This is a genomic window from Pseudomonas sp. CYM-20-01 (genome assembly GCF_023169845.1).
Classification (GTDB): Bacteria; Pseudomonadota; Gammaproteobacteria; order Pseudomonadales; family Pseudomonadaceae; genus Aquipseudomonas; species Aquipseudomonas azotoformans.
This window is the reverse complement of the sequence record NZ_AP025169.1, coordinates 284,073-341,743: the sequence shown is the minus strand read 5'-3', so window position 1 is coordinate 341,743 and position 57,671 is coordinate 284,073. Positions and strand designations below refer to the sequence as shown.

Genomic DNA, 57,671 nt, shown 5'->3' with positions numbered 1-57,671 from the left:
GGATAACGGACCTGAGTTAGAACCTCAAAGTTGCCAGGGTGGTATTTCAAGGATGGCTCCACGCGAACTGGCGTCCACGCTTCAAAGCCTCCCACCTATCCTACACAAGCAAATTCAAAGTCCAGTGCAAAGCTATAGTAAAGGTTCACGGGGTCTTTCCGTCTAGCCGCGGATACACTGCATCTTCACAGCGATTTCAATTTCACTGAGTCTCGGGTGGAGACAGCGCCGCCATCGTTACGCCATTCGTGCAGGTCGGAACTTACCCGACAAGGAATTTCGCTACCTTAGGACCGTTATAGTTACGGCCGCCGTTTACCGGGGCTTCGATCAAGAGCTTCGCGTTAGCTAACCCCATCAATTAACCTTCCGGCACCGGGCAGGCGTCACACCCTATACGTCCACTTTCGTGTTTGCAGAGTGCTGTGTTTTTAATAAACAGTCGCAGCGGCCTGGTATCTTCGACCGGCATGAGCTTACGGAGCAAGTCCTTCACCCTCACCGGCGCACCTTCTCCCGAAGTTACGGTGCCATTTTGCCTAGTTCCTTCACCCGAGTTCTCTCAAGCGCCTTGGTATTCTCTACCCAACCACCTGTGTCGGTTTGGGGTACGGTTCCTGGTTACCTGAAGCTTAGAAGCTTTTCTTGGAAGCATGGCATCAACCACTTCGTTACCTAAAAGGTAACTCGTCATCAGCTCTCGGCCTTAAGATCCCGGATTTACCTAAGATCTCAGCCTACCACCTTAAACTTGGACAACCAACGCCAAGCTGGCCTAGCCTTCTCCGTCCCTCCATCGCAATAACCAGAAGTACAGGAATATTAACCTGTTTTCCATCGACTACGCTTTTCAGCCTCGCCTTAGGGACCGACTAACCCTGCGTCGATTAACGTTGCGCAGGAAACCTTGGTCTTTCGGCGTGGGTGTTTTTCACACCCATTGTCGTTACTCATGTCAGCATTCGCACTTCTGATACCTCCAGCAAGCTTCTCAACTCACCTTCACAGGCTTACAGAACGCTCCTCTACCGCATCACTTACGTGATACCCGTAGCTTCGGTGTATGGTTTGAGCCCCGTTACATCTTCCGCGCAGGCCGACTCGACTAGTGAGCTATTACGCTTTCTTTAAAGGGTGGCTGCTTCTAAGCCAACCTCCTAGCTGTCTAAGCCTTCCCACATCGTTTCCCACTTAACCATAACTTTGGGACCTTAGCTGACGGTCTGGGTTGTTTCCCTTTTCACGACGGACGTTAGCACCCGCCGTGTGTCTCCCATGCTCGGCACTTGTAGGTATTCGGAGTTTGCATCGGTTTGGTAAGTCGGGATGACCCCCTAGCCGAAACAGTGCTCTACCCCCTACAGTGATACATGAGGCGCTACCTAAATAGCTTTCGAGGAGAACCAGCTATCTCCGAGCTTGATTAGCCTTTCACTCCGATCCACAGGTCATCCGCTAACTTTTCAACGGTAGTCGGTTCGGTCCTCCAGTTAGTGTTACCCAACCTTCAACCTGCCCATGGATAGATCGCCCGGTTTCGGGTCTATTCCCAGCGACTAGACGCCCTATTAAGACTCGCTTTCGCTACGCCTCCCCTATTCGGTTAAGCTCGCCACTGAAAATAAGTCGCTGACCCATTATACAAAAGGTACGCAGTCACAGAACAAAGTCTGCTCCCACTGCTTGTACGCATACGGTTTCAGGATCTATTTCACTCCCCTCTCCGGGGTTCTTTTCGCCTTTCCCTCACGGTACTAGTTCACTATCGGTCAGTCAGTAGTATTTAGCCTTGGAGGATGGTCCCCCCATATTCAGACAAAGTTTCTCGTGCTCCGTCCTACTCGATTTCATGACTAAGAGATTTTCGCGTACAGGGCTATCACCCACTATGGCCGCACTTTCCAGAGCGTTCCGCTAATCTCAAAGCCACTTAAGGGCTAGTCCCCGTTCGCTCGCCACTACTAAGGGAATCTCGGTTGATTTCTTTTCCTCAGGGTACTTAGATGTTTCAGTTCCCCTGGTTCGCCTCTTGCACCTATGTATTCAGTACAAGATAACCATCTTATGATGGCTGGGTTCCCCCATTCAGACATCTCCGGATCAAAGTCTGTTTGCCGACTCCCCGAAGCTTTTCGCAGGCTACCACGTCTTTCATCGCCTCTGACTGCCAAGGCATCCACCGTATGCGCTTCTTCACTTGACCATATAACCCCAAGCAATCTGGTTATACTGTGAAGACGACATTCGCCGAAAATTCGAATTTCTCAACTAAGAGAACTCACAAATTTTACCTTAGCCTGATCCGCTACCAGTGAAAGTAACGTTCAGTCTATCTTTCTATCACATACCCAAATTTTTAAAGAACGATCTAATCAAAGACTAGAAATCAACATTCATCACCGTCTTGGTGGAATGCTCATTTCTAAGCTTTCAAAACTTTCAGAAGCAGTAGTGGTGGAGCCAAACGGGATCGAACCGTTGACCTCCTGCGTGCAAGGCAGGCGCTCTCCCAGCTGAGCTATGGCCCCGTATTTCTACAGGCGTTTCCCACACAAAATTGGTGGGTCTGGGCAGATTCGAACTGCCGACCTCACCCTTATCAGGGGTGCGCTCTAACCAACTGAGCTACAGACCCAATTTCGGGCTGCTTCTTATCGTCTTCTTCAATGAATCAAGCAATTCGTGTGGGAACTTATGGAGCAGCTGATGTCGTCGATTAAGGAGGTGATCCAGCCGCAGGTTCCCCTACGGCTACCTTGTTACGACTTCACCCCAGTCATGAATCACACCGTGGTAACCGTCCTCCCGAAGGTTAGACTAGCTACTTCTGGTGCAACCCACTCCCATGGTGTGACGGGCGGTGTGTACAAGGCCCGGGAACGTATTCACCGCGACATTCTGATTCGCGATTACTAGCGATTCCGACTTCACGCAGTCGAGTTGCAGACTGCGATCCGGACTACGATCGGTTTTATGGGATTAGCTCCACCTCGCGGCTTGGCAACCCTCTGTACCGACCATTGTAGCACGTGTGTAGCCCAGGCCGTAAGGGCCATGATGACTTGACGTCATCCCCACCTTCCTCCGGTTTGTCACCGGCAGTCTCCTTAGAGTGCCCACCATTACGTGCTGGTAACTAAGGACAAGGGTTGCGCTCGTTACGGGACTTAACCCAACATCTCACGACACGAGCTGACGACAGCCATGCAGCACCTGTCTCAATGTTCCCGAAGGCACCAATCTATCTCTAGAAAGTTCATTGGATGTCAAGGCCTGGTAAGGTTCTTCGCGTTGCTTCGAATTAAACCACATGCTCCACCGCTTGTGCGGGCCCCCGTCAATTCATTTGAGTTTTAACCTTGCGGCCGTACTCCCCAGGCGGTCAACTTAATGCGTTAGCTGCGCCACTAAAAGCTCAAGGCTTCCAACGGCTAGTTGACATCGTTTACGGCGTGGACTACCAGGGTATCTAATCCTGTTTGCTCCCCACGCTTTCGCACCTCAGTGTCAGTATTAGTCCAGGTGGTCGCCTTCGCCACTGGTGTTCCTTCCTATATCTACGCATTTCACCGCTACACAGGAAATTCCACCACCCTCTACCATACTCTAGTCAGTCAGTTTTGAATGCAGTTCCCAGGTTGAGCCCGGGGATTTCACATCCAACTTAACAAACCACCTACGCGCGCTTTACGCCCAGTAATTCCGATTAACGCTTGCACCCTCTGTATTACCGCGGCTGCTGGCACAGAGTTAGCCGGTGCTTATTCTGTCGGTAACGTCAAAACAATCACGTATTAGGTAACTGCCCTTCCTCCCAACTTAAAGTGCTTTACAATCCGAAGACCTTCTTCACACACGCGGCATGGCTGGATCAGGCTTTCGCCCATTGTCCAATATTCCCCACTGCTGCCTCCCGTAGGAGTCTGGACCGTGTCTCAGTTCCAGTGTGACTGATCATCCTCTCAGACCAGTTACGGATCGTCGCCTTGGTGAGCCATTACCTCACCAACTAGCTAATCCGACCTAGGCTCATCTGATAGCGCAAGGCCCGAAGGTCCCCTGCTTTCTCCCGTAGGACGTATGCGGTATTAGCGTTCGTTTCCGAACGTTATCCCCCACTACCAGGCAGATTCCTAGGCATTACTCACCCGTCCGCCGCTCTCAAGAGAAGCAAGCTTCTCTCTACCGCTCGACTTGCATGTGTTAGGCCTGCCGCCAGCGTTCAATCTGAGCCATGATCAAACTCTTCAGTTCAAACATCTTTGGGTTTTTAAGAAACCCTAAACTTGGCTCAGCAATCGTTGGTTACATCTTTGATTTCTCGCGGAGTAACTTGTGATGCTGATAATCTTGTTGACTATCAGTCTGACTCCACAAGCACCCACACGAATTGCTTGATTCAGTTGTTAAAGAGCGGTTGGTTAAGATCTTTCGTCTCAACCGAGGCGCGCATTCTACAGCAGCCTCATTTGCTGTCAAGTGATTATTTTCAGAAGTTTTCGAAGATTTCTTCAACAACTTCAACCACTTGCGCTTCCGATCTCTCGTTAGCGGGAGGCGAATTCTACAGCGTTACACGCTGCTGTCAACACCTCTTTTTCTCCGCTTTCGACCGAGAGGATCGAAACGTTAATAGAGCCAGACAACACTGCTCTACCAACTCCTTCTGGGCTTCGATGAACTGAAGCAACTCGCTGTCGAATTCTGCATAACTCTTTGTTTACCAAGGAGTTTTCCGTTTCGACTGCGCCGGAAGTGGGGCGAATTATAGACTTCCAGAATCTGCCGTCAACCCTTAATTTTGCTTTTCTATCAATTAGTTAGCGTTGATTAAAAAACCACCAATAAAGTGCCGTTAACGCCCTCTATATAGAAGACAGGATTCAGATGACGCCCGCAGCCTTCAATGCGACCACATTCGCCACCCCCAACCCCAATACTTCCTGAAGCACCTTGGCCGTATGCTCTCCCAGCAGAGGAGGCGCACTACGGTACTCCACCGGCGTCTTGGACAACCTTATCGGGCTGGCAACCTGAGGCACCATCCCTGCCAACGAATGAGGCAGCGCCATCGCCAGCCCACGCGCCTTCACCTGAGGATCGGCAAACACCTGCGCCAGATCATTGATCGGCCCACAAGGCACACCCACCCGCTCCAACTGCGACACCCACTCCGCCGTCGTCTTGAACACCGTAGCCTGACGTATCAGAGGAATCAGCTCCGCCCGATTGGCCACCCGCACCTTATTAGTAGAGAAGCGCGGATCAACTGCCCACTGTGGCTGCCCAGCCACTTCAGCAAACTTGCGGAACTGCCCGTCATTACCCACCGTCAGGATGAAGTCGCCATCGGCCGTGGGAAAGTCCTGGTAAGGCACGATATTCGGATGGGCGTTACCCAGACGCTTTGGTGGCACACCCGTCGTCAGGTAATTCATCGCCTGGTTGGCCAGGCATGCCACCTGTACATCCAGCAATGCCATATCGATATGTTGCCCGCCTCCATCATGATCCCGATGAGCCAGTGCCGCCAATATCGCCACGGTCGAGTAAAGCCCCGTGAGGATGTCAGTCAGTGCCACCCCCACCTTCACCGGCCCTGCACCGTCTTCTCCCTCCGGACGGCCAGTCAGACTCATAAGCCCGCCCAGGCCCTGAATCATGAAGTCATAACCAGCACGCGCCGCATAGGGACCCGTCTGTCCAAACCCTGTAATCGAGCAGTAGATCAGCTCCGGGTTGATCTCCTTGAGCGATTCATAGTCCAGCCCGTAAGCCGCGAGACCACCCACCTTGAAGTTCTCTATCAGGATGTCCGACTTGGCCGCCAGCTCACGCACCAGCGCCTGTCCCTCAGGCCGCGTGAAGTCGATTGTCACCGACTCCTTATTGCGATTGGCCGACAGGTAATACGCCGCCTCACTGGTGTTCTCACCATAGGCATCCTTAAGGAAGGGCGGCCCCCAGGCGCGCGTATCATCGCCGCTGCCCGGCCGTTCGACCTTGATCACCTCAGCCCCAAGGTCCGCAAGGATCTGCCCGGACCAAGGGCCCGCCAGTACTCGCGATAAATCCAGCACCCGCAGATGCGAAAGCGCGCCCATGCCGTGCTCCTATTAATAGAACGCCTGAAGACCGGTCTGCGCGCGCCCCAGAATCAAGGCGTGCACGTCATGAGTACCCTCATAGGTGTTGACCACCTCGAGGTTGACCAGATGACGCGCCACCCCGAACTCGTCGGAAATACCATTGCCGCCCAACATGTCCCTGGCCATGCGTGCGATATCCAGGGATTTGCCGCACGAGTTACGCTTCATGATGGAAGTGATCTCAACCGCCGCCGTACCTTCGTCCTTCATGCGCCCCAGGCGCAGACAGCCCTGCAGAGCCAGGGTGATCTCGGTCTGCATGTCTGCCAGCTTCTTCTGGATCAACTGAGTCGCCGCCAATGGACGGCCGAACTGTTGGCGATCAAGCGTGTACTGGCGAGCGGTGTGCCAGCAGAACTCGGCGGCCCCCAACGCGCCCCAGGAGATGCCATAGCGTGCAGAGTTAAGGCAAGTGAAAGGCCCCTTCAAGCCGCGCACGTCCGGGAAGATGTTCTCTTCCGGCACGAACACGTTGTCCATGACGATTTCACCAGTAATGGAGGCGCGCAGCCCGACCTTACCGTGAATCGCCGGAGCGCTCAGACCCTTCCAGCCTTTCTCCAGGACAAAACCACGGATGTCGCCAGCATCGTCCTTGCCCCACACCACAAACACATCCGCGATCGGGCTATTGGTGATCCACATCTTTGCGCCCGTCAGGCTGTACCCACCCTCTACCTTGCGGGCACGAGTGATCATCGCGCCAGGGTCGGAACCGTGGTTAGGCTCTGTCAGACCAAAACAACCGATCCATTCACCAGAGGCCAACTTCGGCAGGTACTTCTGCTTCTGCGCCTCGGTGCCGAATTCATTGATCGGCACCATGACCAGTGACGACTGCACACTCATCATCGAACGATAGCCCGAGTCGACACGCTCCACCTCACGCGCAATCAACCCATAACTGACGTAATTCAAGCCACTGCCACCGTACTGCTCGGGAATCATCGCGCCGAGCAGGCCGGTCTCGCCCATCTCGCGGAAAATCGCAGGGTCAGTCTTTTCATGGCGGAAAGCTTCGAGCACGCGTGGCGCCAACTTGTCCTGGGCAAATTGCTCAGCACTGTCGCGCACCATGCGCTCTTCTTCGGTGAGCTGTTGATCCAGCAGCAGTGGATCGATCCAGTTGAAGCTTGCCTTGCCAGCCATGAATAAGTCCTCGCGGAAGAAGTCGGAAGTCGTGGAAGCAGCCTAGGCCCGGCAATCGCGTAGGGCAAACGAGGTTTCCGCATAGGGTTGTGCTAATTTCTCACTTCGAAAAAGCCAAAAATGGCGTATATGCGCCTTGGCAAGTGAGGACACGGTATATGCGCAGGAAAATTCCCAGTACCACCGCGTTGGTGAGCTTTGAAGCGGCAGCCCGCCACGAGAGCTTCACCAAGGCTGCGCAGGAGCTTTCGATCACTCAAGGCGCCATCTGTCGACAGATCGCTAGTCTCGAGGAGTTTTTAAGTGTCGAGCTGTTTCGCCGTTCACGGCGCGGGGTAAAACTGACAGAAGCAGGGCTGTCCTATAGCCGTCGCGTGGCGACGCAACTGGATGCGGTGGAGCGCGATACGCTTTCCGTCATGGGGCAGCAGGGCGCCAACACCATCGAACTGGCCGTAGTCCCGACCTTTGGCACTCAATGGTTGATACCTCGCCTCAAGGACTTCCAACGCCAACACCCTGAGGTCACGGTCAACCTCACGAATCGAACACGCCCTTTCCTCTTTGCCGACACCGAATTCGACGCCGCCATCTACTTCGGCGATGCCGACTGGTCCGGTACCGAGTCCCACCGGCTGATGGGCGAAAATCCTGTACCTGTATGCAGCCCTCGGCTGTTGGGTGACCGTGCGCAGTTCAGCGCCCAAGAGATTGCAGAACTGCCGCTCCTGCAGCAAACCACACGACCCTACGCGTGGCGCCAATGGTTCAACGCCCAACACCTGAACATCCCACGCGACATGACAGGCCCCCGTTACGAGCTATTCTCGATGTTGTCCCAAGCAGCCATGCATGACATGGGGATCGCACTGATCCCCCCGTTCCTTATCCAGCGCGAACTGGACGAGGGCCAATTGGTGATTGCAAACCCCGAAGCGCTGAGCAGTACGAAGGCTTATTACCTGATGATTCCTGACAGAAAAGTCGAATCTGCCTCACTTCACGCTTTCAGGGACTGGCTCATTGACCAGTCACATCGCTACAGCATCAATGTTTAAAGGCCAAAGCCGTATTATTGACTTTGTAGTCAGTAATAATACAGTCCTACAGATGTATATATATGTCGCATTTAAGCAGACTATATTTTTCAGGAAAAATTCGGCTCAAAGCCATGATTCACATGGCTTTGAACGACTATTACGAGCCAATAGCCGACTATTCACACCAACCATGACAAAAGATTGCAAAAACGCCTGCGGCCCTTTAAGCCCATGTATTTGAACAGGTTATTTCGGCATGTTGCGACAATCAGTCACAGGGTGACTTGTAGTTAATTTTTCGTCACCCGTCATAATCCCTTGAAGGCCGTAAAGTTCGCCTGCAAAATGCCGCGCCCCGCTGTCATTTCAGCGGGATCGTGCTGATCGGCCGCCCCAGTTGTGCCACTCGCGGTGCACTGGCCTTTTTACAAAAAGATCAAAAGCAAAAAGATCATGCAGGAGATTTGACGTGCACATTGGTGTTCCTCTCGAAACCCAGACCGGTGAAACGCGGGTGGCTGCCACCCCGGAAACCATCAAGAAGCTGATCGGCCAGGGCCATAAGGTCACTGTACAAAGCGGAGCAGGCATCAAAGCCAGCATCGTCGACAGTGCCTATGAAACGGCGGGCGCGACCATTGGCAGTGCCAACGATGCGTTTGGCGCCGAGCTGATTCTCAAGGTGGTCGCCCCCAGCGACAGCGAACTGACGCTGATCAAAAGCGGCACCGTGTTGGTGGGCATGCTCAATCCGTTCAGCAACGAAACCATCGGCAAGCTGGCCGAGCAGGGCATCACTGCCTTTGCGCTGGAAGCTGCGCCACGTACCTCGCGGGCCCAGAGCCTCGACGTGCTGTCGTCCCAGGCCAACATCGCCGGCTATAAGGCGGTACTGCTCGCCGCTCACCACTATCCGCGCTTCATGCCGATGCTGATGACTGCCGCCGGTACCGTTAAGGCTGCCCGCGTATTGATCCTCGGCGCAGGTGTTGCTGGCTTGCAGGCGATTGCCACAGCGAAACGCCTGGGTGCCGTTATCGAAGCGTCCGACGTACGCCCGGCCGTTAAAGAGCAGATCGAATCCCTCGGCGCCAAGTTCGTCGACGTGCCTTACGAAACCGACGAAGAGCGCGAATGCGCCGTCGGCGTCGGCGGGTACGCTCGCCCGATGCCCTCCAGCTGGATGCAACGCCAGGCCCTGGCCGTGCATGAACGCGCCAAGCAGGCCGACATCGTCATCACCACCGCGCTGATTCCTGGCCGTAAAGCGCCGACATTGCTCAGCGCTGAAACCGTCGCGCAGATGAAGCCGGGTTCCGTGGTGATCGACCTCGCTGCGGCACAAGGCGGCAACTGCCCGCTGACCGTCGCCGATCAGGTGGTGGTGGAAAATGGCGTGATCATCTGCGGCCCGACCAACCTCGCCGGTGCTGTCGCCGCCGATGCGTCAGCCTTGTATGCGCGCAACCTGCTGGACTTCCTGAAGCTGGTCTTCACTAAAGAAGGGCAGTTTGAAATCAACCTCGAAGACGACATCGTCGCCGCGTGCCTGATGTGCCGCGACGGCCAAGTCATCCGCAAAAACGCCTAAGCAGGGATTCAGACGATGGAAGAGCTTATCTCCCCCGGTATCTACAACCTGATCATCTTTGTGCTGGCGATTTATGTCGGTTACCACGTGGTCTGGAACGTAACGCCCGCGCTGCACACACCATTGATGGCGGTGACCAACGCGATTTCGGCGATCGTGATCGTCGGCGCCATGCTCGCCGCTGCGCTCACCGTGACCCCACTGGGCAAGACCATGGGTACCCTGGCGGTGGCGCTCGCAGCGGTCAACGTGTTCGGTGGCTTCCTGGTGACGCGCCGCATGCTTGAGATGTTCAAGAAGAAAGCCCCGAAAGCAAAAGAAGAGGCGCCGAAGTAATGAGCATGAATCTGGTTACGACGCTCTACTTGATCGCGTCGATCTGCTTTATCCAGGCCCTTAAAGGCCTGTCACACCCGACCACCTCGCGACGCGGCAACCTGTTCGGCATGCTCGGCATGGCGCTGGCAGTGCTCACGACCGTGGGCCTCATCTATAAGCTCGGTGCTGAGCTGGCTACCGCAGGCATTGGCTACGTGATCGTCGGCCTGCTGATCGGCGGCACTGCCGGTTCGGTCATGGCCAAGCGCGTAGAAATGACCAAGATGCCGGAGCTGGTCGCCTTCATGCACAGCATGATCGGCCTGGCTGCCGTGTTCATCGCCATTGCCGCCGTAGTCGAGCCGCAATCCCTGGGCATCGTCAAACACCTGGGCGATTCGATCCCTGCCGGTAACCGCCTGGAACTGTTCCTTGGCGCAGCCATCGGTGCCATCACCTTCTCCGGTTCGGTGATTGCGTTCGGCAAGCTGTCGGGCAAGTACAAGTTCCGCCTGTTCCAGGGCGCACCGGTACAGTTCGGCGGGCAGCACAAGCTGAACCTGGTACTCGGCCTGCTGACCCTCGGTCTCGGCCTGGCCTTTATGCTCACCGGCAACCTCACCGCCTTCGCCCTGATGCTGGCCCTAGCCTTCGTGCTGGGTGTGCTGATCATCATCCCGATCGGCGGCGCCGACATGCCGGTGGTGGTGTCGATGCTTAACAGCTACTCAGGCTGGGCTGCAGCGGGGATCGGTTTCTCGTTGAACAACTCGATGCTGATCATCGCCGGCTCGCTGGTGGGCTCCAGCGGCGCAATCCTGTCGTACATCATGTGCAAGGCGATGAACCGCTCCTTCTTTAATGTGCTGCTCGGCGGTTTCGGCAATGCGCCGGATGCGGGTGCTGCGGCGGGCTCTAAAGAAGCACGCCCGGTGAAATCCGGCTCGGCTGATGACGCGACCTTCCTGCTGACCAACGCCGACACGGTGATCATCGTGCCAGGCTACGGCTTGGCAGTGGCACGCGCACAGCATGCGCTGAAAGAGCTGACAGAAAAGCTGACCCATCGTGGCGTGACCGTGAAGTACGCGATCCACCCGGTGGCCGGCCGTATGCCCGGCCATATGAACGTCCTACTGGCCGAGGCAGAAGTGCCCTACGACCAGGTGTTCGAGATGGAAGACATCAACTCCGAGTTCGGCCAGGCCGACGTGGTGCTGGTGCTGGGCGCGAACGACGTGGTCAACCCAGCCGCCAAGAACGACCCGAACTCGCCGATTGCCGGCATGCCGATCCTCGAAGCGTTCAAAGCCAAGACCATCATCGTCAACAAGCGCTCGATGGCCAGTGGTTATGCCGGGCTGGATAACGAACTGTTCTACCTGGACAAGACCATGATGGTCTTCGGTGATGCCAAGAAGGTTATCGAAGACATGGTCAAAGCCGTCGAGTAACACTGCCTCAGCGCAATACTCGAAACCCCGGCCTGCGATAGGCTGGGGTTTTTTATTGCTGCATGAAACCCGACCAAAGGCTCTAAATCGCTACCTGGCATTCGACCATGGTAGCGGGCCGAAATTATTTGAAATCACTAAACTGCGCACCTTGCTTCCGTAGCCTGAGATAAGAATCCATGTACCGTGATCGCATCCGCTTGCCTTCGTTGTTGAACAAGGTCATGAGCGCGGCAGACGCCGCCGCACTGATCGAGGACGGCATGACCGTCGGCATGAGTGGCTTCACCCGTGCCGGTGAAGCCAAGGCCGTCCCCCACGCCCTGGCCGAACGCGCCAAGACGTCGCCGCTGAAAATCACCCTGATGACCGGCGCCAGCCTGGGCAATGACCTGGACAAGCAACTGACCGAAGCGGGCGTACTGTCACGACGCATGCCGTTCCAGGTCGACAGCACCCTGCGTAGGGCAATCAACGCCGGCGAAGTGATGTTCATCGACCAGCACTTGTCGGAAACCGTCGAGCAACTGCGCAACAACCAACTCAAGTTGCCGGACATCGCGGTGATTGAAGCAGTGGCGATCACTGAACAAGGGCATATCGTGCCCACCACGTCTGTGGGCAACTCGGCCAGTTTCGCGATTTTTGCCAAACAGGTGATCGTCGAGATCAACTTGGCGCACAACCCGAACCTGGAAGGGTTGCACGACATCTATATCCCGACCTATCGTCCGACGCGCACGCCGATCCCGCTGGTCAAAGTTGATGACCGTATCGGCAGCACCGCGATCCCGATCCCACCGGAAAAGATCGTGGCCATCGTGATCACCAACCAGGCCGACTCCGCCTCTACGGTGACGCCGCCCGACAGCGACACCCAAGGTATCGCCAACCACCTGATCAACTTTCTCAAGCAGGAAGTCGACGCCGGGCGCATGACCAACAAGCTCGGTCCGCTGCAGGCCGGTATCGGCAACATAGCCAACGCGGTGATGTGCGGGTTGATCGAGTCGCCATTCGAAGACCTGACCATGTATTCGGAAGTGTTGCAGGATTCGACCTTCGACCTGATCGATGCCGGCAAGCTCAGTTTCGCATCGGGCAGTTCGATCACCTTGTCGGAGCGCCGCAATGCCGATGTGTTCGGCAACCTGGAACACTATAAGGACAAGCTGGTACTACGCCCGCAGGAGATCTCCAACCACCCTGAGGTGGTGCGGCGCTTGGGCATCATTGGCATCAACACCGCGCTGGAGTTCGACATCTACGGCAACGTCAACTCCACCCATGTCTGCGGCACGCGGATGATGAACGGCATTGGCGGCTCCGGGGATTTCGCACGCAACGCGCACCTGGCGATCTTCGTTACCAAGTCGATTGCCAAGGGCGGCGCAATTTCCAGTGTGGTGCCAATGGTCAGCCACGTCGACCACACCGAGCATGACGTCGACATCCTGGTGACCGAGATTGGCCTGGCCGACCTGCGTGGCCTGGCGCCACGGGAACGGGCTCGGGTGATCATCGACAACTGTGTGCACCCCGCCTACCGCGATGCGCTGAACAGTTACTTCGATGCCGCCTGCGCCATCGGCGGGCATACCCCGCACATCCTGCGCGAAGCACTGAGTTGGCACATCAACCTGGAAGAAACCGGGCACATGCTCAAGGCGTGATTGATACAGATCCGAGCTGATGCAAATACAGTTTCATCAGCTCGGTGGATTCATCGCCACTTATTGAAAAAACTGTACTTCTGTACCGGTCATTTCTTACCGAAATATCCTACACATCTCACCGAAAAGGCCTATTTCGCACCATTTCAGTGCAGACAGGTACAGTTGCCCCATTTCCGTACAGTACAGCAGCTATAAACAGTTAACTGGCCCCTCACAATACAGGTGAACTGTATCTAGAGAGTCTTGCGCCGGAAGAGGATCATTGGCATCAGTTAAACCACTACCTAATCCCGCCACAAGCGGAAGGATGTCATCATGGAACGTACACTCAGTTCCGAACTGTTCTTCGAAGAAAAAGCTGTAAACACCCAGGCCTCCCTGCCTCTGCGCGTTATCGCCAACCTGATGTTGTGGCAGCGCCGCATCTCTAGCCGCCACCAACTGGCTCGCCTGGATTCGCGTCTGCTGGCTGACGCAGGTATCAGCGAAGCTCAACGCTACGAAGAGCTGAGCAAGCCGTTCTGGCGCTGATTTAGCGCTCGCTGGCCCTGACCTGACGGGTCCACTGCCAGCAACCTGATTTGTCAAAACAAAGCCCGCCCCGGGAAACCGGAGGCGGGCTTTGTTGTTTGCGGCATTCGAATTTCCAACAGAAAACAGAAGCTCTGCGCAGCGACAGGTACAGTTTAAAAAAATGTAACAGTTAAACAGTACAATTTTATCTTGGTGTATCTGTATCGGTCTCACCAACTCACCCAACATGGTGTTCCAAGACCTCAGGAAAGGTACTCGCCATGGATACGCCATCCCCTCTTTATAAGAGACTGCTACGCCAAACGGCCTCAACCCTCGCCAAATGGGTACGCCACGCTTATGAACGACGCCAACTGTCGCAGCTTGATACCCGGGAATTGTCCGATGTCGGCATCAGCCAGGGCGATCGAATGGCCGAGCTGTCCAAGCCGTTCTGGCGTGACTAGGCAGTCAAGGCGCTTCCCGAACGGATAAGCGGCGGCTTAATATCCAGCCACCCTGTGGCAAACCGTGCAGTACAGGCGTCTGATCCCCAATGGCTGGCCTGCGCCACCTTATCCGTTCATCTATAGGAGTCATCCCATGTCCCGTCTTCGCCTGCTGAGTGCTGCCACCCTGTTGGCCCTGGCTGCCAACGCCAACGCGACCAGCTTCATCGTGACCACCGACTCCATCGTCGGCGCGCTGAAGGCCACTTCCGACGCCAGCTCCGATGCAACTTCGTCCCTGCGCGACAACAAGGTCGTACGTGCTGCCCGTGACGACGCCGCCAGCTTTGTCGCCAGCGAAGGCGCCATCCGTGGCGTGAAACTGGAAAGCGCCCTGGCTCAGATCCGCCAGCACGCGCCGCAATTGAACACGGCAACTGACGCACAACTGGCCCAGGCCATCCTGGCTATCTGACGCCAAGGCGAACGCCTGGGCGTTGGCTCTCGCCCGGGCATTGCGCTAGCCTTGGCGCTCGCTTTCAGTTGTCGAGTCCCATGGCTTTTTCATACCGCCTTTTAATCGTCCCTGTGTTGTTTTCGTTCGGTTGGTCACCGTTGGCTTCGGCCTTTGACCTGACCACCCAGAGCACCGTCGCAAGCGCCTACGCCACCAGCAAGGTGACGTCTGCGCCCTTCGACAGAAAAGTGATAATGGCCGCCCAGGATGACGCTGCCGCGTTTATCGCCACTGACGGCCAATGGCGGGGCGCAAGGCTGGAATCTGCGCTGGATTATTTGCGCCGCAGCCAACCAAAACTTAACGCCAGCGACCTTGAACTGGCGCAAGCAATTCTCGTCCAATAATCATCTCTGTATTCCATCTTTGTCTCTGGAGTTATTCCATGCGTAGCCCGCTGATCGCCGCCACCCTCGGCCTGCTGTTGTTGGCCGACATCGCCCAGGCACACACCCTGGTGGCCACCAGTAACATCATTGTCCGCGCCTCCGGCCGCACCATTGATTTCACCTCGGACACCACCACCTCCATCCGTGACTCCAAAGTCGTACGCGAAGCCCACGATGACGCCGCCAGTTTCGTCGCCAGCAACGGCGAGATCCGTGGCGCCCACCTTGAAGCCGCCTTCGACACTCTGCGCACACGCCTGCCGGAAGCCCGCGACGCCAGCGACCAGACCCTCGCCGAAGCCATCCTCGCACTGTGAGGCGAATCGTCGCCTGGCTCCTGGCCGGGACTGTGCTGCTGTGTGCCGGCGCAGCCCAGGCCAGCCTGCAACTGCGGCTCAAGACCGAGGGTCTGAGCCCGGCTGAACAACAGGCGAGCCAGGCATTGCTCGACGAAGCGATGCGTTCCTTGCCGCCGCGCTTTGTCGAGCAGTTGGATCGACGCATTGATGTCGGCTGGACCGACAAGATGCCCGAGAACGCCTACGGGCAAGCCTCCCTGGTGTCCGAGCTGGACCTCAACAGCAACCTGCTCGCCAGCCTGACCGACGGCAGTGCCGCCACCCAGAAAACCAATCGACCTCACGGCACTGTGCGCCGGGAAATGCTCGCTACGGTGCTGCATGAACTGACCCACATCTATGACCGTGCGCGCCTGTGGTCCAAGGAAGACCGCACGCTGATCAACCGCTGCAGCCGCCAGAACAACCTCACCGGCCTGATCGGCCTGCCTGATCAATGCCGTGGCCAGAATGGCCGCCGCTTTACCTTGAGCGATGATCCACGCCTGCTGGACCTGGCCGGCTGGCCGCAGTACGTAGGCCGTCGCGGAGAGCGCGAGCAACATAATCATCAAGTCGCCCGCAGCCCGGACATCTACGAAACCACCAGCCCGTTGGAATTTGTGGCGGTCAACATGGAGTACTTTCTCCTCGACCCGAGCTACGCCTGCCGCCGTCCCGCGCTGTTCCGCTATTACAAGGAACACTTCGGCTGGGCCCCGCCGCAGCAAGACACCTGCGCCAACACCTACGCGTTCCTCAACGCCGGTAACGATTTTGCCAAAACACCGCTGGGCCATGTGGACCCGGAGCGCGTCTACGAGATCGACTACCTGCTGGCCGAGGCCAACCAGAACCTGGTCAGCCGCTGGGGCCACAGCATGCTGCGCCTGGTGATCTGCGCACCGGGGCGCCCACGCGGGCCGGACTGCCGGCTGGACCTGGACCAGCATCTGGTCTTGTCCTATCGCGCGTTCGTCGGTGACGTACAGCTGTCGAGCTGGGATGGCCTGGTCGGCAAGTACCCCTCGCGGCTGTTCGTGCTGCCGCTGGCGCAAGTGATCGATGAATACACCAAGACCGAGCTGCGCGGCCTGGCCTCGGTGCCGTTGAAACTGACCCGCCAGGAAATCAACGATACCGTCGAGCATGCCGCCGAAATGCATTGGAGCTACGACGGCAACTACTTCTTCATCTCCAACAACTGCGCGGTCGAGAGCCTGAAACTGCTACGCAGCGGCAGTGCCAACCCGCAACTGACCGGCCTGGACAACATCACCCCCAATGGTTTGCTTGAGGTGCTGAGCGCACGCGGCCTGGCCGACACCAGCGTACTGGACGACAAACGCAGGGCATTGCGCCTGGGCTATCACTTCGACTCCTTCCGCGAACGCTACCAGGCGATGTTCGATGTGCTGCGCAAACACCTGCCGATCAAGCAGACCCAGGTTGAAGACTGGCTGTCCCTGAGCGCTGAGGAGCGTCGCCCGTGGTTCGACCAGGCCGACTTGCGCACCAGCGCCGCGTTGCTGCTGCTGGAGCAGGCGAGCTTTCGCAAGCAATTGATGCTGGCCCAGGACGAAGTCAAACAACGCTACCTCGGTGCTCGCGAGCTGAAGAACGGTGGCATGGAGAAAGCCAATGCCACGCTGCAACAGATCCTCGCCAACAGCGGCTTCCTGAGTCGCCCGGCTGAGCTGCTCGGCAGCGGCGGCTATGGCCTGCCGCAACCTTCGGAAGCCACACGCCTGGAATCGGAAAGCGCCGAACGCCAGAAGCAGCTGCAATCGCTGACCGGCGAATTGGACAAGGAGGTGAGGGCGCTGCTGGAGCCTTCGCGTTCAGCCGAGATTGCCGCCTGTGAAGCCAACCTCAAGCTGGTGGGCGAACACTTGCGCAAGCTGCACAAAGCCGCCGGCGGCCTCGAACTGCCCTAAAAACCTCAAGCCAAATACAGACAAATGTGGGAGGGGGCTTGCCCCCGATAGCGGTGTGTCAGCCTGCGCATGCAGTGACTTGCACCCTGCTATCGGGGGCAAGCCCCCTCCCACATTTTGGTCCATGTAAGTCCAGAGACTGCGTGCATTCCCTTCGTCACCCGTTTACTCAGCGAAAGCTGGCTGAAAGCTTACCCGTCTAGGATCGCCCCCACTGCCGGCAACAGACCGGCTGTTAACAACAACAATGGTGATTCCCGATGTCCGCCCGTACCCGCCTGTTCGCCCCAACTCCACCCGTACGCCTCGTGCCTTTCGTTCTGCGCTGACCGCACCCGGTTCGCCATTCCCTAGCCGCGCTACGCCTGGAGTATTCCTATGCTGACTTTCCTTGGCTTTGCCATGGTCATCACGTTCATGTTCCTGATCATGACCAAGCGCCTGTCCGCGCTGATCGCCCTGATCATCGTGCCGATCCTGTTCGCGCTGTTCGGTGGCTTCGCGCCCGAGATCGGCCCGATGATGCTGGCCGGTATCACCAAGCTTGCGCCCACCGGCGTGATGCTGATGTTCGCCATTCTGTACTTTGCCCTGATGATCGACTCCGGCCTGTTCGACCCGGCCGTGCGCAAGATTCTCAAGATGGTCAAGGGCGACCCGCTGAAAGTCTCGGTCGGCACCGCCGTACTGGCCCTGGTGGTGTCCCTCGACGGTGACGGCGCCACCACCTACATGATCTGCGTGGCCGCCATGTTGCCGCTGTACCAGCGCATCGGCATGAGCCCACGGATCATGGCCGGCCTGATCATTCTTGCCGGTGGCGTGATGAACATGACCCCTTGGGGTGGCCCGACCGCCCGTGCCGCCAGCGCGCTGCACGTGGACCCGTCGGACATTTTCGTGCCGATGATCCCGGCCATGGCCGCCGGCGTCGTCGCAATCCTGGTGATTGCCTACATGTACGGCCTGCGCGAACGTGCACGCCTGGGTGAATTGCACCTGCAAGGCGACGAGATCGACCACAGCGAAATCAGCGTGTCGCAATTCCCGGACGCCCGTCGCCCGAAACTGATCTGGTTCAACGGTGCCCTGACCTTTGCCCTGATGTGCACACTGATCGCCGGCCTGTTGCCACTGCCGGTGCTGTTCATGGTGGCATTCAGTATCGCGATGATCGTCAACTACCCATGCCTGCAGATGCAAAAAGACCGCGTCGCCGCCCACTCCGGCAGCGTACTGGCGGTGGTGGGGCTGATCTTCGCGGCCGGTATCTTCACCGGCATCCTGTCGGGCACCGGCATGGTCGATGCCATGTCCAAGAGCCTGCTGGCCGTTATCCCTGACGCGCTGGGCCCGTACCTGGCGGTGATCACCGCGCTGGTGAGCATGCCGTTTACCTTCTTCATGTCCAACGATGCGTTCTACTACGGCGTATTGCCAGTACTCGCCGAAGCCGCCAGCCACTACGGCATCACGGCTGCAGAAATGGGACGTGCATCGATCGTCGGACAACCGGTGCACCTGTTGAGCCCACTGGTACCTTCGACCTACCTGCTGGTCGCTTTGGCAGGTATCGAATTTGGCGATCACCAGCGCTTCACCCTCAAGTGGGCAGTGCTGGTATGCCTGTGCATAATGGTCGCCGCTTTGCTGATGGGGATTATTCCTCTGTTCAGCACTCTATAATCCCGAACACCCAACCGCGCGGCGCTGCAGCTTGCGCGGTTTAACACTCGCTCAAAGGAATACACATGGAATGGCTGACCAATCCGGAAATCTGGATTGCCTTCTTCACCCTGACGGCCCTCGAGATCGTCCTGGGCATCGATAACATCATCATGATTTCGATCCTGGTCAGCCGCATGCCCAAGCACATGCAGGCACGCACCCGGATCTTCGGCCTGGCCCTGGCCATGGTCACACGCATCCTGTTGCTGCTGTCGATCACCTGGGTGATGCAACTGACCGCCGACCTGTTCGTGGTCTTCGGCCAAGGCATTTCCGGGCGCGACCTGATCCTGTTCTTCGGTGGCCTGTTCCTGCTGTGGAAAAGCTCCCAGGAGATGTACCACGCGCTGGAAGGTGAAGACGAAACCCACGACGAGCCGAAGGGCGCCGGTGGCAAGTTCATCTACACCATCATCCAGATCGCGATCATCGACATCGTGTTCTCCCTGGACTCGGTCATCACCGCGGTCGGCATGGTCTCCCATGTACCGGTGATGGTCGCGGCGATTGTCGTGGCGGTATTGGTGATGATGCTGGCAGCCGGCACCATCAGCGAATTCATCGACAAGCACCCGTCGTTGAAGATGCTCGCGCTGTCGTTCCTGCTGGTAGTCGGTACCGTGCTGATCGCCGAATCCTTCGACGTGCACGTGCCAAAAGGCTACGTCTACTTCGCCATGGCGTTCTCGCTGGCGGTGGAAGCAGTGAACATCAAGATGCGCACCGCCATCGCGAAAAAGAAGAAACAGCAGGATCCTGTGAAACTGCGCAAAGACATCCCGGGTCAATAATCCCGAGCCAGACAAAAAAGGGGCCTGCACAGGCCCCTTTTTTTCATCCGCACAAAGCTGATTTCATGACAGTTTTATTTCAATCCCCACTTTAGCTATGCGATGCTGGCGCCGAACCCATTCGCCAACTACAGCTTAAGTACAAGACGTAGAGCGGCACGCGGCAACTTTCCTTCGCTCATTTTCGAGCGCACCCACACGGGGGGCCGAGCATGCTGACCTTGCTCAATCTGCTTTCCGCCGTGACCCTGCTTATCTGGGGCACGCACATCGTCCGTACCGGCATCCTGCGGGTCTACGGCTCCAACTTGCGCCAAGTCATCGGGCAGAACATGTCCAAGCGCTGGCTGGCGTTTATCGCCGGTATCCTGGTGACAGCCATGGTGCAGAGCAGCAACGCCACGGCGATGCTGGTCACCTCCTTTGTCGGCCAGGGCCTGATGGGGCTGATGCCCGCCCTGGCGACCATGCTCGGCGCCGACGTCGGTACCGCGCTGATGGCGCGGGTGCTGACGTTTGATTTGTCCTGGCTGTCGCCGCTGCTGATTTTTCTTGGGGTGATTTTCTTCCTGTCGCGCAAGCAAACGCGAGCAGGGCAGTTGGGCCGGGTGGGGATCGGCCTCGGGCTGATCATCCTCGCACTGCAATTGATTGTTGAAGCGGCCGGGCCGATTACCCACGCCCAGGGCGTCAAAGTGATCTTCGCGTCGTTGACCGGCGACATCCTGCTCGACGCCCTGGTCGGCGCCCTGTTCGCGATGATTTCCTACTCCAGCCTGGCGGCTGTCCTGCTGACGGCAACACTGGCCGGCGCCGGTGTGATCGGCCTGCACGTGGCCATCGGCCTGGTGATCGGCGCCAACATCGGCAGCGGCGTGCTGGCCTTCCTCAGCACCAGCATGCAGAACGCCGCCGGACGCCAGGTGGCACTGGGCAGCCTGTTGTACAAATTGATCGGCCTGTTGCTGATCATCCCGGTGCTCGACCCGCTCGTACGCTGGATGGATGGCCTGGACTACAGCGCACAAGGCATGGTCATCACCTTTCACCTGCTCTACAACGTCAGCCGTTGCCTGATCCTGTTACCGACCATTGGCCCGATGGCCCGCTTGTGTGCCTGGCTGCTGCCTGAGCGCGAAGAGGTCAATGGCAAGGCCAAACCACGCCACTTGGACCTGGCCGCGCTGGCCACACCCAGCCTGGCACTGGCCAACGCTGCCCGCGAAACCCTGCGCCTGGGCGACCTGATCGACAATATGCTCATGGCCATGCTTGAAGTGCTGCGCGGCAAGCAGACCGCCATCACCCAGGAAATGCGCAGCCTCAGCGATGATGTCGAAGCGCTGTACAGCGCGATCAAACTCTACCTGGCACAAATGCCCCGGGAAGACCTCAGTGAACACGACAATCGGCGCTGGGCCGAGATCATCGAACTGTCAATCAACCTTAAACTGGCCGGCGACCTGATCGAACGCATGCTGCGCAAAGTCCAGCAGCAGAAAACCTCTCAGCGTCGCCAGTTCTCCGAAGTGGGCCTGGAGGAACTCACCGGCCTGCACAGCCAGTTGATCGCCAACCTGCGCCTGGGGTTGTCGGTGTTCCTCAGTGCCGACCCGGAAAGCGCCCGCCAGTTGCTGCGCGAGAAGCGTCGCTTCCGCGCCCAGGAACGGCGCCTGGCCCACGCCCACGTCAGCCGCCTTCAGCGCAAGATCGTCCAGAGCCTGGAAACCAGCTCTCTGCACCTGGAACTGATTGCCGACATGAAACGCCTGAACTCGTTGTTTTGCAGCAGTGCCTATGTAGTGTTGGAAACGTCTGACACCGGCGCGCTCTCCGCCGAAGATATTGCCGACATCACACATTCGCCCTGAACGTACGGTGGCCCGTGAAGTCAGTTAAAAATGACCTCACTCGCCAGGAAGCTTGTTATGCGTCGCCTGTTGTTCGCTTGCCTGCTCATGGGATCTGCCCACGCCTTTGCCTTTGAGCGCCTGCAAGTCGAGGGCTACACCTTGCCCAACGGCCTGCAATTGTTGCTCAAACCGGGCACCGAGCGCGGGCATGTGGCCATCCGTCTGGTGGTCGGAGTAGGCCTGGATGACTTCAACTGCGCAGACAAAGAGCTGCCGCACCTGCTCGAACACTTGCTATTCAGCGGCATCGACGGCGGCGGCGAAGCCGAGCTGGAAGACCGCATGCAAGCCCTGGGCGGCGAGTGGAACGCCTACACCAGCAACGCCGACACCACCTTTGTGATCGAGGCGCCCGCGCAAAACCAGCGCAAAGTGCTGGACCTGCTGCTGGCGATCATCACCCGCACCGAACTGACCGACGCCAATATCAACGCGGCCAAGCGGGTAGTGGAGCGCGAAGACGGCGGCCACTACTCACACCTGCAACGCCTGCTGGACCGCCAGGACCTGGGCCACACCGCCAGCAACCAATTGGCCGTCGAACTGGGGCTCAAATGCGCCGAACGCGCTGAGGTCGACCACCTGACCCGCGACCAGCTGGACGACCTGCGCTCACACTGGTACGCCCCCAACAACATGACCCTCATCATCGTCGGCGACCTCGACAAACTGCTGCCGGCCTACCTGGAACGCACCTACGGCCAACTCGACCCGGTCGACCCTACCGAGCATCCGGCGCTGCCGGAAATCCAGCACGCCGCTGCCAGCCATCGCGAGCTGATCCACGGCTGGGTCGGCAACAGCGCCAAGTTGCACTGGCTGTTCCCCGAGCCGGTGCTGGATGACGGACATGATGAAACCTACGACCTGCTCAAGGACTACTTGGACTGGGCGCTGTATCGCCAACTGCGCCTCAAGCACGGTTTGTCCTACGGTCCCTGGAGCGAGCGCGAAGTACTCGGCGGCGTCGGTTTCCTCAGCCTGAATGCCGACCTTGAGCGGGAAAACCTCCCCGAAGCGGAACACGTCCTCCAGGACCTCAAGGCCCGACTGCTCAAGGACGGCCTCGACCCAGCAGTGTTTGCGCGCCTGCAACAAGCCGCCATTGCGCGCCAGGCGTGGGCCGTGCAAGGCAACAGCGCCTTGGCCGACTACTACTGGAGCGCGTCCGCCGAATACAACAACGGCCACTTCAGCGACCCAGCCAAGCGCATCAAGGCCGTGAGCCTGGACCAGACCAACCAGGCCATGCGCGAAGTGTTCAAGCAGCCCGGTTACTGGCGCATCGAGAAACCACTGCTCAGCTACGACATGCTGAGCTGGATCAGCGCCGGAGTGCTGGGGCTGATCGCCTTTGTGTTGATTGGCGTGCGGGTTTATCGCAAACGGATCGTGCAATGACCCACCGTACAACGGCCTAAGACGTTATTCTGTCTGGGATTTTTCCTACAAGACTGCGAAGCGCCGAATGCCAAACCTGACCCACTTAATCCAGCGCGTTCTCGAACTGATGAAGCGCTACCCAGGGGTGATTGCACTCGGCGGTTTTATCTCGGGTGTGTGCAGCTTCATCCTGGTGGATCGCCAGCAGGGCATGGCCAGCTGGATTGCGGTGATCATGCTGGTGAGCTGGTTGTGGCTGATGCTGGAGAACAGCTTTACCCAGCTGTTCACCAAAGTCTTCAAGCGCGAAATCCCCGAACCGCTGCTGCGCTACGCGACCCAGATGATCCACCAGGAAAGTCTGTTTTTTGTGCTGCCGTTCTTTTTCGTCACCACCGCGTGGAACAGCGGCCAATCGGTATTCACCGGCTTGCTCGGCGCGGCGGCGCTGGTGTCGATCATCGACCCGCTGTACTACAAGTGGCTGGCGCCCAAGCGCTCACTGTTCCTGGCGCTGCATACCCTGACCCTGTTCGCCGCGCTGCTCACGGCATTGCCGATCATCCTGCACCTGACCACCGCCGAGAGTTACAAACTGGCCCTCGGCGTGGCCATGGCACTGTCGATCCCAAGCCTGGCGGTAAGCTTGCCGCTGCGTAGCGTCAAAGGCTGGGCGATGCTGCTCGGGGTCACCGCCACCATCGGCTGCGCCGGGTGGCTCCTGCGCAGTTGGGTGCCACCAGCCACCCTGTGGATGACCGAAGTGGCCATCAGCACCCAACTGCAGGACCGCACGCCGGGCGACGACCTCAAGGAAGTCACTGCCGCGCAGCTGCGCAGCGGTGGGCTGTATGCCTATACCGCGATCAACGCGCCGCGTGGCCTGGATGAGCGCATCTACCACGTGTGGAAATTCAACGGCCAAGAGGTCGACCGCATCGCCCTGGATATCCACGGCGGGCGTAAAGAGGGCTACCGCGCCTGGACCCACAAGCAGAACTTCCCGGCCGACGCCGTGGGCCGCTGGCAGGTGCGGGTGCTGACCGAAGACGGGCAAGTGATCGGCGTGCTGCGCTTCAAGGTGACGGACTCAGCACAAACGGACAACCCAAAGTAGGCCGTATCGTGCTATTACGTAGGAATTGTGGATAGCCAAACAAGCTCGGAGCTTATGACCACCAGCACGACGGCCGGCGCAGCCCACCTCGATACGTCCACCACCCCACCACAACTGCGGATTACGGGGGACTGGACGCTTGCCCACTATGCCAACCTGAAAAAGCTGTCGGACAAGCTCGACGGCCAATACGACGCCGGCGCGCGCATCGACCTCAACGGCCTCGGCGCCCTGGATACGGCCGGCGCCTCGTTGCTGGTGGAGCTGCTGGGGCCGACCCGCATCGAGCAGTCCGCCGAACAAACCGATTGCAGCTTGTCTGCCGCCGACCGCGCGCTGCTCAAGACCGTCTACCGTTCCCTGAATGATTTTTGCGTGCCGGAAAAAGCCCCTGAAGAAGCGGCGGGTATCCAGGTCCTCGCACGCATCGGCCGTGCGGTGGACACCGTCTGGCAGGACACCAAGAAACTCTTGGGTTTCGTCGGCCTGATTCTCGAAACCTTCGCCCGTAGCATTTTGCGCCCCAAGCGCTGGCGCGTGACGCCAATGGTTGCGCACCTCGAACAGGTCGGACTGGATGCCGCGCCCATCGTGGCTTTGCTGACGTTCCTGGTGGGTGCGGTAGTAGCCTTCCTCGGCGCCACCGTGCTCAAGAGCTTCGGTGCGACGATCTTCACAGTGGACCTGGTGGCGTTCTCTTTCCTACGGGAATTCGGCGTCTTGCTCACCGCCATCCTGATCGCCGGCCGCACCGCCAGTGCCTTTACCGCACAGATCGGCTCAATGAAGGCCAACGAAGAAATCGACGCGATCCGCACCCTGGGCCTGGACCCGATGGAGTTGCTGGTACTGCCCCGTGTGCTGGCGCTGCTGGTGGCGCTGCCGATGCTGACGTTCCTGGCGATGCTCTCGGGCATCATCGGCGGCGGCGTGGTGTGCGCGGTGGCCCTGGATATTTCGCCGGCGATGTTCCTCTCGCTGCTGCAATCGGACATTGGCGTGCAGCACTTCCTGGTGGGCATGGTGAAAGCGCCGATCTTTGCGTTCCTGATCGCTGCGATTGGTTGCCTGGAAGGCTTCAAGGTCAGCGGCAGCGCTGAATCAGTCGGCGCCCACACCACCTCCAGCGTGGTGCAATCGATCTTTGTGGTGATCGTGATGGATGCTGTCGCCGCGCTGTTTTTCATGGAGATGGGCTGGTGAGCCGTCTACACCGAGCGCCCAGTGAGGCGGTGATTGAAGTGCGCGGCCTGTGCAATCGCTTTGGCAGCCAGAGCGTGCATGAAAACCTTGACCTGGATTTGTACAAGGGCGAGATCCTCGCAGTGGTCGGCGGCTCCGGCAGCGGCAAGTCGGTGCTGTTGCGCAGCATTGTCGGCCTGCGTCGTCCCAGCGAAGGTGAGGTGCGGGTGTTCGGCAAGAACCTACCGAGCTTGCCGGAGCACGAACGCTCTTTGGTAGAACGGCGCTTTGGCGTACTGTTCCAGAAGGGCGCGCTGTTTTCCTCGCTGACCGTTACCGAAAACGTTGCGCTGCCCTTGATCGAACACGCCGGCCTCAGCCGTCGCGACGCCGAGCACTTGGCCGCCGTCAAACTGGCCCTGGCCGGGCTGCCGCTGTCGGCGGCCGACAAATACCCGGCCTCGCTGTCCGGCGGCATGATCAAGCGCGCCGCCCTGGCCCGCGCGTTGGCGCTGGACCCGGACATTCTGTTCCTCGACGAACCCACCGCCGGCCTCGACCCGATCGGCGCGGCGCAATTCGACCAACTGATCCTGACCCTGCGCGATGCGCTAGGCCTGAGCGTGTTCCTGGTCTCCCACGACCTGGACACGCTGTACACCATTACCGACCGCGTGGCGGTGCTGGCACAAAAGAAAGTGCTGGTGGCCGATGCCATCGATGTTGTCTCGGAAACCGACGACGCATGGATCCACGAATATTTCCACGGCCCCCGTGGCCGCGCGGCATTGGATGCCGCTCAATCGCTCAACGAGGTATGACATGGAAACCCGAGCCCATCATGTGATGATCGGTCTGTTCAGCGTGATCGTGGTGGTCGGCGCGATGCTGTTCGGCCTGTGGCTGGCCAAGTCCAGCGTCGACAGCGCCTTCCAGGACTATGAAGTGATCTTCAACGAGGCGGTCAGCGGCCTGTCCCAGGGCAGCTCGGTGCAGTACAGCGGGATCAAGGTGGGCGATGTGATCAGCCTGAGCCTGGACCCCAAGGACCCGCGCCGCGTGCTGGCGCGCATCCGCCTGGCCGGGCAGACGCCGGTCAAGGAGGACACCCAGGCCAAGCTCGCCCTGACCGGCATCACCGGCACCTCGATCATCCAGCTCAGCGGCGGCACCCCGCAAAGCCCCGAGCTCAAGGGCAAGGACGGCAACCTGCCGCAGATCATCGCCTCGCCATCGCCCATCGCACGCTTGCTCAACAACAGCAACGACCTGATGACCAGCGTCAACCTGCTGTTGCACAACGCCAATCACATGTTCTCCCGCGAGAACGTCGAGCGCCTGAGCAACACCCTGGAGAACCTGCAGCAAACCACTGGCGCCATTGCCGATCAGCGTGGCGATATCAAAGTGGTGATGCAGCAACTGATGCAGGTGAGCAAACAGGCGACCGCCGCCCTGGAACAGACCACCGTGCTCATGCGCAACGCCAATGGCTTGCTCAACGAACAAGGCAAGCAGGCCTTCGGCAGCGCCGAGCAGGCCATGAAATCCCTTGAACAAAGCACCGCGACCATCAACACCTTGCTGACCAACAACAAGGACTCGGTGAACAGCGGCATGCAAGGCCTCAACGAACTGGCGCCGGCGGTGCGCGAGCTGCGCGAAACCCTAGGCTCGCTGCGCGCCATCTCCCGCCGCCTGGAAGCCAACCCCAGCGGTTACCTGCTGGGCAGCGACAAGAACAAGGAGTTCACGCCATGAAGCGTGCTTACCAACTGATTGCCCCTCTAGCACTGGCGCTCGTGAGCGCGTGTTCGATTCTGCCCAAGGCTGACCCTTCGGACGTGTATCGCCTGGCTTCGGCGCAGACCACCAGCCAGGGCGCGCCGGTCAGTTGGTCACTGCGCGTGAACAAGCCGCAGACCAGCGAGTTTCTCGACAGCCCACGCATCGCCGTGGTGCCCAATGGCGACCTGATCAGCAGCTATGCCAACTCACGCTGGAGCGACCCGGCGCCGGTGCTGTTGCGCAACCGCTTTATGGATGGCTTCCAGCGCGATGGCCGGGTGACGCTGCTGAGCACCGATGACACTAACCTGCAGTCCGACTATGAACTGGGCGGGCAATTGCAGGCGTTCCAGAGTGAATATCATGGCAGTGTGGTGGAGGTGGTGATTCGCCTGGATGCGCGCCTGGTGCGCGGGCGTGATCAGCGGATTATTGCCAGCCGACGGTTCGAAGTGCACCAGCCGGTGGGGGACACCAAAGTGCCGGCGGTGGTGGCTGGGTTTGGACAGGCGGGGGATCAGTTGAATAAGCAGGTGGTGGAGTGGGTGGTTCAGCAAGGCAATAGTGCAGCTAAACACTGAGGGCCTCATCGGGGGCAAGCCCCCTCCCACAGGTTGATCTGTGAACACATTCAAATGTGGGAGGGGGCTTGCCCCCGATAGCAATCCGAGCCTTAACCGAAGAACCAGTAGCACACCGCAATCGCCGCAACGACGCCGGCAAACTCCGCCAACAACGCACAGCCCACGGCATGCCTGGCCCGCTGAATACCCACCGAACCAAAGTACACCGCCAACACATAGAAGGTGGTCTCGGTACTGCCCTGAATCGTCGCCGCCACCAACGCCGGAAAGCTGTCCACGCCCTGGGTCTGCATGGTCTCGATCAACATCGCCCGCGCGGCGCTGCCGGAGAACGGCTTGACCATCGCGGTCGGCAAGGCATCGACAAAGCGCGTGTCCATGCCCGTCCAGCCGACCACATGGCGAATGCCTTCCAGGCCAAAATCCAACGCGCCAGAGGCTCGCAACACCCCCACGGCGCAAAGCATCGCCACCAGGTACGGCAGCAGGTTCTTGGCTACGTCAAAGCCTTCCTTGGCGCCTTCTACAAACGCCTCGTACACCTTGACCTTGCGCAGCGCACCGATCCCCAGGAACAGCATGATCAGGCCAAACAATGTGAGGTTGCCGAGGATCGAGGACAGCCCGGCCAGCGCCGTGGCGGAGAGGGTCGCGAGCAGCGCCATAAAGCCGCCCAATACCAACGCACCCGGAATCAGGTACGCCAGCACCACCGGGTCCCATAGCCGCAGGCGCTGCATGATCGCCACCGAGAGCAGCCCCACCAGCGTGGATGCGCTGGTGGCCAGCAGAATCGGCAGGAACACCAGCGTCGGGTCGGCGGCACCTTGCTGAGCGCGGTACATGAAGATGGTCACCGGCAACAGCGTCAGCGACGACGCGTTGAGCACCAGGAACAGGATCTGCGCGTTACTGGCGGTGTTGGGTATGGGGTTAAGCTCCTGCAACGCCTTCATGGCCTTGAGGCCGATGGGGGTGGCGGCGTTATCCAGGCCCAGGCCGTTGGCGGCAAAGTTGAGGGTGATCAAGCCGATCGCCGGGTGGCCGGCGGGCACTTCCGGCATCAGGCGGCGGAACAGCGGGCCGAGGGCCTTGGCCAGCCAATCGACGATCCCGGCCTTTTCGGCGATGCGCAGAAAGCCCAGCCACAACGTCAGGGTGCCGAACAGCAGCACCATGACTTCCACCGACAATTTGGCCATGGCGAAAATGCTTTCGACCATCGCTGCAAAAATCCCGGCGTTACCGCCGACCAGCCATTGCGCCAGTGCCGACACCATTGCCACGACAAAGAAGCCAAGCCACAGGCCATTGAGCATCAGTTGAATCCCCCGAAGAATGGGGCGAATGATAGCGGGGCTGGCAGAAACGACAAACCCCGGAATTTTCCGGGGTTTGTCTTTAAGCCGTCACGCTGTCAGCTGCGGGTGGCCTGGGCGACCGGTGCGGCGGTCTTGGTACGCCAGTGCGGCAGCGAGTTCCAGTAGCGCTCGCCCTTGGCGTCGTCGTACATACCTTCCCAACGGGAGATCACCAGCACGGCCAGGGCGTTGCCGATCACGTTCAGGGCGGTGCGCGCCATGTCCATGATGCGGTCGACACCAGCGATGAACGCCAGGCCTTCCAGCGGAATGCCCACGCTGCCCAGGGTGGCCAGCAGCACTACGAAGGACACACCCGGTACGCCGGCGATGCCCTTGGAGGTGACCATCAGGGTCAGCACCAGCATCAGTTGCTGGCCGATCGACAGGTCGATGCCATACAGCTGGGCAATGAAGATCGCCGCGATGCTCTGGTACAGGGTCGAACCGTCGAGGTTGAACGAGTAACCGGTCGGCACCACGAAACTGCAAATGGCTTTCGGCGCGCCGTAGGCTTCCATCTTCTCGATCACACGCGGCAACACGGTTTCGGAACTGGCAGTGGAGTAGGCCAGTACCAGCTCATCCTTGAAGATGCGCATCAGCTTGATCACCGAGAAGCCGAACAGGCGGGCAATCAGGCCGAGGATCACAAAAGCGAAGAACAGGATGGCGACGTAAACCAGGATCACCAGCTTGGCCAGTGGCAGCAGCGAGGCGAAGCCGAAGTTGGCGACGGTCACCGCGATCAGTGCGAACACGCCGATGGGGGCGTACTTCATGATCATGTGGGTGACTTTGAACATGCTCTCGGACACGCCCTGGAACATGGTTACCAGAGGCTCACGCAGCTCAGGCTTGAGGCTCGACAAACCAAGGCCGAACAGCACCGAGAAGAAGATGATCGGCAGCATCTCGCCACGGGCGACGGCGGCAAAGATGTTCGACGGGATCAGGTTGAGGATGGTCTGGATGAACGCATGCTCATGCTGCACTTCGGCGGCGGTGGCGGTGTACTTGGAGATGTCGACGGTACCCAGGGTACTCATGTCGATACCCGCGCCCGGGTGGAACAGGTTGGCCAGCAGCAGGCCGACCACGATAGCGATGGTGGTGACGATCTCGAAGTAAAGGATAGTCTTGACGCCGATGCGCCCGAGTTTCTTCGCGTCACCGACACCGGCGATGCCGACGATCAGCGAGGAAATCACAATCGGGATCACGATCATCTTGATCAGGCGGATAAAGATATCGCCCGCTGGCTGCAACACATTGCTGATCCACCAGGCCTTTTCAGCACTGAAATGGTTAAGCACTGCACCGATTGCGATCCCCAGCACCAAACCGATGAGGATCTGCCAGGCGAGGCTTAGCTTTGCCTTCTTCATGTCATTACCCTTACTTCAAGTGAACTTAAGGCAAATGCGCCAGCCGCAACGCTCGAGAGCGAAAAAGTGTGTGCATCTGCCTCCATGGAAGGTCACCGCAGCGTGGCCGAAATGGCTTACTGGCAGGCGAAAAAAGGCGCAACTATTCCCATGCAAGGGGGCGACGTCTAATGCCGTAAACGCCTACCCTATGCCGAATCGGCATGAGATTTTTTAATAATAACTGTCCGAACGGTCAGTTCAAATGTGACATTTTGTCCGACAAAAATGCCGTGAACCGGCCAAACCCGGCTCGCTCAGAGATTCAGGACGTCTGCGGAGCGTTGGCGGAAATGCCTGAGAATTCCACAGTTTAGTGTCGGAAATGTCCTATGGCGCCCACCAAATTTTATCGATAGATGGTCTACCCGACACACCAAGTAATGGTTGGGCACAAGCAAAAAAGGAAATCACGACTACGGGCGGCATGAGAAGCAGAGAAGGAGCGTTAAAGCCCGTCGCAAGTTCAGCAAGCCGTTGGCTTGTGAACCTGCGCCGCAGCTTTTTGCCTGACCCGGCCCTTGCGCAGGCACTCCCTGTACCCGTAGGTCACGCCGATCGCAGGTGATCAGAGCAACCCGGCCCCTTGGTCATGCACCACCCTTGGCGAGCGGTGCAAACAGAAAGAAGCGACGGCTTCTTTCTATGGACGCCGGCCCCGCAGACAACAAGCGTGTCAGACGGAACCTAGTACCAATTCGGATCTTTCTTCAGCTGCTCCATCAGCAGCTTTTGCATGCCTTCATCCGGCTTACCGATAAACCGGTAATCGGCGTGCCGCGTCGGCGACTTGTCCTTCGGCAGACCGGCCGGGACTTCCACCAACATGGCGTAGGCATCTTCTTTGTCGAGACTGAAGGCAACGATCAGGCGCTTGTTCAGGCAGGTGTCAGCGGTTTCGCAGAGTGGCCCGACCAAATACTTGTCGCCATCTTCTTCCACGGCATTCATCTGCTCGGCGGCGCCGGACAGGTTCATCACCCATTCCGGCAGGCGCTCTTCTTTCTTCACCACGTCTTGCCAGGTTTCACGGTATTGCGGGTCCGCGCTCAGCAATTCGTTGGCTCGGGACTGGCCGTCGTTGGCGGCCAACGCCAAGCCGCTACCGCCCAGAAGCAGGGCGGCAGTAATGGCTTTGAAGGACAAAGTGGTCATTTTCAGCCTCGGCCGCGACGACCAAAGAAGAAGGAAGCGATGAACATCACCAGGAAAACCACAAACAGAATTTTTGCGATACCCGTGGCGGTGCCCGCGATACCACCGAAGCCCAGGACTGCAGCCACAATGGCGATGATCAGAAATGTGATTGCCCAACTCAACATGGTGATTCTCCTTACGCATCTATAGAAATAACAGGGGTGGTGCCGTGCTGCCGCTCAACACAAGCGGCCTTTGGTGCCTAGAACACCCAACGCTCTTGGGATGGCAGCTCACTCAGGGGCGACGCCTGGTCAACCATCCGCAATTGCGGGGCTGTTGCATCGGCAGCAACACTGCCAACGGAACGGAAATGGGTCTGGGTCATGGCCGGACGTTCAAACTGGGGGATCTGCTGCTGACTCTGCTGCCAATGTTGCAACTGCTGGCCACCGATCAGCGTGACCATCAGGGCCAAGCTGGCAAACAGACCTTGCTGCAAGCGCAGTGGCGATACACGCAGTTCGCTGAGGCTTTGGCGAGTCATGCTGTTGTTCTCCCGCATTTTGATTATTCGTTGGAAGAGCTATTGCAGAGTGCGTGCCAGTTTTTTTACAAAATAAAACTCAATAAAATCAGATAGTTATGAACTAAAGACTCATGCACCCTCCAGCATCCTGCACGATGCCTCCGTGTATGCCGTGCGAAATGCACGATGGCCAGCGGTCGGGTCGAGGGATAGAAAACGAAGAGGGTGTTGCCGAAGTGGCAAGACGGCATGAAAACGCCATCAGACGGGGCTTTGTAGGAAGTGATGCAGATACCTGCACGAGACTGCTATTTATCGATCAGAATAAACCATGCAACTTGCCCGATTATTCCGGGACTAAACACCATCATTCATAGTTTAAGGAGCGCGGGACAGATGGAATCAGCCAAGGAACTTCAAGGCCGCATTCTTTTAGTGGACGATGAGTCCGCGATCCTCCGCACCTTCCGTTATTGCCTGGAAGATGAAGGCTACACCGTCGCCACTGCGAACAGCGCGGCCCAGGCCGACGCCTTGATGCAACGCCAGGTATTCGACCTGTGCTTCCTGGACTTGCGCCTGGGCGAAGACAATGGCCTGGATGTGCTGGCCCAGATGCGAATCCAGGCGCCCTGGATGCGCGTGGTGATCGTCACCGCCCATTCGGCAGTCGATACCGCCGTCGATGCTATCCAGGCCGGCGCCGCTGACTACCTGGTAAAACCCTGCAGCCCCGATCAACTGCGCCTGGCCACCGCCAAGCAGTTGGAAGTGCGCCAACTGTCTGCGCGGCTCGAAGCCCTGGAGGGCGAAGTGCGCCAGCCGAAAGACGGCCTCGACTCTCACAGCCCATCAATGATGGTGGTGCTGGAAACGGCGCGCCAGGTGGCCGGGACAGACGCCAACATTCTGATTCTGGGCGAGTCCGGTACCGGTAAAGGTGAACTGGCCCGCGCTATTCACGGTTGGAGCAAGCGCTCGAAAAAATCCTGCGTGACCATTAACTGCCCGTCGCTGACGGCAGAACTGATGGAAAGCGAACTGTTCGGCCATAGCCGAGGGGCGTTTACCGGCGCCAGTGAAAGTACCCTGGGCCGCGTCAACCAAGCGGACGGCGGCACGCTGTTTCTCGATGAGATCGGCGACTTTCCCCTCACCTTGCAACCCAAGTTGCTGCGGTTTATCCAGGACAAGGAGTACGAGCGTGTGGGTGACCCCGTCACCCGCCGTGCCGATGTGCGCATTCTCGCCGCCACCAACCTGAACTTGGAAGACATGGTGCGCGACGGCCGCTTCCGTGAAGACTTGCTGTACCGCCTCAACGTGATCACTTTGCATCTACCGCCGTTGCGCGAGCGCAGTGAAGACATCCTGACCTTGGCCGACCGGTTCCTGGCGCGCTTCGTCAAGGAATATGCCCGTCCAGCACGGGGTTTCAGCGATGAAGCGCGTGAAGCGCTGCTCAACTACCGCTGGCCGGGCAACATTCGCGAACTGCGCAACGTGGTGGAGCGCGCCAGCATCATTTGCCCGCAAGAGAAGGTGGAAATCAGCCACCTGGGGATGTCCGAACAACCTAGCAACAATGCCCCACGGATTGGCGCGGCACTCAGCCTGGACCAGTTGGAGAAAGCCCATATAGGCGCCGTGCTCGCTACCAGCGACACCCTGGATCAGGCGGCCCGCACCCTGGGCATCGACGCGTCGACCCTGTACCGCAAACGCAAACAGTACAACCTGTGAGCTGTACCCTATGAAGCTAGCGATGAAGTTGCGCACTCGGTTATTCCTGAGCATCTCAGCGCTGATTACCGTCGCCCTGTTGGGTCTGATCCTGGGTCTGGTGAGCGTCATGCAAATGGCCAAGACCCAGGAGTCTCTGATTCGCAGCAACTTCGTCACTCTGGACCTGGGCCTCAAGCTGCGTCAGAGCCTGGGCGATCAGTTGATCATGATGCTGGAGGAGCGCCCGGACCCCGAGGCGCTGCAAACCTCGAAACAGCGCTACTTCGACCTGCTGGATCAGGGTATTGCCCATGAACAGCGTGACGGTCGCGGAACGGGCTTCAGCCAGGCTCGAGGCCAGTATCAGGCGCTGCTTGAGGCCTTTGACGAGTCCCAGCAACCGACGCCACCACCCGGCGCCAAGGACAAACTCACCGACACCTTCAACACGCTGCGCAATGGCCTGATCGCCGAACACAAGCAGGCCTTGGAAAACATCAGCAACAGCGAGCACAAGTCCCGCGAACGCGCGTTGTGGATCGCCGGTTTGCTGGGGTTGGTGGGGCTTGCTGTACTGATCATCGGATTTGTGACGGCCCATGGCATCGCCCGGCGTTTTGGTGGACCAATCGAAGCACTGGCCAAAGCGGCAGATAAAATCGGACAAGGGGATTTTGAGGTAACGCTGCCGATCTCCTCGGCAGCGGAAATGAACCAGCTGACCCGCCGCTTCGGCATCATGGCCGAGGCGCTGCGCCAGCATCAGGCGACCAATGTCGATGAACTGCTGGCCGGCCAGCAGCGCCTGCAGGCCGTGCTCGACAGCATCGACGATGGCTTACTGATGATTGACCGCCAAGGTCGCCTGGAGCACCTCAACCCTGTGGCCCAGCGCCAACTGGGTTGGGACGAGGAGCGCCTCGGCCAAGGCCTGGGCGAAGCCTTGTCGCGTCCGGAGCTGGATGAACAACTGCAACTGGTGCTGCGCGGCGGCAACCTGGAGCGCGCGCCGGACGACCTGGAAGTGGAGGTCGAGGGCGAACTGCGTCTGCTGACCTACAGCCTGACCCCGGTGAGCCATACCCAGGGGCATATTCTTGGCGCAGTGATGGTGCTGCACGACGTAACCGAACAACGCGCCTTCGAGCGGGTGCGCAGCGAGTTCGTATTGCGCGCCTCCCATGAGCTGCGTACGCCGGTGACCGGCATGCATATGGCCTTCGGGCTGTTCCGCGAGCGTGCGAAGTTCCCGGCGGAGTCCCGCGAAGCGGACTTGCTGGATACCGTCAATGAAGAGATGCAGCGCTTGATGCAGTTGATCAACGACCTGCTCAACTTTTCGCGCTATCAGAATGGACTGCAGAAACTCACGCTGGGGCCGTGCGACGTCACCGATCTGCTCGAACACGCCCGAGCACGCTTCGCCGAGCCAGCCAACGCGCAAAATATCGAACTGCTGGTGGAAGCCCAATCCGACCTGCCTCGGCTATATGCGGACCAAGTCCAACTGGAGCGGGTGCTCGACAATCTACTGGGCAACGCCCTGCGCCACACTCCCGCGGGCGGGCAGATACGCCTGCAGGCACGGCGCCATGGCGAGCGAGTGATCGTCAGCGTCGAGGATAACGGCGAAGGCATCGCCTATGGGCAGCAGGGACGGATCTTCGAACCCTTTGTCCAGGTGGGCCGCAAGAAAGGCGGCGCCGGCCTGGGGCTGGCGCTGTGCAAGGAAATCGTGCAATTGCACGGCGGCCGCATGGGCGTGTACTCGCGGCCAGGGCAGGGCACTCAGTTCTATATGGCGTTGCCACTCTAGCTTCGGTTCAACGCTCGCAGGATCGCGGCACTTTCCGCATCTGGCGTGCCATCAAACAGCGACGGCCGGAAATGCATCTGGAACGCTGCGATCACATGGCGCGTGGCCACATCCAACTCGCCGGTCTGCGGCGTCTGGTAGCCCAGGCGGGCCAGTTCTTCCTGGAACCAGGTGACGCTTGGCAGCTCGGCGGCGTATTGCACCTGGAAGCGCGCAACGGCCTGGGCATCCGGCCAAACGCCCAACCCTTCGGCGGCCAGCCGCTTCCAGGGGAACAACGGGCCCGGATCAAGCTTGCGCAACGGCGCAATATCGCTGTGGCCAATAATGTTCTTGGGGTCGATACCATTGCGCTTGCTGATGTCCTTGAGCAACACCACCAGGGACTTCACCTGCGCCTCTGAGTAGGGGTACCACAAGCGGCCCGTAGGTGTGTCCTTGTAGCCAGGATTGACGATCTCGATGCCAATCGAGCTGGAGTTGAGCCAGGTGCGGCCCATCCATTCGCTTTCCCCGGCATGCCAGGCGCGCTGGCTCTCGTCCACCAGCTTGTAGATGGTGGCCGAGGCGTCGTCGCCGATCAGGTAATGGCTGCTGACCTGACCATGGGTGAGCAAGGCCAGGGAGCGCTCAAGGTTGGTGGAGGTGTAATGCACGACTACGAACTGCATGCGGTTGTCGTGGTTCACCGAGGGGTGGCTGGTGTCCAGGCGAGGGCCGCTGGCACAGCCTGCGAGCAGAATGAACACAAAAGCGAAGTACAAGGATTTCATGGCGGTAGACGTTACGCAGAAGACGATAATGCAACAGTGTAACGTACCGATCGCGAGCCAGCGGTCAAATCACAAAATGGAACATCTTTCAGGCGGCCTGCACCTGGTTTCGCCCGGCGGCCTTGGCCCGATACAACGCTTCGTCGGCACGCTTGAGCGCCAGGTCACTGCGCTCTCCCGGCTGGAACTGCGCCACGCCCATGGACACGGTGATCGTCACCGGCTCGCCCTTGAAGTGAAACGGGCACGCTTCAATCGCCGCACGCAACACCTCGCCCACGGCCAGGGCATCCGCCAGGGATGAGTCGGGCATCAGCAACACAAACTCTTCACCCCCAAAGCGCGCGATAAAGTCGGTCGGGCGCAGGCGCTTGCGCAGCACGTTGGCGATGATCTTCAGCACCTTGTCGCCAGCGAGGTGGCCGTAACCATCGTTGATACGCTTGAAGTGATCCAGGTCCAGCATCGCCAGCGACAGGTTATTGCCGCGCTGGTGCCAGGTGTTCACCTCATAATCGAGGCGCTCGCTCCAGGCGGCACGATTGGGCAGGCCCGTGAGCGGATCGATCAACGCCTTCTGGCGCTGCACCTCCAGGTGCTCGCGATAGCCCTGGGCCTCTTGCTCCATATTGGCAACCCGCTCAGCCAAGCCCTTCAGGCGCGCCGCCGTCTCCTGCTCGCGCAGGTCGCGCTGCTGCTGGTGCTCATCCATGGTGCCGAGCAGCCCCTCCAGATGGCTTTCCAACACGTGCTTGAGGCTGTCCAGGTCGGCGGCTTCCTGCACGCTGCTTTGCAGGCCATCGACCTGTTCGCGGATCTGCGTGTCCAGCTCACGGGCGGCGGAGCGGCTGTCGGCATGCCCCTCGCTGGCGACTTGCAAGTGGCCCTGGAACGCCTCGAGGCGCTCGTTTAACTGCTTGAGGTAAGCCTCGAACTCATGCTGGCCGCTGTCGGTGATCGCCAGCATCAAGACTGCCAGGTCGTCGAGGATCGGCAACAGCTCGTACCAGTTCAAGCCGTGGGCCAGGCGCTCGCGCATGGCTTCGGCCTGGGGGCGGTGACGCTCGGGTAACGAGAGTTCTTCGAGCAGGCCGAGCAGGGTGTCTTCGATGTGCTTGGCCACGGAGCTATAGGACGGCTCCGGTGAGTCGGGCAGGGCATAGGCTCCATCCGCTTGCAGCTCGTCAGGATCAGGCTCCTCCAGCACTGGAGGGAGCGACAAGCTGCCAATGGTGGTCTCATCCGGGGTCTCGACCTGCACTTCAGGCGTTTCGATGAAGGCGGCGAGGGCGCTTTCCGCTGCAGGTTCTTCGACTTGAGGCTTAGGCTCGACACGCGCAACGGGTGTCTCAATCGCTAAGGCTTGAGGCGGGGCTTCATAGACCGAGGTTTCGCTGGAGGGCTCGACCACCTGGGTGGGGGCTACGGGCTCGATGACAGGAGCGACCGTTTCTTGAGGCTGCGGCGCAAAGGCACGCAACGCTTGCGTCAGTTCCTCGGATTGCTCGGACGGCTGTGGCTCGACAGCGACTGGCTTGGCTGCCGCAGGCTGCGGGGCCGGTCGGGGTGTCGATTCGTCTGCCACCGCCTCGTTCGCAACTTCCTTGGCACCGAACAGGCGCTGCAAAAGCCCAGGCCCTGGTCGCGCAGCTTCGCCGTCCGGCTCCAGGTTGTTCAGCGCCTGGCCTTGCAGGCCGCTCAACTCGCTGAGCAACAGCGGGATCTCTCGCGCCTGGCCGACGCGGCCGTCCAACTGCTTGGCGAACGTCTTCAGCGGCCGGGCCACCTCACGGGGCAACGGAAGTTTCTGTAGTTGCGTGACCAGCGACGTCAGCGCGGTGCTGATCTGGTCGACCCGGGTTTCGCGGCGCTGCTCGGAGTCCAGCACAGCTTTTTCCAGGCGCGGCAGCAAGGCAGCGAGGGCGGCGTCCATGTCATCGGTACGGACAACGTCGCGCATTTCCTTCATGCATTGGTCGACTGCGCGATCAGTGCCCTCAGCCGCCAGCGTGCTGCGCACCAGTCCACGGCGCAGCAGGTCGAGACGGGCAGCCCAGCGACGTTCGAGTTTCTCTTGTTGCTCGATGCTCTTGAGGTATTTCTCTTTCCAGCGCTGGGCGTCGTCGCTCATGCAAGGGGTCCGCGGGGGCCTGGGCTCAACGCGGGTAATGCATCAGCCGTGAGCGAACCCGGCAGACGAATCTCTACCGCGACCGGCAGGTGATCGGAGATGGGCTGCGCCAGCACCTGCACGCTCTCGAGTGTGAGGGTAGGACTGAGCAGGATATGGTCTAGACAGCGTTGCGGGCGCCAGCTGGGAAACGTGGCTTCAGCTTGCGGTGCCAGTAGCCCGAGGTCGCGCAACGGAGAATTCTGCAACAGGTCGCTGGCGTGGGTATTCATGTCCCCCATCAGCACCTGGTGTTTGTAATTGCCAATAAGCTCGCGGATGTAAGCCAGTTGCATCGTGCGAGTACGCGCACCCAGTGCCAGGTGCATCATCACGACCACCAAGGCCTCCGGGCCTTCGCCAAAGCGCACGAGGATCGCACCCCGCCCCTTGGGTCCGGGTAACGGGTGATCTTCGATGACTGAGGGCTTCAAGCGACTGAGCACACCATTGCTGTGCTGCGCCAGGCGCCCGAGGTTACGGTTGAGCTGCTGATACCAGTAGGGGAAGGCACCCAGCTGGGCCAGGTGTTCCACCTGGTTGATATAGCCGGAGCGCATGCTGCCGCCATCAGCTTCCTGCAGGGCGACCAGGTCGAAGTCGTTCAGCAGGTTGCCGATTTTTTGCAAGTTGCCAGCACGCCCGTTGTGGGGCAGCAGGTGCTGCCAGCCACGGGTGAGGTAATGCCGATACTTCTCGGTACTGATGCCTACCTGGATATTGAAGCTGAGCAGGCGCAGACGACTGTCTGCCGGCAGGCCCGTGGACTCCAGGTGATGTTCGTTGACCTGCGGATCATGCAGGCCAACCACACGTTCGGTACCCCAGCGGCGCATGACGGGCCCCTTACTTGGCTGCGCGCTCTTTGGCGATCAGTTGGTCGGCCACATTGAGGGTCTGCTCAGGACCACCGGAAGTGCCCAGGTCGAAACGGTACTTGCCGTTGACGATCATGGTTGGAACGCCTTGCACACCGTACTTCTGCGCCAGCTCCTTGGCCTGCTTGATCTGGCCCTGGATGGCGAAGGAGTTGAAGGTGGCCAGGAACTTGTCCTTGTCGACACCCTGGGTGGCCACGAAGTCAGCCATTTCGTCAGGCTTGGTCAGGCGCTTGCCTTGCTTCTGGATCGCGTCGAAAACCGCGTTGTGGACCTTGTGCTCCACACCCATGGCTTCCAGGGTCAGGAACAGTTGGCCGTGGGCATCCCATGGACCGCCGAACATGGCCGGGATGCGCTTGAAGTTCACGTCCTTGGGCAGCTTTTCAACCCATGGGTTGATGGTCGGTTCAAAAGCGTAGCAATGCGGGCAGCCATACCAGAACAGCTCCACCACTTCGATCTTGCCAGGCTCGGAAACCGGAACCGGGTTGGCCAATTCAACGTAGGTCTTACCGGCTTCAAGCGGCACGTCGGCAGCTTGTGCGGTCATGCCGAAGAGGCTGGCAGTGACGAGAGCGGCGCTGAGGATCAGATTACGCATGCTTTACTCCTGGACAAATAAAGTCGCCTCACGCGACCTTTGTTGTGACAGGTCTACGCGGGCATGAGTTCGTTAGTGTAACGGCACCGGCCACAAAAAAGGGCGGCCTGGGCCACCCTTTTTATGCTTGCATCACGGGATTAATCGAGTGTTAACGTTGCGTGCACCTCAGTGCAGGCCCTGGATGTAGCTGGAGACCGCCGCAATGTCCTCGTCACTCAGCTTGCGCGCGATGGTGCGCATGATCGCTGCGTCGCCATCGTTTGTGCGCCCGGCCTCTTCCTTGCGGAAATCAGTCAGCTGCTTGGCGATGTAGGTGGCGTGCTGGCCACTCAAGTGCGGGAAGCCGGCAGCGGCGATGCCCGCGCCATTGGGCGAATGGCAGCCGGTGCAGGCAGGCAGGCCTTTGTCCAGGTCACCGCCGCGGAATAGTTTCTCGCCGCGGGCCACCAGTTTCGGATCAGCAGCTCCCACACTGCCTTTCTGGCTGGCAAAATACGCCGCGATGTCTGCCAGGTCCTGATCGCTGAGGTTGGTCAACAAGCCGGTCATTTCCAGGACCGTGCGCTTGCCGGACTTGATATCCTGCATCTGCTTGGTCAAGTAACGCTCGCCCTGGCCGGCCAGTTTGGGGAAGTTCGGCGCCGGGCTGTTACCATCCGGTCCATGGCAAGCACCACATACGGCGGCTTTCGCCTGGCCCGCTGTAGCGTCGCCTGCAGCATGGGCAACACCGGTGATGCCCAAGGTCAACAGCAGACTCACGATCAGTTTGTTCATCAGCTAATCCAACTACGGCTAAGGGGTTTAAGAGTTATCTACCGGGTTTACTCACCATCAATTCAATGATGGCCTGGTAATCCTCAGTACTGCAGTCCATGCACAAACCACGCGGCGGCATTGCCTTGAAACCCTGGGTCACGTGTTGCACCAGCGTGTCCATGCCCTGCGCCAGTCTTGGCGCCCAGGCTGCCTGGTCACCCCGTCTGGGGGCGTTGGGCAACTGGCCGGCATGGCAAGCCACGCAAACTCGGTTGTACACCGCTTCCGGATCCTGTGTAGCCTGAGCGCCGCAAAGCGGGACCAGGACACCGATAGCGAGCAACCACCTGGTCATACGTCGACCATTTCAGGGTTTGAGAGCGTTTTGCGTTCTAATGCGCAATAAAGGTCTATCGCTCCCGTGAACTTCATCCTTCGCTGGGACAAAGCACACACAAAATCTGCGGCATTATATACTGGCGCTACTGAAACGGAAACGACACCGCTTGCCGCACCCTTTCTCGGCACCGCCCACATCGGAAATCTCATGCAACTCAAGAATCCCATCCTCGGCCTGTGCCAACAGTCCACGTTCATGCTCAGCGCCGCCAAAGTTGACCAATGCCCCGATGACGAAGGCTTTGAAGTCGCCTTTGCCGGTCGTTCCAACGCCGGTAAGTCCAGCGCACTGAACACCCTGACTCACGCCAGCCTGGCGCGCACCTCGAAAACCCCGGGCCGCACGCAACTCCTCAATTTCTTCAAGCTAGACGATGATCGGCGTCTGGTCGACCTGCCGGGCTACGGTTACGCAAAAGTACCTATCCCGTTGAAGCTGCACTGGCAGCGTCACCTAGAGGCTTACCTGGGTGGCCGGGAGAGTTTGAAAGGTTTGATTCTGATGATGGACATCCGCCATCCGATGACCGATTTCGACCTGTTGATGCTCGATTGGGCGGTCGCCAGCGGCATGCCGATGCATATCCTGTTGACCAAGGCAGACAAGCTCACCTACGGCGCGGCCAAGAACACCTTGCTCAAAGTGCAGTCCGAAATCCGTAAAGGCTGGGGCGACGCGATCACTATCCAGCTGTTCTCGGCACCAAAGCGCATGGGCCTGGAAGAGGCTTACACCGTGCTGGCTGGCTGGATGGAATTGGCGGACAAGGGCGCGGAACTCGCGGAATAACTTTTCTGCAGGCAAAAAAAACCCCGGACTTCGTATGGGGAGGGGAAGTTCGGGGTTCAAGTTCCGGACCGCTAGGGCGGGGTCCAGATATCTGCCAACACTTAACACAACATAGGAGCATTGAAGGGCTTCACCACCCATTCAGTAACTCTGAGTAGCAGTTCACGGGTTAAGTTCCGGCAGGCCAGAAAAACTATTTGAAATAACCGACAGTGATTTCCGCACTAAAGCACTCTGCCACCACTCAACGCGATGGCAGAGCCCGCAAATCAGTGCGCTTCATCCCAGTTATTGCCCACACCCACTTCCACCAGCAGCGGTACGTCCAGCTTCGCAGCCGCACTCATGTGCTCGCGAATCTTCTCGCTGACCTCCGCCACCGAGTCCTCACGCACCTCCAGTACCAATTCATCGTGCACCTGCAGGATCACCTTGGCATCCAGGCCCGAATCCGTCAGCCAGTTGTCCACCAGCACCATGGCTTTCTTGATGATATCTGCGGCAGTGCCCTGCATCGGCGCGTTGATCGCGGTGCGCTCAGCGGCCGCGCGCTCCTGGGGCTTGTTGGAGTTGATGTCGGGCAAGTACAGGCGGCGGCCGAAGAAGGTTTCCACGTAACCCTGGTCTGCCGCCTGGGCGCGGGTGCGCTCCATGTACTCGCGAACCCCGGGATAACGGGCGAAATACACATCGATGTAGGCCTTGGCCGTCTTGGTATCGACGCCAATATCCTTGCCCAGCTTCTGCGCGCCCATGCCGTAGATCAGACCGAAGTTGATCGCCTTGGCACTGCGACGCTGGTCGGACGTGACCTCGCCCAGCTCAACCTTGAACACCTCGGCGGCCGTGGCGGTGTGCACGTCCAGGTTGTGACGAAAGGCGTTCATCAAGCCTTCGTCCTTGGACAGGTGCGCCATGATCCTCAGCTCGATCTGCGAATAGTCCGCCGCCAGCAGCTTATAGCCGTTGGGCGCGACAAACGCCTGGCGAATCCGCCGCCCTTCGGCGGTGCGCACCGGGATGTTTTGCAGATTCGGATCACTGGAAGACAAGCGGCCGGTCGCCGCCACCGCCTGGTGATAGGAGGTGTGGATACGCCCTGTGCGCGGGTTGATCTGTTCCGGCAGGCGGTCGGTGTAGGTGCTTTTCAGCTTGCTCATGCTGCGGTACTGCATCAGCACCTTGGGCAACGGGTAGTCATCTTCAGCCAACTTGGCCAGCACTTCTTCGGCGGTGGACGCCTGGCCCTTGCCGGTTTTTTTCAGTACCGGCAGGCCGAGTTTTTCGTAAAGAATCGCGCCGAGCTGCTTGGGCGAGCCCAGGTTGAATTCTTCACCGGCAATCTCGAACGCCTGACGCTCCAGCTCGACCATCTTGTTGCCCAGCTCGATGCTCTGGACACCTAGCAGGTCCTTGTCCACCAGCGCACCCTGACGCTCGATACGGGCCAACACCGATACCAATGGAATCTCGATATCCGTGAGTACACTCGCCAGGCTCGGGATGGCCGTCAGCTGTGCAAACAACGCCTGGTGCAGACGCAAGGTCACATCGGCATCTTCGGCCGCATAAGGGCCGGCCTGCTCCAGGGCGATCTGGTCGAAGGTCAACTGCTTGGCGCCCCTGCCGGCGATGTCCTGGAAGGCGACGGTGTCGTAGTCCAGGTACTTCTTGGCCAGGCTGTCCATGTCATGGCGGGTTGCCGTGGAGTTCAGCACATAGGATTCAAGCATGGTGTCGAACGCGATGCCGCGCACGGTGATGCCCTGCGCCGGGTCGCCACCGATGGCGCAGTTGGCCAGGATGTTCATGTCGAACTTGGCGTGCTGACCGACCTTGAGCTTGGTCGGGTCTTCCAGCAGCGGTTTCAGGGCCAGCAGCACAGTGTCGCGGTCCAACTGCTCCGGCGCGCCGATGTAGGAATGGGTCAGCGGGATGTAGGCCGCCTCATGGGCCTGCACAGCGAAGGAGACGCCGACCAACTGCGCCTGCTGGGCATCGATACCGGTGGTTTCGGTGTCGAAGGCGAACAACTTCGCGTCGTTGAGCTTCTTCAACCAGATGTCGAACGTCGCCTGGTCGAGGATGGTGGTGTAGAGGGTCTCTGCCGGTGCTGCCGCCTCAACAGCTTCCTCGGCAACCGGCGCAGCCTTGAGCTCCAAACGCTTGGCGTCGCGCTGGATCTCATCAATCCAGCTCTTGAACTCCAGCAACGTGTACAACTCCAGCAGCTTCTCGCGATCCGGCTCGGTCAGGTGCAGATCATCCAGGCCAACATCCAACGGCACATCACACTTGATCGTCGCCAACTGGTAGGAAAGAAAAGCACTCTCCCGATGCTCTTCCAGCTTGGCCGGCAGCGTCTTGGCGCCACGGATAGGCAAGGTCGGCACGATATCCAGCTGCTCATAAAGCTCTTTGATGCCGCCGTTCACGCCGACCAGCAAGCCGGAAGCAGTCTTCGGGCCAATGCCCGGAACGCCCGGTATGTTGTCGGACGAATCGCCCATCAGCGCCAGATAGTCGATGATCTGCTCGGGAGCGACACCGAATTTCTCCTTCACGCCCTCGATGTCCATCGCGCTACCGGTCATGGTGTTGACCAAGGTAATGTGCCCGTCGACCAGTTGCGCCATGTCCTTGTCGCCGGTGGAGATCACCACCGGGCGGTCAGCCGCCGCACTGCTGCGCGCCAGGGTGCCGATCACGTCATCGGCCTCGACGCCTTCGACGCACAGCAACGGGAAGCCCAGTGCGATCACACTCTGGTGCAACGGCTCGATTTGCACGCGCATGTCATCGGGCATGCTCGGGCGGTTGGCCTTGTATTCGGCGTACATATCATCGCGAAAGGTCCCACCCTTGGCGTCGAACACCACCGCGAAGGGGCTACCCGGGTACTGCTTGCGCAGGCTCTTGAGCATGTTCAACACGCCCTTGACCGCGCCGGTAGGCAGGCCTTTAGAGGTGGTCAGCGGTGGCAACGCATGGAAGGCGCGGTACAGATAGGAAGAACCGTCCACCAGGACGAGGGGTGCTTGGCTCATGAGCAGAATCAACCTTTTCGGCGGGTCAGGCGCTAGAATAGCCGGACCAATGACGACAAAGGGACAAGGTTATCATGCGTACATTCAATCGCCTGCTGTTGACTGGCTTGATTGCACTCACTCCGATGGCTGCCATGGCGGCGGACAGCGCGCCTTCGGGTGATCCGGAAGTGACCATTCGCACGGAAGGCGACAGAACTATCCAGGAATATCGCCAAAACGGTTTCCTGTACGCGATCAAGGTGACTGTAAAAGGCGCACCGCCGTATTTCCTGGTGCGTGCGGACGGAACCGATGCGAACTTCATCCGTTCTGACCAGCCGGATATGCTGATCCCGTCATGGAAGATCTTCGAATGGAAATGATTTCTTAACTTCAATTGGCGCCGCGCACCGCGGCGCCCGTACTGGCAGTTTTAACCATGTCTGTGTTCACCCCCCTGGCTCGGCCCGAGCTGGAAACCTTTCTTGCCCCTTACCGCCTCGGCCGCCTGATCGACTTCCAGGGGATTGCCGCCGGTAGCGAAAACACCAATTTTTTTGTCAGCCTGGAGCAGGGTGAGTTCGTCCTTACCCTGGTCGAGCGCGGCCCGGTTGCGGAAATGCCGTTCTTCATCGAACTGCTCGACGTGCTCCACGACGCCGACCTGCCGGTGCCTTACGCCCTGCGCACCACCGACGGCGTAGCCTTGCGCGAACTCAAAGGCAAACCGGCGCTGCTGCAACCGCGTCTGGCCGGCAAGCACATCAAGGATGCCAACGCTCAGCACTGCGCCCAGGTCGGCGACCTGCTGGGCCATCTGCACCTGGCCACGCAGGGCGAGAAAGTCCTCGAACGCAAGACCGATCGCGGCCTGGACTGGATGCTCAGTGAAGGTGCGCAACTGATTTCGCACCTGAACGCCGCACAGCAGCGCCTGCTGCAAGATGCCCTGACCGAGATCGCAGCGCACAAGGCCGAGATCCTCGCCCTGCCGCGCGCCAATGTGCACGCCGACCTGTTCCGCGACAACGCAATGTTCGAAGGCACGCACCTCACCGGCCTGATCGACTTCTACAACGCCTGCTCCGGCCCGATGTTGTACGACGTGGCAATCGCCCTGAATGACTGGTGCTCGGACGCCGATGGCGTGATCGATGGGCAACGCGCCCGGGCATTGCTGGGGGCGTATGCGGGGCTGCGGCCGTTTACCGCGAAAGAGGCAGAACTGTGGCCGACGATGTTGCGCGTGGCCTGTGTGCGGTTCTGGCTGTCACGCCTGATCGCCGCTGAGTCGTTTGCCGGGCAGGATGTGTTGATCCATGACCCGGCGGAGTTCGAGCATCGGCTGGTGCAGCGTCAGCAGGTCAGCGTGCAACTGCCATTTGCCCTCTAAAAGACCGGTGAGATCAAAAAATGTGGGAGGGGGGCTTGCCCCCTCCCACATTTGGTCTTCATTGGCTATCAGAGTGATTCCAGGCAACCCGCCAGATCGTTGCCCAACTTATCCAGCACTTGCTCGTAGCCTTGAGCGGTAGCCGGGGTGTAACCACCCAACGCATCCAACTCCGCCAACTTCACCGGTAACCCGGCCACCAGCGTTTCAGCCAGGCGCGGACGCAATGGCGGTTCACTGAACACACACGTCTTGCCCACTTCCTGCAAACGGGTGCGCATCGCCGCCACATGCTGGGCGCCCGGCTGGACCTCAGCTGCCACGCTGAACACACCGGCATGCTTGAGCCCATAAGCGTCTTCGAAGTAATCGAAGGCTTCGTGGAACACGAAGTAAGGCTTGCCATCGATCGGCGCAAGGCGGGCTTTCAGGCGAGCATCCAGGGCATCCAGGCGCTCGTCGAAGGCCTTCACGTTGCTCTGGTAACGCGCGGCGTTGGCGGGGTCGGCGGCGGCCAGGTCAGTCGCCATGCGCGCAGCAATCACACGTGCGTTGACGGTAGACAGCCACAAGTGCGCATCGAGGCTGCCTGGGCGGTGATCGTGATCATGCTCGTCGGCTTCATCGGCGTGTGAGTGGCTATCTTCGGCAAAACGACGCAACTTCATGTCCGGCAGATCCTGCACCGCCACAGTTGCAGCCGCACGACCTTTCAGCACACGGGGCAGGAAACTCTCCATATCCGGGCCGATCCAGTACAGCAGGTCAACCGACTGCACACGCCGTACGTCGGATGGACGCAACGCATAGTTATGCGGCGACGCGCCGGGTGGCAACAGCACCTCCGGAACCGCCACACCGTCCTGTACAGCCGCTGCGATCAACTGCAACGGCTTGATGCTGGTCAACACCTTGACCTCGGCCTGAGCGGCGCCAGTAATGAACAAACTGGTGACAAATACGACAAAAACGGGAAAAAGTCGGGACACGATGACCACTCAATGGCGTAGGAACGGGTAACATAATAACGTCTCTATCAAATATCTGTCGCCGCTCATGCCTAAAACACCGCTTGCCAGCCGTCCCCACGACCACTCTCACTGCGTGCATACCGCGCTGTCGGAGGCCGACACCCTGTGCACACAGAAGGGTCTGCGCCTGACCGCACTGCGTCGCCGCGTGCTGGAATTGGTGTGGCAGAGCCACAAGCCGCTGGGCGCCTACGACATTCTCGGCGTGCTCAGCGAGCAGGACGGCCGCCGCGCCGCGCCGCCTACCGTGTACCGCGCGCTGGATTTCCTGCTGGAAAACGGCCTGGTGCACCGAATCGCCTCGCTGAACGCCTTCGTCGGCTGCAGCCACCCGGAACACGCACACCAGGGCCAGTTCCTGATCTGCCGCGAGTGCCACGCCGCCATCGAGCTTGAACAAAAAAGCATCAGCGACGCCATCATCAAAAGTTCTGCCGAGGTCGGCTTCCGGGTCGAAGGGCAAACGGTCGAAGTGGTCGGCCTGTGCTCGGGCTGCCAGGGGGCTTGATGAGCAACGCGTTAATCCGCCTGGAACAGGTCGGGGTCACGTTCGCCGGGCAAAACGTGCTGGATAACATCGCACTGAGCGTGGAACCGGGGCAGATCGTTACCCTGATCGGCCCCAACGGCGCCGGCAAGACCACCCTGGTGCGCGCCGTGCTGGGCCTGCTCAAGCCCGACACCGGCAGTGTGTGGCGCAAGCCCAGGCTGCGTGTTGGCTACATGCCGCAGAAACTGCATGTGGATCCGACCCTGCCATTGTCCGTCCTGCGTTTCCTGCGCCTGGTGCCTGGCGTGGACCGTGCACGCGCCCAGGCTGCGCTCAAGGAAGTCGGTGCCGAACAGGTGATCGACAGCCCAGTGCAAAGCATTTCCGGCGGCGAAATGCAGCGCGTGCTGCTGGCGCGCGCCCTGCTGCGCGAGCCGGAGTTGCTGGTGCTGGATGAGCCCGTGCAGGGCGTCGACGTCGCCGGCCAGGCCGAGCTGTACAGCCTCATCACCCGCCTGCGCGACCGTCATGGTTGCGGTGTGCTGATGGTGTCCCACGATTTGCACCTGGTGATGAGCACCACCGATCAGGTGGTGTGCCTCAACCGCCACGTGTGCTGCTCGGGCCATCCGGAACAGGTCAGCGGCGACCCGGCGTTCGTCGAGCTGTTCGGCAAGAACGCCCAGAGCCTGGCGATCTACCACCATCATCATGACCACGCCCACGATCTGCACGGCGCCGTCGTCGATGACCCCGCCGCCCCTCACACCCACGTTCATGGAGATAGCTGCAAGCATGGCTGATTTTCTGCTCTACGCCCTGCTGGCAGGCTTGGCTTTGGCGTTGGTGGCGGGCCCATTGGGCTCGTTTGTGGTCTGGCGGCGCATGGCCTATTTTGGCGACACCTTGTCGCACGCCGCGTTGCTGGGCGTGGCCCTGGGCTTTCTGTTGGATGTCAGCCCGACCATCGCCGTGACAGTCGGCTGCCTGTTGTTGGCGGTACTGCTGGTGACCCTGCAACAGCGCCAGCCCCTGGCCTCCGACACCTTGCTCGGCATCCTGGCGCCAAGCACCCTGTCCCTGGGCCTGGTGGTGCTGAGCTTCATGCATGAAGTGCGCATCGACTTGATGGCCTACCTGTTCGGCGACCTGCTGGCGATCAGCCCCGGCGACCTTGCCTGGATCCTCGGCGGCAGCGCGGCTGTACTGGTGCTGCTGGTCGCCCTGTGGCGCCCGCTGCTGGCGATTACCGTGCATGAAGAACTGGCTACGGTAGAAGGCTTGCCCGTGCCGGCCCTGCGCATGGCCCTGATGTTGTTGATCGCCGTGGTGATCGCTGTCGCGATGAAGATTGTCGGCGTATTGTTGATCACGTCGCTGCTGATCATTCCCGCGGCCGCTGCCCAGCGCCACGCCCGCTCACCGGAGCAGATGGCGGTGGGCGCCAGCCTGCTGGGGATGCTCGCTGTGTGCGGGGGCCTGGCGTTGTCCTGGTTCAAGGACACGCCGGCCGGGCCGTCGATTGTGGTCACGGCCGCCGCCCTGTTTCTGCTGAGTTTTGTCCTGCCCCGTCGAGGGGTGTAGACTTGCTCGCTTTTTGCGCAAATAGAGAGTCGCAGGAATGAAGCCGTTCACCTCCCGTTATCTGCTCCTTGCCGCATTTTCCCTGCTGCTGGGCGCCTGTCAAAGCACACCGCCCGCCGTCCCAGAGGCCCCGGACGCACGCGCTGCGGCCATCGCACAGCTGGAGCAAAACCTGGTCAGCAGCGAGCTTGCCACTGCCGAGGACCAATTGGCGGCGCTGCAAGCCCAATCGCCCAACGACCCAACGCTGGAAACCTACCAGCGGCAATTGGCCGAAGCCTACTTGCAACGCAGCCAGATCGTGCTGCAAAAGGGTGATGTAAACGCCGCCGCGACCGCCCTTAGCCGTGCCCGCGCCCTGATGCCCAAGGCACCCGCGCTGACCGGTGGGGTCAACAGCGCCATCAGCCATGCGCGCAAGGCCGAGCTGGACAAAGCCGAAGCCGACCTGAAAGCCGCCGAAGCCAAGCCCGCCGCCAAGGTCATCGACCCGACGGCACCCAGCACCACCGTGGCACTGAACCTCACCAACATCGAAGAACTGCGCCATCAGCTGGATGCCATTGCCACCGACGTGGTGAATTACCAGTGCGATGTAAGCATCCAGGCGCCGCGCACAGAGGATTACCCATGGCTGGCCACGTTGCTGACCAAACGGGTGAAGCGAATTGATTCGGGGTATGACCTGAAGATTCACCGGCAGATTCTGAAGAAGATTCCGGCGCAGGTTGTGCTGATTCCGCGCAAGGCGGAATAAAACCATCGGGGGAAAGCCCCCTCCCACACTTTTAATGTATTCACAGCTCAAAATGTGGGAGGGGGCTTGCCCCCGATGACAATCTAACAAACAACCAAAGACTTAAGCCGGAATCGCCTTGGCCTTCGCCTCACGATCCCACACCCGATGCTGCCCAATCGCGGCAAAGAACGCCTTGAACGCCTTAGCGTCCGCGCCCACGATCAACCCCGCATCCGCCTCAAGCTTCAGCAGATCCAACAGAGGCTTGGCATCACTGGCCACGGCAATCGCCTTCAGGTGCTTGTACGCCTCCAGCACGTAATGCAGCGCCACCCCATCGCCACTCAGCGCCTTCACCGAATCTTTCCCGCCAGGGATGAACACTGCATCAAACGCAACCGACGGCAGGCCTTCCATCGATGCATCCACCGGCAGGCTCTTGCCATCGGCCGTCTTCACCGGCGCCGAGGTCGGCCCCAGCAGCTTGGCATGCGCACCTTCGGCCTGCAGCGCCTTCTTCAATGCAGCAATCGCCGCCCCGTCCACCCCGTTGGCTGCCAGGATCGCCACCTTGCGGGTCTTGATATCGCCCGGCAGCAAATTCGCCTGGCTCAGCGCAGGCGAACGCTCCGGCTGGGTTTTACGTACCGGCACCGTGCCTTTGGTCGGCGCGGGCAGCCCCAGGTTCTGCGCCACGCGTTTGGCCAGTTCAAGGTCGATATTAGCCAGGATCTCGTTGACCTGACGCGCACGGATAAACTCGCGCTCGACCTTGCCCAGCTCAAAGCTGTAGGCAGCAATGATGTGCTCCTGCTCGTGCTTGCTCATGCTGTGGAAGAACAGACGCGCCTGGGAGAAGTGATCGCCGAACGACTCGCTGCGCTCACGGATCTTGTGCGCGTCGATACGCTCAGGGTAGGACTCAAAACCGCCATCCTGCGCAGCCGGTGGGGTTTCTTTCGGCCAGCCGCCATCGATGGAGTTCGGCTCATAAGCGGCGCGCCCTTTATCGATGGTGCTGCGGTGCATGGCATCGCGCTGGTTGTTATGCAGCGGCGTCACAGGCTGGTTGATCGGCAACTGGTGAAAATTCGGCCCGCCGAGTCGGCTGATTTGCGTATCGGTGTAGGAAAACAACCGACCTTGCAGCAGTGGGTCATTGGAGAAGTCGATACCCGGCACGATATGGCCTGGGCAGAACGCCACCTGCTCGACTTCAGCGAAGAAGTTGTCCGGGTTGCGGTTGAGCACCATCTTGCCCAGCGGCGTAATCGGCACCAGTTCCTCAGGGATCAGCTTAGTCGGGTCGAGGATGTCGAAGTCGAACGCATGCTCCTTGTCCTCGGGAATCACCTGCACACCCAATTCCCACTCGGGGTAGTCGCCCATCTCAATGGCTTCCCAGAGGTCGCGGCGATGGTAGTCGGTATCTTTACCGGCGAGCTTCTGCGCTTCGTCCCACACCAGCGAGCAGGTACCGGCTGTAGGGCGCCAGTGGAATTTGACGAAATTAGATTTTCCCTCGGCATTCACTAGGCGGAAGGTGTGCACGCCAAAACCCTGCATGCTGCGCAGGCTTTTTGGAATGGCGCGGTCAGACATCGCCCAGATCACCATGTGCGCCGATTCAGGCTGCAACGAGACGAAGTCCCAGAACGTATCGTGCGCCGAGCCGCCTGTAGGGATTTCATTGTGCGGCTCGGGCTTCACGGCGTGCACGAAGTCAGGAAACTTGATCGCGTCCTGAATGAAAAACACCGGCATGTTGTTGCCCACCAGATCGAAGTTGCCTTCTTCGGTGAAGAACTTCACGGCAAAACCGCGCACGTCACGTACGGTGTCACCCGAACCACGCGGGCCTTGCACGGTGGAAAAACGCGTGAAGACCGGCGTTTTATGCCCAGGGTTACGCAGGAACCCGGCCTTGGTCAGCGCCGAATGGTTCTCGTAAGTCTGAAAATAGCCATGGGCGCCAGTACCACGGGCATGCACGATGCGCTCCGGGATACGCTCATGGTCAAAGTGCGTGATTTTTTCACGCATGATGAAATCTTCGAGCAGCGACGGCCCGCGTGCGCCGACCTTCAAGCTGTTCTGGTTGTCGGAGATCTTCACACCCTGGTTGGTACGCAGGGCCTGGCCGGTAGCGTCGGAGCGGAATTCTTCCAAAGACTCTAGCTTGGCATTGGTGTTCTTACGGTCCAGGGTGTCGGTCCCTGCGAGTTCGCTCTTTGGCTTTTTCGTACTCATCAGTCAAAACTCCTTATTCAGACCCAGGCACGGCACCCGGGAATCGCATTGCTTAAGTAGTGACTGATGGGGTTTTGGGCCGTTCCTTTTTTATGACCTTTGATCGCGTTATTGCCAAATCGCTGGTTGAATGCGAAATAAATGCTAAGAAACGCTATACGGACAGGCTAAAATGCGCGCCCGGCTAACCGCTGATCCCTTTTCCATGCGCCCCACAAGGTTCGCTACGTGATCGAGTTTCAAAACGTCCATAAAACCTACCGCGTCGCCGGTAGGGATATTCCCGCACTGCACGCCACCAACCTGAGTGTTGCAAACGGCCAGGTGTTCGGCCTGATCGGCCACTCCGGTGCGGGTAAAAGCACCCTGCTGCGCCTGATCAACCGCCTCGAGGAACCGAGCGGTGGCAAGATCACGGTAGACGGCGAAGAAGTCACCGCCCTGGACGCCAACGGTCTGCGCCGCTTCCGTCAGCAGGTCGGGATGATCTTCCAGCACTTCAACCTGCTGGCCTCCAAGACCGTGGCCGACAACGTGGCACTGCCGCTGACCCTGGCCGGCGAACTGTCGCGCAAGGACATCGACCTGCGCGTCGCAGAACTGCTCGCCCGCGTCGGCCTGTCGGACCACGCCAAAAAGTATCCGGCGCAGTTGTCCGGTGGCCAGAAACAACGCGTCGGCATCGCCCGCGCCCTGGCGACCAAACCAAAGATCCTGCTGTGCGACGAAGCCACCAGCGCCCTTGACCCGCAGACCACCGCCTCGGTATTGCAACTGCTGGCCGAGATCAACCGCGAGTTGAAGCTCACCATCGTGCTGATCACCCATGAAATGGACGTGATCCGCCGCGTCTGCGACCAGGTGGCGGTGATGGACGCTGGCGTGATCGTCGAGCAAGGCTCGGTGGCCGATGTGTTCCTGCACCCCAAGCACGCGACGACCAAGCGCTTCGTGCAAGAGTCCGAGCAGGTCGACGAAAACGAGCAGCGCGACGACTTCGCCCACGTGCCAGGCCGTATCGTGCGCCTGACGTTCCAGGGCGAAGCGACCTACGCGCCGCTGCTGGGCACCGTCGCCCGCGAAACAGGCGTGGACTACAGCATCCTCGCCGGTCGTATCGACCGCATCAAAGACATCCCTTACGGGCAATTGACCCTCGCCGTCACCGGTGGCGACATGGAAGCCGCGTTTGCGCGCTTCACCGCCGCTGATGTCCACATGGAGATCCTGCGCTAATGGACGTCCTGTTGAGTTTCTTCGCCAATATCGACTGGTCCGAAATCTGGCTGGCCACCGGCGACACCATGACCATGCTGTTCGGCTCGCTGTTCTTCACCGTGGTGCTGGGCCTGCCCCTGGGCGTGCTGCTGTTCCTGACCAGCCCGCGCCAACTGTTCGAACAGAAAGGCCTGTACGCGCTGCTGTCGCTGATCGTGAATATCCTGCGCTCGCTGCCGTTCATCATCCTGCTGATCGTGATGATCCCGTTCACCGTGCTGATCACCGGCACTTCGCTGGGCGTGGCCGGTGCGATTCCGCCACTGGTGGTGGGCGCGACCCCGTTCTTTGCACGCCTGGTGGAAACCGCGCTGCGCGAAGTGGACCGCGGCATCATCGAAGCCACCCAGTCCATGGGCGCCAGCACGCGCCAGATCATCACCAACGCCTTGCTGCCCGAAGCCCGCCCGGGCATTTTCGCGGCGATCACGGTGACGGCGATTACACTGGTGTCCTACACGGCCATGGCCGGTGTGGTGGGTGCCGGTGGCCTGGGCGACCTGGCGATCCGTTTCGGTTACCAGCGTTTCCAGACTGACGTGATGGTGGTCACAGTGGTGATGCTGTTGATCCTGGTGCAAATTCTGCAAACCGTCGGCGACAAGCTGGTGGTGCACTTTTCTCGAAAATAACGGCCATTGCCGGTGACATGCCGGCACATGCCCGAACAAGGAGCTTGTTGGATGAAAAAACTACTGGTTGCTTTCGCCGCCGTTGCCGCGTTTTCCGCCCACGCCGAGACCATCACGGTCGCCGCTTCGCCGGTCCCACACTCGGAAATCCTCGAATTCGTGAAGCCTGCCCTCGCCAAAGAAGGCGTGGACCTGCAGGTCAAAGTCTTCACCGACTACGTGCAGCCGAACGTACAGGTCGCGGAAAAGCGCCTGGACGCCAACTTCTTCCAACACCAGCCGTACCTGGATGAATTCAATAAAGCCAAGGGCACTCACCTGGTGAGCGTTGGCGCGGTGCACCTGGAGCCTCTGGGCGCGTACTCCAGCAAGTACAAGAAGCTGGACGAGCTGCCTAGCGGTGCCAACGTGGTGATCCCCAACGACGCCACCAACGGTGGTCGCGCACTGTTGCTGCTGGCCAAGAACGGCCTGATCACCTTGAAGGACCCGACCAATATCCTGTCGACCATCAAGGACATCACCGCCAACCCTAAAGGCCTGAAATTCCGCGAGCTGGAAGCCGCTACCCTGCCGCGCGTACTGACCCAGGTCGACTTGGCGCTGATCAACACCAACTACGCGCTGGAAGCCAAGCTGGACCCGTCCAAGGATGCGCTGGTGATCGAGGGCAGCGACTCGCCTTACGTGAACATCCTGGTGACCCGCGAAGACAACAAGGACTCGGACGCCGTGAAGAAGCTGGTTGCAGCCCTGCACACGCCTGAAGTGAAGCAATTCATCGAAGAGAAGTACAAAGGCGCGATCAAGCCGGCGTTCTGATGTAACCCGATCTCCCAAGTACTGGAGATCAAAAAATGTGGGAGGGGGCTTGCCCCCGATTGCTGAGTGTCAGTCACTGCTTTGGTGGCTGACCCACTGCTATCGGGGGCAAGCCCCCTCCCACATTTGTTATGTGTCGCCTGTTATTGACGCTGCAGCAACGCTGGCAACTGCGCCACCAGCTTCTGGTTGTTCAGCGGCGCACGAATAAACCCACGCTGCGTTCCATCCGGCCCGATCAGCGCCAGGTTGCCGCTGTGGTCGACGGTGTAGTTCGGCTTACTGGTGTCCGCCGGAATAAACGGGATGCTCACCGCATTCGAGACCTTCTGCACCTCCTCCACATTCGCGCCCGTCAGGCCCTGGAACTGCGGGTCGAAGTAGCCCAGGTACTGCTTGAGCTGGGTCGACGTATCGCGGTTCGGGTCCACACTGACCAAAATCACCTGCAACTTATCCACAGCCTCTTTAGGCAGCTCGCTCTTGATCTGGCGCAGCTGGGCGAGGGTAGTCGGGCAGATGTCCGGGCAGAAGGTGTAGCCGAAGAACAACAGGCTCCACTTGCCTTTCAATTCATTGACCAGCACTGGCTGGCCGTCCTGGTTGGTCATGGTCACCGGCGGCAGTTGACGACTTTGCGGCAGCAGGATGATGCCGGCGTCGATCAAGGCAGTGGGGTCGCCCTGGCCCTTGCCCGAGAGCACTTTGTTAACGGTCAGGCCCATGATCAATGCCACCAGGGCCACTAGGATGAAGACAGTCTTTTGAGTTCGAGTCATAGGTTCAACAGTAGGTAGTGGTCTACGAGCAGGGCGATAAACAGCAGCAGCAAGTACCAGATAGAGTACTTGAAGGTGTTGATCGCCGCGTGCGGCCGACCGCCACGGTACAACACCCAGGCCCATTGCAGAAAGCGCCCGCCCAATACCAGGGCGCAGCCGAGGTACAGCAGGCCGCTCATGTGGATCACGTAGGGCATCAGGCTCACCGCCAGCAGGGCGAAGGTGTAGAGCAGGATGTGCACCTTGGTGTAGTGCTCGCCGTGGGTCACCGGCAGCATCGGGATATCGGCCTTGGCGTATTCTTCCTTGCGATGGATGGCCAAGGCCCAGAAGTGTGGCGGGGTCCAGGCGAAGATGATCAGCACCAACAGCAGGGGCTCGGCGCTGATATGCCCGGTCACGGCGACCCAGCCCAACAGAGGCGGCGCAGCCCCGGCCAAGCCGCCGATGACAATATTCTGCGGGGTCGCACGCTTGAGAAAGCCGGTGTAGATCACTGCATAGCCGAGCAGCGAGGCCAGCGTCAGCCAAGCCGCCAGAGGGTTGGTAAACGCCAGCAGCAGAGCCAACCCTGCAACAGCCAGAAACAAAGCAAAGGCCAGCGCCGCCAGCGGCGACACACGGCCTTGCGCCAACGGCCGCTTGTGGGTGCGCGCCATCACCGCATCGATCCGCCGATCCACCACATGATTCACCGCCGCCGCGCCACCGGCACACAGGGCAATCCCCAGGTTGCCAAACACCAGTACGGTCCACGGCACACCGGCGCGGGTCGCCAGGAACATCCCCACCAGCGAGGTGATGAGCATCAGCACCACCACCTTCGGCTTGGTCAGCTCCAGATAATCACGCCAGATGGCCTGGCCGTGACGCGCGCCGATCAAGGTCGCCATGGCATCTCTCCTTTAAGGGTAACGAGGCCCGACACATGCTTGCGCGGGATAAAGCGCCAGCCAAACGGCAGCTGGTTGCGCACCCGGACCAGGCTGGTGCGGGCGTGGTAGTTGACCAGTACCAGCGCCAGCAACAACGCCGCACCGCCCGCGTTATGCCCCACTGCAACCGGCAGCGGCAGATGGAAATACACATTGCTCAGGCCCAGGCAGATTTGCGCCGCCAGGGCGATCAGCAGCAAGCCGGCCAACCGCGTCATGCCGACCGCGCGCAATTGCCAGGCAAGGCCCACCAGCACCAGGCTGACAACGACGGCGCCGATGCGGTGGGTCAGGTGGATGGCGGTGCGCGCTTCGCTGTCCAACTGCCC

51 protein-coding genes, 2 tRNA genes and 2 rRNA genes (2 of these 55 cut by a window edge) are annotated in these 57,671 nt (G+C 59.7%); 32 read left to right on the top strand and 23 right to left on the bottom strand.

The features are described 5' to 3' along the window. The 6 genes from M2497_RS01550 to M2497_RS01525 all read right to left on the bottom strand — a co-directional run. Window positions 1-2,203: ribosomal RNA gene (locus tag M2497_RS01550) — 23S ribosomal RNA — on the bottom strand; it reaches 689 nt to the left of the window's first position. Window positions 2,204-2,452: 249 nt separating this feature from the next. Beyond that, window positions 2,453-2,528: transfer RNA gene (locus tag M2497_RS01545), tRNA-Ala, on the bottom strand. A gap of 30 nt (window positions 2,529-2,558) precedes the next feature. Further along, window positions 2,559-2,635 (bottom strand) — tRNA-Ile (locus M2497_RS01540). 82 nt (window positions 2,636-2,717) lie between these two features. Beyond that, a 16S ribosomal RNA gene (locus M2497_RS01535) occupies window positions 2,718-4,254 on the bottom strand. Together the 16S and 23S rRNA genes with 2 tRNA genes alongside form the textbook arrangement of a ribosomal RNA operon. 629 nt (window positions 4,255-4,883) lie before the next feature. Further along, window positions 4,884-6,104, bottom strand: a complete 1,221-nt coding sequence (locus M2497_RS01530) for a CaiB/BaiF CoA-transferase family protein (protein ID WP_248485591.1) — start codon at window positions 6,102-6,104, stop codon at window positions 4,884-4,886. 12 nt (window positions 6,105-6,116) lie between these two features. Next, window positions 6,117-7,298: an acyl-CoA dehydrogenase gene (locus tag M2497_RS01525; RefSeq protein ID WP_010207882.1), complete on the bottom strand. Its 1,182-nt coding sequence runs from the start codon at window positions 7,296-7,298 to the stop codon at window positions 6,117-6,119. A 158-nt stretch (window positions 7,299-7,456) separates the two neighbouring features. On the opposite strand from M2497_RS01525, the gene M2497_RS01520 reads away from it, so the two are divergent. The 20 genes from M2497_RS01520 (at window position 7,457) to M2497_RS01425 (ending at window position 28,003) form a co-directional block, all read left to right on the top strand. Then, entirely contained in the window at window positions 7,457-8,356 is a 900-nt protein-coding gene (locus tag M2497_RS01520) for a LysR family transcriptional regulator (protein WP_248485590.1), read from the top strand. Window positions 8,357-8,807: 451 nt separating this feature from the next. Further along, window positions 8,808-9,929, top strand: a complete 1,122-nt coding sequence (locus tag M2497_RS01515; protein ID WP_248485589.1) for a Re/Si-specific NAD(P)(+) transhydrogenase subunit alpha — start codon at window positions 8,808-8,810, stop codon at window positions 9,927-9,929. Between the two features lie 15 nt (window positions 9,930-9,944). Further along, window positions 9,945-10,265 (top strand): NAD(P) transhydrogenase subunit alpha, encoded by a 321-nt coding sequence (locus M2497_RS01510; protein WP_003220416.1) that lies wholly within the window; start codon window positions 9,945-9,947, stop codon window positions 10,263-10,265. Beyond that, window positions 10,265-11,701 (top strand): NAD(P)(+) transhydrogenase (Re/Si-specific) subunit beta, encoded by a 1,437-nt coding sequence (locus M2497_RS01505; protein WP_248485588.1) that lies wholly within the window; start codon window positions 10,265-10,267, stop codon window positions 11,699-11,701. Before M2497_RS01510 ends, M2497_RS01505 begins: the two co-directional genes overlap by 1 nt. 179 nt (window positions 11,702-11,880) lie before the next feature. After that, window positions 11,881-13,374: an acetyl-CoA hydrolase/transferase family protein gene (locus M2497_RS01500; protein WP_248485587.1), complete on the top strand. Its 1,494-nt coding sequence runs from the start codon at window positions 11,881-11,883 to the stop codon at window positions 13,372-13,374. A 318-nt stretch (window positions 13,375-13,692) separates the two neighbouring features. After that, a complete protein-coding gene (locus tag M2497_RS01495; RefSeq protein ID WP_012721550.1) occupies window positions 13,693-13,908 on the top strand; it encodes a DUF1127 domain-containing protein in 216 nt (71 codons plus the stop codon). A gap of 263 nt (window positions 13,909-14,171) precedes the next feature. Next, complete coding sequence (locus M2497_RS01490) at window positions 14,172-14,357, top strand: DUF1127 domain-containing protein (RefSeq protein ID WP_248485586.1); 186 nt, start codon at window positions 14,172-14,174, stop codon at window positions 14,355-14,357. Between the two features lie 136 nt (window positions 14,358-14,493). Next, entirely contained in the window at window positions 14,494-14,814 is a 321-nt protein-coding gene (locus M2497_RS01485; RefSeq protein WP_248485585.1) for a DUF2388 domain-containing protein, read from the top strand. Between the two features lie 80 nt (window positions 14,815-14,894). Then, window positions 14,895-15,203: a DUF2388 domain-containing protein gene (locus M2497_RS01480; RefSeq protein WP_058424450.1), complete on the top strand. Its 309-nt coding sequence runs from the start codon at window positions 14,895-14,897 to the stop codon at window positions 15,201-15,203. A gap of 38 nt (window positions 15,204-15,241) precedes the next feature. Beyond that, the gene (locus tag M2497_RS01475; protein ID WP_058424449.1) at window positions 15,242-15,562 is read left to right on the top strand and encodes a DUF2388 domain-containing protein; all 321 of its coding nucleotides are present in this window, start codon (window positions 15,242-15,244) and stop codon (window positions 15,560-15,562) included. Next, on the top strand, window positions 15,559-17,520 hold the full coding sequence (locus M2497_RS01470) for a DUF4105 domain-containing protein (RefSeq protein WP_248485584.1): 1,962 nt from the start codon (window positions 15,559-15,561) through the stop codon (window positions 17,518-17,520). Before M2497_RS01475 ends, M2497_RS01470 begins: the two co-directional genes overlap by 4 nt. A 378-nt stretch (window positions 17,521-17,898) precedes the next feature. After that, the gene (locus M2497_RS01465; RefSeq protein WP_028618667.1) at window positions 17,899-19,206 is read left to right on the top strand and encodes a CitMHS family transporter; all 1,308 of its coding nucleotides are present in this window, start codon (window positions 17,899-17,901) and stop codon (window positions 19,204-19,206) included. A 65-nt stretch (window positions 19,207-19,271) separates the two neighbouring features. Further along, a complete protein-coding gene (locus M2497_RS01460; RefSeq protein WP_014716354.1) occupies window positions 19,272-20,039 on the top strand; it encodes a TerC family protein in 768 nt (255 codons plus the stop codon). Between the two features lie 212 nt (window positions 20,040-20,251). Then, a complete protein-coding gene (locus M2497_RS01455) occupies window positions 20,252-21,910 on the top strand; it encodes a Na/Pi cotransporter family protein (RefSeq protein ID WP_248485583.1) in 1,659 nt (552 codons plus the stop codon). Between the two features lie 57 nt (window positions 21,911-21,967). After that, window positions 21,968-23,353: a pitrilysin family protein gene (locus tag M2497_RS01450; RefSeq protein WP_248485582.1), complete on the top strand. Its 1,386-nt coding sequence runs from the start codon at window positions 21,968-21,970 to the stop codon at window positions 23,351-23,353. 67 nt (window positions 23,354-23,420) lie between these two features. Continuing rightward, window positions 23,421-24,452, top strand: a complete 1,032-nt coding sequence (locus M2497_RS01445; protein WP_248485581.1) for a DUF5924 family protein — start codon at window positions 23,421-23,423, stop codon at window positions 24,450-24,452. Window positions 24,453-24,506: 54 nt separating this feature from the next. Then, window positions 24,507-25,655: an ABC transporter permease gene (locus M2497_RS01440; protein ID WP_248485580.1), complete on the top strand. Its 1,149-nt coding sequence runs from the start codon at window positions 24,507-24,509 to the stop codon at window positions 25,653-25,655. Further along, window positions 25,652-26,455 carry an ATP-binding cassette domain-containing protein gene (locus tag M2497_RS01435; protein WP_248485579.1) on the top strand — a complete coding sequence of 268 codons (804 nt, stop codon included), beginning with the start codon at window positions 25,652-25,654 and terminating at the stop codon, window positions 26,453-26,455. The genes M2497_RS01440 and M2497_RS01435 overlap by 4 nt, the downstream gene beginning before the upstream one ends. Before the next feature lies 1 nt (window position 26,456). Further along, window positions 26,457-27,395 (top strand): MlaD family protein, encoded by a 939-nt coding sequence (locus tag M2497_RS01430; RefSeq protein WP_058424442.1) that lies wholly within the window; start codon window positions 26,457-26,459, stop codon window positions 27,393-27,395. Next, window positions 27,392-28,003, top strand: a complete 612-nt coding sequence (locus tag M2497_RS01425) for an ABC-type transport auxiliary lipoprotein family protein (RefSeq protein ID WP_248485578.1) — start codon at window positions 27,392-27,394, stop codon at window positions 28,001-28,003. The genes M2497_RS01430 and M2497_RS01425 overlap by 4 nt, the downstream gene beginning before the upstream one ends. Window positions 28,004-28,095: 92 nt before the next feature. Here M2497_RS01425 and M2497_RS01420 read toward each other — a convergent pair whose 3' ends face one another. From M2497_RS01420 to M2497_RS01400, 5 genes are all read right to left on the bottom strand, one after another. Beyond that, on the bottom strand, window positions 28,096-29,325 hold the full coding sequence (locus M2497_RS01420; RefSeq protein WP_248485577.1) for a spore maturation protein: 1,230 nt from the start codon (window positions 29,323-29,325) through the stop codon (window positions 28,096-28,098). A 98-nt stretch (window positions 29,326-29,423) separates the two neighbouring features. Continuing rightward, complete coding sequence (gene gltP, locus M2497_RS01415) at window positions 29,424-30,755, bottom strand: glutamate/aspartate:proton symporter GltP (RefSeq protein ID WP_058424440.1); 1,332 nt, start codon at window positions 30,753-30,755, stop codon at window positions 29,424-29,426. A gap of 726 nt (window positions 30,756-31,481) precedes the next feature. Further along, entirely contained in the window at window positions 31,482-31,949 is a 468-nt protein-coding gene (locus M2497_RS01410; RefSeq protein ID WP_248485576.1) for an inhibitor of vertebrate lysozyme family protein, read from the bottom strand. Between the two features lie 2 nt (window positions 31,950-31,951). Beyond that, window positions 31,952-32,116: a DUF1328 domain-containing protein gene (locus tag M2497_RS01405; protein ID WP_003170804.1), complete on the bottom strand. Its 165-nt coding sequence runs from the start codon at window positions 32,114-32,116 to the stop codon at window positions 31,952-31,954. Between the two features lie 77 nt (window positions 32,117-32,193). Continuing rightward, window positions 32,194-32,478 carry a hypothetical protein gene (locus tag M2497_RS01400; protein WP_248485575.1) on the bottom strand — a complete coding sequence of 95 codons (285 nt, stop codon included), beginning with the start codon at window positions 32,476-32,478 and terminating at the stop codon, window positions 32,194-32,196. 378 nt (window positions 32,479-32,856) lie between these two features. On the opposite strand from M2497_RS01400, the gene algB reads away from it, so the two are divergent. Continuing rightward, window positions 32,857-34,203: a sigma-54 dependent transcriptional regulator gene (algB, locus tag M2497_RS01395; protein WP_248485574.1), complete on the top strand. Its 1,347-nt coding sequence runs from the start codon at window positions 32,857-32,859 to the stop codon at window positions 34,201-34,203. A gap of 10 nt (window positions 34,204-34,213) precedes the next feature. After that, window positions 34,214-36,001 (top strand): KinB sensor domain-containing domain, encoded by a 1,788-nt coding sequence (locus M2497_RS01390; protein ID WP_248485573.1) that lies wholly within the window; start codon window positions 34,214-34,216, stop codon window positions 35,999-36,001. On the opposite strand, the gene M2497_RS01385 is transcribed toward M2497_RS01390, so the two are convergent. The 6 genes from M2497_RS01385 to M2497_RS01360 all read right to left on the bottom strand — a co-directional run bounded on the left by M2497_RS01385 (window position 35,998) and on the right by M2497_RS01360 (window position 41,543). Then, window positions 35,998-36,774, bottom strand: coding sequence for an N-acetylmuramoyl-L-alanine amidase (locus M2497_RS01385; RefSeq protein WP_248485572.1), 777 nt, complete (start codon window positions 36,772-36,774; stop codon window positions 35,998-36,000). The two genes, M2497_RS01390 and M2497_RS01385, sit on opposite strands and share 4 nt — an antisense overlap. An 88-nt stretch (window positions 36,775-36,862) precedes the next feature. Continuing rightward, the gene (locus M2497_RS01380; RefSeq protein WP_248485571.1) at window positions 36,863-38,905 is read right to left on the bottom strand and encodes a GGDEF domain-containing protein; all 2,043 of its coding nucleotides are present in this window, start codon (window positions 38,903-38,905) and stop codon (window positions 36,863-36,865) included. After that, a complete protein-coding gene (locus tag M2497_RS01375; protein ID WP_058424434.1) occupies window positions 38,902-39,780 on the bottom strand; it encodes an endonuclease/exonuclease/phosphatase family protein in 879 nt (292 codons plus the stop codon). Before M2497_RS01375 ends, M2497_RS01380 begins: the two co-directional genes overlap by 4 nt. Before the next feature lie 10 nt (window positions 39,781-39,790). After that, a complete protein-coding gene (gene dsbA, locus M2497_RS01370; protein ID WP_033899253.1) occupies window positions 39,791-40,426 on the bottom strand; it encodes a thiol:disulfide interchange protein DsbA in 636 nt (211 codons plus the stop codon). 168 nt (window positions 40,427-40,594) lie between these two features. Further along, window positions 40,595-41,206 carry a cytochrome c4 gene (locus M2497_RS01365; protein ID WP_058424433.1) on the bottom strand — a complete coding sequence of 204 codons (612 nt, stop codon included), beginning with the start codon at window positions 41,204-41,206 and terminating at the stop codon, window positions 40,595-40,597. Window positions 41,207-41,240: 34 nt separating this feature from the next. Continuing rightward, complete coding sequence (locus M2497_RS01360; protein WP_248485570.1) at window positions 41,241-41,543, bottom strand: c-type cytochrome; 303 nt, start codon at window positions 41,541-41,543, stop codon at window positions 41,241-41,243. 192 nt (window positions 41,544-41,735) lie between these two features. Here M2497_RS01360 and yihA point away from each other — a divergent pair, with 192 nt between their 5' ends. Further along, complete coding sequence (gene yihA, locus M2497_RS01355; protein ID WP_010207832.1) at window positions 41,736-42,377, top strand: ribosome biogenesis GTP-binding protein YihA/YsxC; 642 nt, start codon at window positions 41,736-41,738, stop codon at window positions 42,375-42,377. Between the two features lie 269 nt (window positions 42,378-42,646). Here yihA and polA read toward each other — a convergent pair whose 3' ends face one another. Then, window positions 42,647-45,424, bottom strand: coding sequence for a DNA polymerase I (gene polA, locus M2497_RS01350; protein ID WP_248485569.1), 2,778 nt, complete (start codon window positions 45,422-45,424; stop codon window positions 42,647-42,649). A 74-nt stretch (window positions 45,425-45,498) separates the two neighbouring features. Here polA and M2497_RS01345 point away from each other — a divergent pair, with 74 nt between their 5' ends. Together M2497_RS01345 and M2497_RS01340 are read left to right on the top strand one after the other, a co-directional pair. Then, window positions 45,499-45,789 carry a DUF2782 domain-containing protein gene (locus M2497_RS01345; protein WP_058424430.1) on the top strand — a complete coding sequence of 97 codons (291 nt, stop codon included), beginning with the start codon at window positions 45,499-45,501 and terminating at the stop codon, window positions 45,787-45,789. A 56-nt stretch (window positions 45,790-45,845) separates the two neighbouring features. Beyond that, window positions 45,846-46,799: a homoserine kinase gene (locus M2497_RS01340; RefSeq protein ID WP_248485568.1), complete on the top strand. Its 954-nt coding sequence runs from the start codon at window positions 45,846-45,848 to the stop codon at window positions 46,797-46,799. A 68-nt stretch (window positions 46,800-46,867) separates the two neighbouring features. On the opposite strand, the gene M2497_RS01335 is transcribed toward M2497_RS01340, so the two are convergent. After that, a complete protein-coding gene (locus tag M2497_RS01335) occupies window positions 46,868-47,797 on the bottom strand; it encodes a zinc ABC transporter substrate-binding protein (protein ID WP_248485567.1) in 930 nt (309 codons plus the stop codon). 46 nt (window positions 47,798-47,843) lie between these two features. On the opposite strand from M2497_RS01335, the gene M2497_RS01330 reads away from it, so the two are divergent. From M2497_RS01330 to M2497_RS01315, 4 genes are read left to right on the top strand one after another with little or no spacing between them, the layout of a single operon-like run. Next, window positions 47,844-48,338 carry a Fur family transcriptional regulator gene (locus M2497_RS01330; protein WP_170856047.1) on the top strand — a complete coding sequence of 165 codons (495 nt, stop codon included), beginning with the start codon at window positions 47,844-47,846 and terminating at the stop codon, window positions 48,336-48,338. Then, window positions 48,338-49,123: a zinc ABC transporter ATP-binding protein ZnuC gene (gene znuC / locus M2497_RS01325; protein ID WP_058424427.1), complete on the top strand. Its 786-nt coding sequence runs from the start codon at window positions 48,338-48,340 to the stop codon at window positions 49,121-49,123. Before M2497_RS01330 ends, znuC begins: the two co-directional genes overlap by 1 nt. Beyond that, entirely contained in the window at window positions 49,116-49,904 is a 789-nt protein-coding gene (gene znuB / locus M2497_RS01320) for a zinc ABC transporter permease subunit ZnuB (RefSeq protein WP_248485566.1), read from the top strand. Before znuC ends, znuB begins: the two co-directional genes overlap by 8 nt. 37 nt (window positions 49,905-49,941) lie before the next feature. Beyond that, a complete protein-coding gene (locus M2497_RS01315) occupies window positions 49,942-50,661 on the top strand; it encodes a PA5502 family lipoprotein (protein ID WP_248485565.1) in 720 nt (239 codons plus the stop codon). A gap of 102 nt (window positions 50,662-50,763) precedes the next feature. Here the strand turns inward: M2497_RS01315 and katE are convergent, their stop codons facing one another. Then, window positions 50,764-52,893: a catalase HPII gene (katE, locus tag M2497_RS01310; protein WP_248485564.1), complete on the bottom strand. Its 2,130-nt coding sequence runs from the start codon at window positions 52,891-52,893 to the stop codon at window positions 50,764-50,766. 228 nt (window positions 52,894-53,121) lie between these two features. Here katE and M2497_RS01305 point away from each other — a divergent pair, with 228 nt between their 5' ends. Genes M2497_RS01305 through M2497_RS01295 form a run of 3 tightly spaced genes read left to right on the top strand, consistent with a single transcriptional unit; the run spans window position 53,122 to window position 55,625 of the window. Continuing rightward, window positions 53,122-54,129 carry a methionine ABC transporter ATP-binding protein gene (locus M2497_RS01305; RefSeq protein ID WP_248485563.1) on the top strand — a complete coding sequence of 336 codons (1,008 nt, stop codon included), beginning with the start codon at window positions 53,122-53,124 and terminating at the stop codon, window positions 54,127-54,129. Then, a complete protein-coding gene (locus M2497_RS01300; RefSeq protein WP_010207814.1) occupies window positions 54,129-54,803 on the top strand; it encodes a methionine ABC transporter permease in 675 nt (224 codons plus the stop codon). The genes M2497_RS01305 and M2497_RS01300 overlap by 1 nt, the downstream gene beginning before the upstream one ends. 51 nt (window positions 54,804-54,854) lie before the next feature. Further along, a complete protein-coding gene (locus M2497_RS01295) occupies window positions 54,855-55,625 on the top strand; it encodes a MetQ/NlpA family ABC transporter substrate-binding protein (RefSeq protein ID WP_248485562.1) in 771 nt (256 codons plus the stop codon). Between the two features lie 143 nt (window positions 55,626-55,768). Here M2497_RS01295 and M2497_RS01290 read toward each other — a convergent pair whose 3' ends face one another. The 3 genes in view from M2497_RS01290 to M2497_RS01280 are tightly spaced (each overlapping or abutting the next) and all read right to left on the bottom strand, a layout consistent with a single transcriptional unit that may run on beyond the window. Then, a complete protein-coding gene (locus tag M2497_RS01290; RefSeq protein WP_248485561.1) occupies window positions 55,769-56,404 on the bottom strand; it encodes an SCO family protein in 636 nt (211 codons plus the stop codon). Beyond that, window positions 56,401-57,300: a heme o synthase gene (cyoE, locus tag M2497_RS01285; RefSeq protein WP_071494776.1), complete on the bottom strand. Its 900-nt coding sequence runs from the start codon at window positions 57,298-57,300 to the stop codon at window positions 56,401-56,403. Before cyoE ends, M2497_RS01290 begins: the two co-directional genes overlap by 4 nt. After that, window positions 57,288-57,671, bottom strand: the final stretch of a protein-coding gene (locus tag M2497_RS01280) for a COX15/CtaA family protein (RefSeq protein ID WP_248485560.1). Its footprint extends 696 nt past the window's final position; only the last 384 of its 1,080 coding nucleotides appear in the window; its start codon lies beyond the right edge, outside the window — the gene reads right to left on this strand; the stop codon is at window positions 57,288-57,290. Before M2497_RS01280 ends, cyoE begins: the two co-directional genes overlap by 13 nt.

Excerpts from the sequence above, each read along its gene's own strand:
- dsbA (WP_033899253.1), bottom strand. The coding sequence starts at position 40,426 with ATGCGTAATCTGATCCTCAGCGCCGCTCTCGTCACTGCCAGCCTCTTC.
- M2497_RS01340 (WP_248485568.1), top strand. The coding sequence starts at position 45,846 with ATGTCTGTGTTCACCCCCCTGGCTCGGCCCGAGCTGGAAACCTTTCTT.
- znuC (WP_058424427.1), top strand. The coding sequence starts at position 48,338 with ATGAGCAACGCGTTAATCCGCCTGGAACAGGTCGGGGTCACGTTCGCC.
- M2497_RS01360 (WP_248485570.1), bottom strand. The coding sequence starts at position 41,543 with ATGACCAGGTGGTTGCTCGCTATCGGTGTCCTGGTCCCGCTTTGCGGC.
- cyoE (WP_071494776.1), bottom strand. The coding sequence starts at position 57,300 with ATGGCGACCTTGATCGGCGCGCGTCACGGCCAGGCCATCTGGCGTGAT.
- M2497_RS01385 (WP_248485572.1), bottom strand. The coding sequence starts at position 36,774 with ATGAAATCCTTGTACTTCGCTTTTGTGTTCATTCTGCTCGCAGGCTGT.
- gltP (WP_058424440.1), bottom strand. The coding sequence starts at position 30,755 with ATGAAGAAGGCAAAGCTAAGCCTCGCCTGGCAGATCCTCATCGGTTTG.
- M2497_RS01485 (WP_248485585.1), top strand. The coding sequence starts at position 14,494 with ATGTCCCGTCTTCGCCTGCTGAGTGCTGCCACCCTGTTGGCCCTGGCT.
- znuB (WP_248485566.1), top strand. The coding sequence starts at position 49,116 with ATGGCTGATTTTCTGCTCTACGCCCTGCTGGCAGGCTTGGCTTTGGCG.
- M2497_RS01380 (WP_248485571.1), bottom strand. The coding sequence starts at position 38,905 with ATGAGCGACGACGCCCAGCGCTGGAAAGAGAAATACCTCAAGAGCATC.
- M2497_RS01400 (WP_248485575.1), bottom strand. The coding sequence starts at position 32,478 with ATGACTCGCCAAAGCCTCAGCGAACTGCGTGTATCGCCACTGCGCTTG.
- M2497_RS01425 (WP_248485578.1), top strand. The coding sequence starts at position 27,392 with ATGAAGCGTGCTTACCAACTGATTGCCCCTCTAGCACTGGCGCTCGTG.
- M2497_RS01430 (WP_058424442.1), top strand. The coding sequence starts at position 26,457 with ATGGAAACCCGAGCCCATCATGTGATGATCGGTCTGTTCAGCGTGATC.
- M2497_RS01450 (WP_248485582.1), top strand. The coding sequence starts at position 21,968 with ATGCGTCGCCTGTTGTTCGCTTGCCTGCTCATGGGATCTGCCCACGCC.
- algB (WP_248485574.1), top strand. The coding sequence starts at position 32,857 with ATGGAATCAGCCAAGGAACTTCAAGGCCGCATTCTTTTAGTGGACGAT.
- M2497_RS01465 (WP_028618667.1), top strand. The coding sequence starts at position 17,899 with ATGCTGACTTTCCTTGGCTTTGCCATGGTCATCACGTTCATGTTCCTG.
- M2497_RS01510 (WP_003220416.1), top strand. The coding sequence starts at position 9,945 with ATGGAAGAGCTTATCTCCCCCGGTATCTACAACCTGATCATCTTTGTG.
- M2497_RS01495 (WP_012721550.1), top strand. The coding sequence starts at position 13,693 with ATGGAACGTACACTCAGTTCCGAACTGTTCTTCGAAGAAAAAGCTGTA.
- M2497_RS01420 (WP_248485577.1), bottom strand. The coding sequence starts at position 29,325 with ATGCTCAATGGCCTGTGGCTTGGCTTCTTTGTCGTGGCAATGGTGTCG.
- M2497_RS01440 (WP_248485580.1), top strand. The coding sequence starts at position 24,507 with ATGACCACCAGCACGACGGCCGGCGCAGCCCACCTCGATACGTCCACC.
- katE (WP_248485564.1), bottom strand. The coding sequence starts at position 52,893 with ATGAGTACGAAAAAGCCAAAGAGCGAACTCGCAGGGACCGACACCCTG.
- M2497_RS01500 (WP_248485587.1), top strand. The coding sequence starts at position 11,881 with ATGTACCGTGATCGCATCCGCTTGCCTTCGTTGTTGAACAAGGTCATG.
- M2497_RS01405 (WP_003170804.1), bottom strand. The coding sequence starts at position 32,116 with ATGTTGAGTTGGGCAATCACATTTCTGATCATCGCCATTGTGGCTGCA.
- M2497_RS01460 (WP_014716354.1), top strand. The coding sequence starts at position 19,272 with ATGGAATGGCTGACCAATCCGGAAATCTGGATTGCCTTCTTCACCCTG.
- M2497_RS01300 (WP_010207814.1), top strand. The coding sequence starts at position 54,129 with ATGGACGTCCTGTTGAGTTTCTTCGCCAATATCGACTGGTCCGAAATC.
- M2497_RS01475 (WP_058424449.1), top strand. The coding sequence starts at position 15,242 with ATGCGTAGCCCGCTGATCGCCGCCACCCTCGGCCTGCTGTTGTTGGCC.
- M2497_RS01290 (WP_248485561.1), bottom strand. The coding sequence starts at position 56,404 with ATGACTCGAACTCAAAAGACTGTCTTCATCCTAGTGGCCCTGGTGGCA.
- M2497_RS01490 (WP_248485586.1), top strand. The coding sequence starts at position 14,172 with ATGGATACGCCATCCCCTCTTTATAAGAGACTGCTACGCCAAACGGCC.
- M2497_RS01345 (WP_058424430.1), top strand. The coding sequence starts at position 45,499 with ATGCGTACATTCAATCGCCTGCTGTTGACTGGCTTGATTGCACTCACT.
- polA (WP_248485569.1), bottom strand. The coding sequence starts at position 45,424 with ATGAGCCAAGCACCCCTCGTCCTGGTGGACGGTTCTTCCTATCTGTAC.
- M2497_RS01505 (WP_248485588.1), top strand. The coding sequence starts at position 10,265 with ATGAGCATGAATCTGGTTACGACGCTCTACTTGATCGCGTCGATCTGC.
- M2497_RS01410 (WP_248485576.1), bottom strand. The coding sequence starts at position 31,949 with ATGACCACTTTGTCCTTCAAAGCCATTACTGCCGCCCTGCTTCTGGGC.
- M2497_RS01525 (WP_010207882.1), bottom strand. The coding sequence starts at position 7,298 with ATGGCTGGCAAGGCAAGCTTCAACTGGATCGATCCACTGCTGCTGGAT.
- M2497_RS01455 (WP_248485583.1), top strand. The coding sequence starts at position 20,252 with ATGCTGACCTTGCTCAATCTGCTTTCCGCCGTGACCCTGCTTATCTGG.
- M2497_RS01295 (WP_248485562.1), top strand. The coding sequence starts at position 54,855 with ATGAAAAAACTACTGGTTGCTTTCGCCGCCGTTGCCGCGTTTTCCGCC.
- M2497_RS01445 (WP_248485581.1), top strand. The coding sequence starts at position 23,421 with ATGCCAAACCTGACCCACTTAATCCAGCGCGTTCTCGAACTGATGAAG.
- M2497_RS01480 (WP_058424450.1), top strand. The coding sequence starts at position 14,895 with ATGGCTTTTTCATACCGCCTTTTAATCGTCCCTGTGTTGTTTTCGTTC.
- M2497_RS01315 (WP_248485565.1), top strand. The coding sequence starts at position 49,942 with ATGAAGCCGTTCACCTCCCGTTATCTGCTCCTTGCCGCATTTTCCCTG.
- M2497_RS01375 (WP_058424434.1), bottom strand. The coding sequence starts at position 39,780 with ATGCGCCGCTGGGGTACCGAACGTGTGGTTGGCCTGCATGATCCGCAG.
- M2497_RS01365 (WP_058424433.1), bottom strand. The coding sequence starts at position 41,206 with ATGAACAAACTGATCGTGAGTCTGCTGTTGACCTTGGGCATCACCGGT.
- M2497_RS01390 (WP_248485573.1), top strand. The coding sequence starts at position 34,214 with ATGAAGCTAGCGATGAAGTTGCGCACTCGGTTATTCCTGAGCATCTCA.
- M2497_RS01520 (WP_248485590.1), top strand. The coding sequence starts at position 7,457 with ATGCGCAGGAAAATTCCCAGTACCACCGCGTTGGTGAGCTTTGAAGCG.
- yihA (WP_010207832.1), top strand. The coding sequence starts at position 41,736 with ATGCAACTCAAGAATCCCATCCTCGGCCTGTGCCAACAGTCCACGTTC.
- M2497_RS01530 (WP_248485591.1), bottom strand. The coding sequence starts at position 6,104 with ATGGGCGCGCTTTCGCATCTGCGGGTGCTGGATTTATCGCGAGTACTG.